The sequence below is a fragment of the Streptomyces sp. NPDC037288 genome (assembly GCF_055603265.1).
On the sequence record NZ_JBVJVY010000028.1, the window covers coordinates 1 to 54233 of the forward strand.

56 protein-coding genes (1 of these 56 running past the window's edge) are annotated in these 54233 nt (G+C 71.5%); 22 read left to right on the plus strand and 34 right to left on the minus strand.

What is annotated here, in order from left to right:
* Positions 1–310: 310 nt before the first annotated feature.
* The 4 genes from ACZ7GZ_RS27420 (at position 311) to ACZ7GZ_RS27435 (ending at position 2157) form a co-directional block, all read left to right on the plus strand.
* Positions 311–535: a hypothetical protein gene (locus tag ACZ7GZ_RS27420; RefSeq protein ID WP_471028122.1), complete on the plus strand. Its 225-nt coding sequence runs from the start codon at positions 311–313 to the stop codon at positions 533–535.
* 179 nt (positions 536–714) lie between these two features.
* Positions 715–1356: a TetR/AcrR family transcriptional regulator gene (locus ACZ7GZ_RS27425; RefSeq protein WP_471028123.1), complete on the plus strand. Its 642-nt coding sequence runs from the start codon at positions 715–717 to the stop codon at positions 1354–1356.
* A 134-nt stretch (positions 1357–1490) separates the two neighbouring features.
* Complete coding sequence (locus ACZ7GZ_RS27430; RefSeq protein ID WP_471028124.1) at positions 1491–1718, plus strand: DUF3107 domain-containing protein; 228 nt, start codon at positions 1491–1493, stop codon at positions 1716–1718.
* Positions 1719–1887: 169 nt separating this feature from the next.
* Complete coding sequence (locus ACZ7GZ_RS27435; RefSeq protein ID WP_471028125.1) at positions 1888–2157, plus strand: hypothetical protein; 270 nt, start codon at positions 1888–1890, stop codon at positions 2155–2157.
* Between the two features lie 126 nt (positions 2158–2283).
* On the opposite strand, the gene ACZ7GZ_RS27440 is transcribed toward ACZ7GZ_RS27435, so the two are convergent.
* A complete protein-coding gene (locus ACZ7GZ_RS27440) occupies positions 2284–3030 on the minus strand; it encodes a ferritin-like fold-containing protein (RefSeq protein ID WP_399764319.1) in 747 nt (248 codons plus the stop codon).
* 506 nt (positions 3031–3536) lie between these two features.
* Here ACZ7GZ_RS27440 and ACZ7GZ_RS27445 point away from each other — a divergent pair.
* Together ACZ7GZ_RS27445 and ACZ7GZ_RS27450 are read left to right on the plus strand one after the other, a co-directional pair.
* The gene (locus ACZ7GZ_RS27445; protein ID WP_471028307.1) at positions 3537–6284 is read left to right on the plus strand and encodes a DEAD/DEAH box helicase; all 2748 of its coding nucleotides are present in this window, start codon (positions 3537–3539) and stop codon (positions 6282–6284) included.
* Between the two features lie 164 nt (positions 6285–6448).
* A complete protein-coding gene (locus ACZ7GZ_RS27450) occupies positions 6449–7330 on the plus strand; it encodes an alpha/beta fold hydrolase (protein WP_471028126.1) in 882 nt (293 codons plus the stop codon).
* A 45-nt stretch (positions 7331–7375) separates the two neighbouring features.
* Here the strand turns inward: ACZ7GZ_RS27450 and ACZ7GZ_RS27455 are convergent, their stop codons facing one another.
* Positions 7376–8278 (minus strand): NYN domain-containing protein, encoded by a 903-nt coding sequence (locus tag ACZ7GZ_RS27455; RefSeq protein ID WP_471028310.1) that lies wholly within the window; start codon positions 8276–8278, stop codon positions 7376–7378.
* A 218-nt stretch (positions 8279–8496) separates the two neighbouring features.
* On the opposite strand from ACZ7GZ_RS27455, the gene ACZ7GZ_RS27460 reads away from it, so the two are divergent.
* Entirely contained in the window at positions 8497–8649 is a 153-nt protein-coding gene (locus ACZ7GZ_RS27460; protein WP_019058373.1) for a hypothetical protein, read from the plus strand.
* A gap of 54 nt (positions 8650–8703) precedes the next feature.
* Here the strand turns inward: ACZ7GZ_RS27460 and ACZ7GZ_RS27465 are convergent, their stop codons facing one another.
* From ACZ7GZ_RS27465 to ACZ7GZ_RS27480, 4 genes are all read right to left on the minus strand, one after another.
* Positions 8704–9309 carry a MarC family protein gene (locus ACZ7GZ_RS27465; RefSeq protein WP_471028129.1) on the minus strand — a complete coding sequence of 202 codons (606 nt, stop codon included), beginning with the start codon at positions 9307–9309 and terminating at the stop codon, positions 8704–8706.
* A gap of 61 nt (positions 9310–9370) precedes the next feature.
* Positions 9371–10228: a PHP domain-containing protein gene (locus ACZ7GZ_RS27470; protein WP_471028130.1), complete on the minus strand. Its 858-nt coding sequence runs from the start codon at positions 10226–10228 to the stop codon at positions 9371–9373.
* A 192-nt stretch (positions 10229–10420) separates the two neighbouring features.
* On the minus strand, positions 10421–11062 hold the full coding sequence (locus ACZ7GZ_RS27475) for a DUF6758 family protein (protein WP_471028131.1): 642 nt from the start codon (positions 11060–11062) through the stop codon (positions 10421–10423).
* A gap of 182 nt (positions 11063–11244) precedes the next feature.
* Positions 11245–11829, minus strand: coding sequence for a suppressor of fused domain protein (locus ACZ7GZ_RS27480; protein WP_471028134.1), 585 nt, complete (start codon positions 11827–11829; stop codon positions 11245–11247).
* A 488-nt stretch (positions 11830–12317) separates the two neighbouring features.
* Between ACZ7GZ_RS27480 and ACZ7GZ_RS27485 the strand changes: the two genes are divergently transcribed.
* Complete coding sequence (locus tag ACZ7GZ_RS27485) at positions 12318–13448, plus strand: magnesium and cobalt transport protein CorA (RefSeq protein WP_471028136.1); 1131 nt, start codon at positions 12318–12320, stop codon at positions 13446–13448.
* 23 nt (positions 13449–13471) lie between these two features.
* On the plus strand, positions 13472–13984 hold the full coding sequence (locus ACZ7GZ_RS27490) for a hypothetical protein (protein WP_471028137.1): 513 nt from the start codon (positions 13472–13474) through the stop codon (positions 13982–13984).
* 36 nt (positions 13985–14020) lie between these two features.
* Here ACZ7GZ_RS27490 and ACZ7GZ_RS27495 read toward each other — a convergent pair whose 3' ends face one another.
* Positions 14021–14770: a hypothetical protein gene (locus tag ACZ7GZ_RS27495; protein ID WP_471028139.1), complete on the minus strand. Its 750-nt coding sequence runs from the start codon at positions 14768–14770 to the stop codon at positions 14021–14023.
* A gap of 225 nt (positions 14771–14995) precedes the next feature.
* Here ACZ7GZ_RS27495 and ACZ7GZ_RS27500 point away from each other — a divergent pair, with 225 nt between their 5' ends.
* From ACZ7GZ_RS27500 to ACZ7GZ_RS27510, 3 genes are read left to right on the plus strand one after another with little or no spacing between them, the layout of a single operon-like run.
* Positions 14996–16285, plus strand: a complete 1290-nt coding sequence (locus ACZ7GZ_RS27500) for a magnesium transporter MgtE N-terminal domain-containing protein (protein ID WP_471028141.1) — start codon at positions 14996–14998, stop codon at positions 16283–16285.
* Positions 16275–16889: a DUF1003 domain-containing protein gene (locus tag ACZ7GZ_RS27505; RefSeq protein WP_471028143.1), complete on the plus strand. Its 615-nt coding sequence runs from the start codon at positions 16275–16277 to the stop codon at positions 16887–16889. The genes ACZ7GZ_RS27500 and ACZ7GZ_RS27505 overlap by 11 nt, the downstream gene beginning before the upstream one ends.
* A gap of 43 nt (positions 16890–16932) precedes the next feature.
* A complete protein-coding gene (locus ACZ7GZ_RS27510) occupies positions 16933–18066 on the plus strand; it encodes an Mrp/NBP35 family ATP-binding protein (protein ID WP_471028145.1) in 1134 nt (377 codons plus the stop codon).
* A 61-nt stretch (positions 18067–18127) separates the two neighbouring features.
* Here the strand turns inward: ACZ7GZ_RS27510 and ACZ7GZ_RS27515 are convergent, their stop codons facing one another.
* Positions 18128–18538 (minus strand): hypothetical protein, encoded by a 411-nt coding sequence (locus ACZ7GZ_RS27515; protein WP_471028146.1) that lies wholly within the window; start codon positions 18536–18538, stop codon positions 18128–18130.
* A gap of 181 nt (positions 18539–18719) precedes the next feature.
* Between ACZ7GZ_RS27515 and ACZ7GZ_RS27520 the strand changes: the two genes are divergently transcribed.
* Positions 18720–21332, plus strand: coding sequence for a DUF6185 family protein (locus ACZ7GZ_RS27520; protein ID WP_471028148.1), 2613 nt, complete (start codon positions 18720–18722; stop codon positions 21330–21332).
* 50 nt (positions 21333–21382) lie between these two features.
* Here the strand turns inward: ACZ7GZ_RS27520 and ACZ7GZ_RS27525 are convergent, their stop codons facing one another.
* The 5 genes from ACZ7GZ_RS27525 to sigE form a co-directional block, all read right to left on the minus strand.
* Complete coding sequence (locus ACZ7GZ_RS27525) at positions 21383–22048, minus strand: hypothetical protein (protein ID WP_471028151.1); 666 nt, start codon at positions 22046–22048, stop codon at positions 21383–21385.
* A gap of 251 nt (positions 22049–22299) precedes the next feature.
* A complete protein-coding gene (locus ACZ7GZ_RS27530) occupies positions 22300–22758 on the minus strand; it encodes a sec-independent translocase (protein ID WP_471028154.1) in 459 nt (152 codons plus the stop codon).
* Between the two features lie 103 nt (positions 22759–22861).
* The gene (locus ACZ7GZ_RS27535; RefSeq protein ID WP_471028156.1) at positions 22862–24892 is read right to left on the minus strand and encodes a S1C family serine protease; all 2031 of its coding nucleotides are present in this window, start codon (positions 24890–24892) and stop codon (positions 22862–22864) included.
* Between the two features lie 134 nt (positions 24893–25026).
* On the minus strand, positions 25027–26091 hold the full coding sequence (locus ACZ7GZ_RS27540; RefSeq protein ID WP_471028157.1) for a zf-HC2 domain-containing protein: 1065 nt from the start codon (positions 26089–26091) through the stop codon (positions 25027–25029).
* Entirely contained in the window at positions 26088–26798 is a 711-nt protein-coding gene (gene sigE / locus ACZ7GZ_RS27545) for an RNA polymerase sigma factor SigE (protein WP_471028159.1), read from the minus strand. The genes ACZ7GZ_RS27540 and sigE overlap by 4 nt, the downstream gene beginning before the upstream one ends.
* A gap of 234 nt (positions 26799–27032) precedes the next feature.
* Here sigE and ACZ7GZ_RS27550 point away from each other — a divergent pair, with 234 nt between their 5' ends.
* Positions 27033–27731 (plus strand): O-methyltransferase, encoded by a 699-nt coding sequence (locus ACZ7GZ_RS27550; RefSeq protein WP_471028311.1) that lies wholly within the window; start codon positions 27033–27035, stop codon positions 27729–27731.
* Positions 27732–27818: 87 nt separating this feature from the next.
* Here ACZ7GZ_RS27550 and ACZ7GZ_RS27555 read toward each other — a convergent pair whose 3' ends face one another.
* Positions 27819–27986: a DUF3117 domain-containing protein gene (locus ACZ7GZ_RS27555; protein WP_018544333.1), complete on the minus strand. Its 168-nt coding sequence runs from the start codon at positions 27984–27986 to the stop codon at positions 27819–27821.
* A 372-nt stretch (positions 27987–28358) separates the two neighbouring features.
* On the opposite strand from ACZ7GZ_RS27555, the gene chcB reads away from it, so the two are divergent.
* A complete protein-coding gene (gene chcB / locus ACZ7GZ_RS27560) occupies positions 28359–29162 on the plus strand; it encodes a 2-cyclohexenylcarbonyl CoA isomerase (protein WP_471028161.1) in 804 nt (267 codons plus the stop codon).
* Between the two features lie 29 nt (positions 29163–29191).
* On the opposite strand, the gene ACZ7GZ_RS27565 is transcribed toward chcB, so the two are convergent.
* Genes ACZ7GZ_RS27565 through ACZ7GZ_RS27575 form a run of 3 tightly spaced genes read right to left on the minus strand, consistent with a single transcriptional unit; the run spans position 29192 to position 30828 of the window.
* On the minus strand, positions 29192–29833 hold the full coding sequence (locus ACZ7GZ_RS27565; RefSeq protein ID WP_471028312.1) for a GNAT family N-acetyltransferase: 642 nt from the start codon (positions 29831–29833) through the stop codon (positions 29192–29194).
* Positions 29834–29884: 51 nt separating this feature from the next.
* The gene (locus ACZ7GZ_RS27570; protein WP_471028163.1) at positions 29885–30475 is read right to left on the minus strand and encodes a DNA-3-methyladenine glycosylase I; all 591 of its coding nucleotides are present in this window, start codon (positions 30473–30475) and stop codon (positions 29885–29887) included.
* Positions 30472–30828: a DivIVA domain-containing protein gene (locus tag ACZ7GZ_RS27575; protein WP_471028164.1), complete on the minus strand. Its 357-nt coding sequence runs from the start codon at positions 30826–30828 to the stop codon at positions 30472–30474. The genes ACZ7GZ_RS27570 and ACZ7GZ_RS27575 overlap by 4 nt, the downstream gene beginning before the upstream one ends.
* 137 nt (positions 30829–30965) lie before the next feature.
* On the opposite strand from ACZ7GZ_RS27575, the gene folP reads away from it, so the two are divergent.
* The gene (folP, locus tag ACZ7GZ_RS27580) at positions 30966–31826 is read left to right on the plus strand and encodes a dihydropteroate synthase (protein ID WP_471028165.1); all 861 of its coding nucleotides are present in this window, start codon (positions 30966–30968) and stop codon (positions 31824–31826) included.
* Positions 31827–31925: 99 nt separating this feature from the next.
* Complete coding sequence (cpt, locus tag ACZ7GZ_RS27585; RefSeq protein ID WP_471028314.1) at positions 31926–32456, plus strand: chloramphenicol phosphotransferase CPT; 531 nt, start codon at positions 31926–31928, stop codon at positions 32454–32456.
* 40 nt (positions 32457–32496) lie between these two features.
* Here the strand turns inward: cpt and ACZ7GZ_RS27590 are convergent, their stop codons facing one another.
* From ACZ7GZ_RS27590 to dapE, 3 genes are all read right to left on the minus strand, one after another.
* Positions 32497–33030 carry a transposase gene (locus tag ACZ7GZ_RS27590; protein ID WP_471028166.1) on the minus strand — a complete coding sequence of 178 codons (534 nt, stop codon included), beginning with the start codon at positions 33028–33030 and terminating at the stop codon, positions 32497–32499.
* A gap of 129 nt (positions 33031–33159) precedes the next feature.
* Positions 33160–33918: an LOG family protein gene (locus tag ACZ7GZ_RS27595; RefSeq protein ID WP_471028167.1), complete on the minus strand. Its 759-nt coding sequence runs from the start codon at positions 33916–33918 to the stop codon at positions 33160–33162.
* Between the two features lie 105 nt (positions 33919–34023).
* Entirely contained in the window at positions 34024–35103 is a 1080-nt protein-coding gene (gene dapE / locus ACZ7GZ_RS27600) for a succinyl-diaminopimelate desuccinylase (RefSeq protein ID WP_471028169.1), read from the minus strand.
* Between the two features lie 97 nt (positions 35104–35200).
* Between dapE and ACZ7GZ_RS27605 the strand changes: the two genes are divergently transcribed.
* Entirely contained in the window at positions 35201–36193 is a 993-nt protein-coding gene (locus ACZ7GZ_RS27605) for a heavy metal transporter (RefSeq protein ID WP_471028171.1), read from the plus strand.
* 288 nt (positions 36194–36481) lie between these two features.
* Positions 36482–36901: an ATP-binding protein gene (locus ACZ7GZ_RS27610; RefSeq protein WP_471028174.1), complete on the plus strand. Its 420-nt coding sequence runs from the start codon at positions 36482–36484 to the stop codon at positions 36899–36901.
* A gap of 126 nt (positions 36902–37027) precedes the next feature.
* Here ACZ7GZ_RS27610 and ACZ7GZ_RS27615 read toward each other — a convergent pair whose 3' ends face one another.
* Positions 37028–38119, minus strand: a complete 1092-nt coding sequence (locus tag ACZ7GZ_RS27615) for a bifunctional succinyldiaminopimelate transaminase/glutamate-prephenate aminotransferase (protein ID WP_471028176.1) — start codon at positions 38117–38119, stop codon at positions 37028–37030.
* A gap of 137 nt (positions 38120–38256) precedes the next feature.
* Complete coding sequence (gene fdxA, locus ACZ7GZ_RS27620; RefSeq protein ID WP_023546973.1) at positions 38257–38577, minus strand: ferredoxin; 321 nt, start codon at positions 38575–38577, stop codon at positions 38257–38259.
* A gap of 140 nt (positions 38578–38717) precedes the next feature.
* On the opposite strand from fdxA, the gene ACZ7GZ_RS27625 reads away from it, so the two are divergent.
* Positions 38718–39740 carry a GNAT family N-acetyltransferase gene (locus ACZ7GZ_RS27625; RefSeq protein ID WP_471028177.1) on the plus strand — a complete coding sequence of 341 codons (1023 nt, stop codon included), beginning with the start codon at positions 38718–38720 and terminating at the stop codon, positions 39738–39740.
* A gap of 7 nt (positions 39741–39747) precedes the next feature.
* Entirely contained in the window at positions 39748–40614 is an 867-nt protein-coding gene (locus ACZ7GZ_RS27630; RefSeq protein WP_471028178.1) for a transglutaminase family protein, read from the plus strand.
* 30 nt (positions 40615–40644) lie between these two features.
* Here the strand turns inward: ACZ7GZ_RS27630 and ACZ7GZ_RS27635 are convergent, their stop codons facing one another.
* From ACZ7GZ_RS27635 to ACZ7GZ_RS27670, 8 genes are all read right to left on the minus strand, one after another.
* Entirely contained in the window at positions 40645–41259 is a 615-nt protein-coding gene (locus ACZ7GZ_RS27635; RefSeq protein WP_471028179.1) for a response regulator, read from the minus strand.
* A complete protein-coding gene (locus ACZ7GZ_RS27640) occupies positions 41256–42446 on the minus strand; it encodes a sensor histidine kinase (protein ID WP_471028316.1) in 1191 nt (396 codons plus the stop codon). The genes ACZ7GZ_RS27635 and ACZ7GZ_RS27640 overlap by 4 nt, the downstream gene beginning before the upstream one ends.
* Positions 42447–42451: 5 nt before the next feature.
* Positions 42452–43192, minus strand: coding sequence for an ABC transporter permease (locus ACZ7GZ_RS27645; RefSeq protein ID WP_471028180.1), 741 nt, complete (start codon positions 43190–43192; stop codon positions 42452–42454).
* Entirely contained in the window at positions 43189–44118 is a 930-nt protein-coding gene (locus tag ACZ7GZ_RS27650) for an ABC transporter ATP-binding protein (protein ID WP_471028183.1), read from the minus strand. The genes ACZ7GZ_RS27645 and ACZ7GZ_RS27650 overlap by 4 nt, the downstream gene beginning before the upstream one ends.
* Positions 44119–44259: 141 nt before the next feature.
* On the minus strand, positions 44260–46671 hold the full coding sequence (locus ACZ7GZ_RS27655; RefSeq protein WP_471028184.1) for a hypothetical protein: 2412 nt from the start codon (positions 46669–46671) through the stop codon (positions 44260–44262).
* A gap of 191 nt (positions 46672–46862) precedes the next feature.
* Entirely contained in the window at positions 46863–47279 is a 417-nt protein-coding gene (locus ACZ7GZ_RS27660) for a DUF6113 family protein (protein WP_471028186.1), read from the minus strand.
* Positions 47276–48136 carry an N-acetyl-1-D-myo-inositol-2-amino-2-deoxy-alpha-D-glucopyranoside deacetylase gene (mshB, locus tag ACZ7GZ_RS27665; RefSeq protein WP_471028188.1) on the minus strand — a complete coding sequence of 287 codons (861 nt, stop codon included), beginning with the start codon at positions 48134–48136 and terminating at the stop codon, positions 47276–47278. Before mshB ends, ACZ7GZ_RS27660 begins: the two co-directional genes overlap by 4 nt.
* A gap of 56 nt (positions 48137–48192) precedes the next feature.
* Entirely contained in the window at positions 48193–48387 is a 195-nt protein-coding gene (locus ACZ7GZ_RS27670) for a hypothetical protein (RefSeq protein ID WP_471028191.1), read from the minus strand.
* A 165-nt stretch (positions 48388–48552) separates the two neighbouring features.
* Here ACZ7GZ_RS27670 and ACZ7GZ_RS27675 point away from each other — a divergent pair, with 165 nt between their 5' ends.
* The gene (locus ACZ7GZ_RS27675) at positions 48553–50691 is read left to right on the plus strand and encodes a S9 family peptidase (protein WP_471028192.1); all 2139 of its coding nucleotides are present in this window, start codon (positions 48553–48555) and stop codon (positions 50689–50691) included.
* Positions 50692–50807: 116 nt separating this feature from the next.
* Here the strand turns inward: ACZ7GZ_RS27675 and ACZ7GZ_RS27680 are convergent, their stop codons facing one another.
* The 4 genes from ACZ7GZ_RS27680 to ACZ7GZ_RS27695 all read right to left on the minus strand — a co-directional run.
* On the minus strand, positions 50808–51872 hold the full coding sequence (locus tag ACZ7GZ_RS27680; protein WP_471028193.1) for an ABC transporter ATP-binding protein: 1065 nt from the start codon (positions 51870–51872) through the stop codon (positions 50808–50810).
* The gene (locus ACZ7GZ_RS27685) at positions 51856–52839 is read right to left on the minus strand and encodes an ABC transporter ATP-binding protein (RefSeq protein WP_471028194.1); all 984 of its coding nucleotides are present in this window, start codon (positions 52837–52839) and stop codon (positions 51856–51858) included. Before ACZ7GZ_RS27685 ends, ACZ7GZ_RS27680 begins: the two co-directional genes overlap by 17 nt.
* 262 nt (positions 52840–53101) lie before the next feature.
* Entirely contained in the window at positions 53102–54082 is a 981-nt protein-coding gene (locus ACZ7GZ_RS27690; RefSeq protein WP_471028197.1) for an ABC transporter permease, read from the minus strand.
* Positions 54075–54233 carry the 3' end of an ABC transporter permease gene (locus ACZ7GZ_RS27695; protein WP_471028199.1) on the minus strand. The gene runs 762 nt beyond the window's last position, so 159 of the gene's 921 nt are visible here — the last part of the coding sequence; the start codon falls outside the window, past its right edge; its stop codon occupies positions 54075–54077. Before ACZ7GZ_RS27695 ends, ACZ7GZ_RS27690 begins: the two co-directional genes overlap by 8 nt.

Below are 54233 nucleotides of genomic sequence, written 5' to 3' on the forward strand. Positions count from 1 at the left end.
TCTTTTTTGTCTTCCCCCCCCCCCCCCCCCCCCCCTGCTCCCCCCCCCCCCCCCCCCCCCCCCCCCCCCCCCCCCCGCACCCCCCCCCCCCCCTTCCCCCCCCCCCCCCCCCCCCCCCCCCCCCCCCCCCCCCCCCCCCCCCCCCCCCCCCCCCCCCCCCCCCCCCCCCCCCCCCCCCGACCGGTGAACAGGGGCGACGAACGGACGAGACGGCATGGCGTCCGGAACTGCCGTCTCCTAGGCTCGTACAGAGGGCACCCGCATGTGGCCCCTGCTTCTTCCAGGGACGTTCGTAGGAAGGGAGCCCACCATGGCCTATGACCCGACCGAGCCCGACGCGATCGAGGACCTGGAGGCCGACACGACCCCCGAGATCGATGTCGAGGCCCCGGAGGTGGACGCCGCCGAGCAGCAGACGGACATCAAGCCGGACCGCGACGACCCCCTGACGGGAGTGGATCCGGACCGCGCGAACGAGGCCGATCTGGTCGAACAGGCGCGCGTGGTCTCACTCGACGAGGACGACTACCGCTGACGTCGCGGCACTCCTGCCGCCGACGTCGGCGCACTCCTGCGGCCTCACCGGGACCCACTGCCGCTTTCGCAGCCGTCCGGTACGTGAAATTCTGCGCTCGCACCGCGCACATCACGGTTACCGAAAAGTACGATGGCGGCGCGGCTGACACCGCGATATGGACGACTTTGGGAGGCGGCGTGACAGCCATCGAGCAAACTGAGGCGGCCCGCCCGCGTGGCACCCGTCTGCCGCGCCGCGCTCGACGGAACCAGCTGCTGGGCGCCGCCCAGGAGGTTTTCGTCGCACAGGGCTATCACGCGGCGGCGATGGACGACATCGCCGAGCGGGCCGGCGTGAGCAAGCCGGTGCTCTACCAGCACTTCCCCGGCAAACTCGACCTCTACCTCGCCCTGCTGGACCAGCACTGCGAGTCGCTGATCCAGTCCGTGCGCAGCGCGCTGGCGTCGACGACCGACAACAAGCAGCGCGTCCGGGCCACCATGGACGCCTATTTCGCGTACGTCGAGGACGACGGCGGCGCCTTCCGGCTGGTCTTCGAGTCTGACCTGACGAACGAGCCGGCGGTGCGCGAGCGCGTCGACAAGGTCACCAACGAATGCGCCGAGGCGATCTGCGACGTCATCGCCGAGGACACCGGCCTCTCGCGCGCGGAGTCGATGCTGCTCGCCTCGGGACTCGGCGGTCTGGCCCAGGTGGTGGCCCGCTCCTGGCTGCACAGCGACCGCAGCGTGCCGCGCGAACAGGCGGTGCAGCTGCTCACCTCGCTGGCCTGGCGGGGCATCGCCGGCTTCCCCCTGCACGGCAGCGAACACCACTGACGGCCGTTTGTTCCCGTGCGCTGTTCGCTGACGGCGTTCCGGTCCGCAGCGTGTACGTCCCCTCACCGGACTAATGTGTGCTGAGTACGGCGCGGAAGATCGCGCTCATCACTGACCGTCGGAGGGACAAAGCCGTGGAGGTCAAGATCGGCGTGCAGTACGCGCCCCGCGAGATCGTTCTGGAGAGCGGTCAGAGCGTCGAGGAGGTCGAGCACCTGGTGTCGGAGGCACTGTCCGGCAAGACGCCGCTGCTGAGCCTCCAGGACGAGAAGGGCCGCAAGGTCCTGGTGCCGACCGACCGGCTGGCGTACGTGGAGATCGGCGAGCCGACCGTGCGCAAGGTGGGGTTCGGCGCACTGTAGCCCGACCTCGTGAGAAGGGCCCGGCGGCCTGTGCCGCCGGGCCCTTCCGCATGGACGGCGCACACATGTGGCGCACAACTTCTCCACAGCGGAGGATTGTGCTCCGCAGGTCACGGGTATGACGGGCTACGACCGTTCAAGGCAGACCGGCCGTGGGAGGGACCCCGACATGATCCTGGAAGCACTCGGCTCCGCAGTGCTCGGTCTGGCCCTCGCCCTGATCGCGACGTACCGCCTGTCCCACCGGCTGCCGGCCCGCCCGCTGGTCCTCTCGACGGGCGTCGCCGGCGCCCTCTTCGGCGACTTCGTCACCCACACCGCCCTCGGCTCCGCCGCCACCTGGCCGAGCCTCCTGGGCGCCGCGATCATCTCGGCGGCGTCCTTGTCCCTGCTCCTGCGCCCGGCAGGCCACCTCCGCCGACGATCATTGACGGCGTAGCAAAGGCGCCTTCGCAGCGGACGCCAGGGACAACACCCCGGGGGCGCGGGGAACCGCGCGACGAGCGACAACGGGCCCGCAGCCGCGAGCGTCCCCGCGAGCACCCCCCACGAAGCGCGACGGCGCTCAGGCCGCGAGGCCCAGCGCGGCCATCCGCTTCGTGTGCGCCTCCGTGATCCGCGAGAACATCTTCCCGACCTCCGCGAGATCGAACCCGTCGGCAACCCCGCCGACGAGCATCGTCGACAGCGCATCCCGGTCGGCGACGACCCGCTGGGACTGCGACAGCGCCTCGCCCATCAGCCGCCGCGCCCACAGCGCCAGCCGGCCGCCCACCCGCGGGTCGGCGTCGATGGCGGCCCGCACCTTCTCCACCGCGAACCCCGCGTGCCCGGTGTCGTCGAGAACGGCGAGAACGAGTTCACGCGTGTCGGAGTCGAGACGTGCCGCGACCTCCCGGTAGAAGTCACTCGCGATCGAGTCGCCGACGTACGCCTTGACCAGGCCCTCCAGCCAGTCCGAGGGCGCGGTCTGGCGGTGGAAGCCGTCCAGGGCCGCGACGAACGGGTCCATCGCAGCCGTCGGCTCCTCGCCGATCTCGGTCAGCCGGTCCCGCAGCCGCTCGAAGTGGTGGAACTCGGCCGAGGCCATCTTCGCCAGCTCCGCCTTGTCCGCGAGGGTCGGAGCCAGCTTCGCGTCCTCCGCGAGCCGCTCGAACGCCGCCAGCTCGCCGTACGCGAGCGCCCCGAGCAGGTCCACGACGGCGGCGCGGTACTGCGGGTCGGCGGAGGCCTGCGCCCAGTCCTGGGCGGCGACACCGGTGGGTTCGGCGGAGGCGGCGGACCCGTTCTCAGGCTTGTCAGAGCTAGTCATGAGCCGCACAATAGCCCGCTCGGCCCCCCTCTGAGCTCCTGGTCAACCACTGTGACGACCATGACGTGACCAAATCGGCCATCGCATGTGCGTGAATCCGGGGTATGGTGGTAATGCGCCTGCAAGAGTGCGTCGACGGTGGTCGACGTCTCCGGACAGGGCGCACGCATGAGGATGCCCGGTCGGTGGCCCGATCGGCTCCGACCCGACAGCCCTCCCTGGCCGTACGGCACAGTCCGTACGACGACCGGAGGGACACCCTCAGCGGTACGAGCGCTAGAGCGTCGGCAGAGGTCCCGTGTCTTACGGCTTGCCTTGAATGGTTCGCCCGTACGGCAGCCGACGTCCCCCCGGCACGGTCGCACATGACCCCCGCGCTCGCCTCGCACCGCGCACACAGAAGAGGCATGACCCTGACTACAACGTTTCGAGACCTCGGAATTCTCCCGGAGACCGCCGAGGCCCTGGAAGCCGTCGGCATCATCACTCCCTTCCCCATCCAGGAGATGACGCTCCCCGTCGCCCTCTCCGGCACGGACGTCATCGGCCAGGCCAAGACCGGTACCGGCAAGACGCTGGGCTTCGGCCTTCCGCTCCTCGAGCGCGTCACCGTCCCCGCCGACGTCGAGGCCGGACGCGCCGCCCCCGAGGCCCTCACCGACGCCCCGCAGGCGCTCGTCGTCGTCCCCACGCGCGAGCTGTGCACGCAGGTCACCAACGACCTGCTGACGGCCGGCAAGGTCCGTAACGTGCGCGTGATGGCGATCTACGGCGGCCGGGCCTACGAGCCCCAGGTCGAGGCCCTGAAGAAGGGCGTCGACGTGATCGTCGGCACCCCCGGCCGGCTGCTGGACCTCGCGGGCCAGAAGAAGCTGAACCTGAAGCACGTCAAGTGCCTGGTCCTCGACGAGGCCGACGAGATGCTCGACCTGGGCTTCCTGCCCGACGTCGAGAAGATCATCGACATGCTGCCGGCCAAGCGCCAGACCATGCTGTTCTCGGCGACCATGCCGGGCGCGGTCATCGGCCTCGCCCGCCGCTACATGTCCCGGCCCACGCACATCCGCGCCACCGCGCCGGACGACGAGGGCGTGACGGTCGCGAACATCAAGCAGTTCGTCTACCGCGCGCACAACATGGACAAGCCGGAGATGGCCGCCCGCATCCTGCAGGCCGAGGGCCGCGGGCTGGCGATGATCTTCTGTCGGACCAAGCGCACGGCGGCCGACATCGCCGAGCAGTTGGAGCGCCGCGGCTTCGCCTCCGGCGCGGTCCACGGCGACCTCGGCCAGGGCGCCCGCGAGCAGGCGCTGCGTGCCTTCCGCAACGGCAAGGTAGACGTCCTGGTCTGCACCGACGTCGCCGCGCGCGGCATCGACGTCGAGGGCGTGACCCACGTCATCAACTACCAGTCCCCCGAGGACGAGAAGACGTACCTGCACCGGGTCGGCCGTACGGGCCGCGCGGGCGCCAAGGGTACGGCGATCACGTTCGTCGACTGGGACGACATCCCGCGCTGGCAGCTGATCAACAAGGCGCTGGAGCTGGACTTCAACGACCCGGTGGAGACGTACTCCTCGTCCCCGCACCTGTTCTCCGACCTGGGCATCCCCGAGGGCACCAAGGGCGTCCTGCCGCGCGCGGAGCGGACCCGTGCCGGGCTGGACGCGGAGGAGCTGGAGGACCTGGGCGAGACCGGCGGGCGTGGCGCACGCGGCCGTGGCCGTGGTGGCCGTGGCGAGCGTGACGGCCGTCCCGAGTCCGGCACCGCCGAGCGCGAGCGTACGACCCGCACCTCGCGCCGTCGCCGCCGTACCCGCGGCGGAGCACCGGTCGACGCCGCTGCGACCCCTGCGGCGCCGACCGCCGAGTCCGGCACGGCGGACGCCACTGGCGTCGAGGAGTCCCAGGCTCCCCGCACCCTGCGCCGCCGTCGCCGTACGCGCGCCGGTGCTCCGGCGCAGCCGGCAGCGGCCGAGGCCGCCGTCGAGTCGCTGGACACCGCGGAGGGCGCGCCCGCGCCGGCCACGCCGGAGCAGGAGGCTGCGGCGAACCCGCGTCGCCGCCGCACCCGCAGGAACGCGGACGCGCAGGCTCCGCAGCCGACGGACTCCGCGCTCGCGGAGGTGCCGGCACAGCCCGAGCCCGTGGATCCCGCCCCCGTGGTCGAGGAAAGCCCGGCGCCTGAGGCGACGGCCGAGACGACGGAGGCCAAGCCCCGCCGCCGCACCCGCAAGACGGCAGCTGCCGCCGAGACGGCCATGGACACCGCCGAGACCGCCGAGGCCAAGCCGCGACGGACCCGGAAGACCGCCGCTGCCGCACCGGAGGCCCCCGAGGCGGAGGCCGAGGCCAAGCCGCGCCGCGCCCGTAAGACGGCAGCCACGGCCGAGACCGCGGTGGACACCGCCGAGACCGCCGAGGCCAAGCCGCGACGGACCCGGAAGACCGCCGAGGCCGCCGTGGACACGGCCGAAGGCACGGAGACCAAGCCCCGCGGCCGTACCCGCAAGGCAGCGGAGCCGGTCGTCGAGACCGTGTCCGTCGTGACCGAGGTCCCGGCGGAGGAGCCCGCCCCGGCGACCAAGCCGCGCCGCACGCGCAAGACGGCCGCTGCGGCGCCGGAAGCCCCCGAGGCCGAGGCCAAGCCGCGACGGACCCGCAAGACGGCCGCCGCCGCCGAAGCCGCCGTGGACACCGCCGAGGCCACCGAGGCCAAGCCCCGCCGCACGCGCAAGACGGCAGCCACGGCCGAGACCGCAGCGGACACGGCCGAGACCGCGGAAGCCAAACCCCGCCGCACACGGAAGACCGCCACAGCCGCACCGGAAGCCCCCGAGGCCGAGGCCAAGCCGCGACGGACCCGCAAGACGGCCGCCGCCGCCGAAGCCGCGCTGGACACCGCCGAGGCCACCGAGGCCAAGCCCCGCCGCACGCGCAAGACGGCCGCTGCCGCCGAGACCGCAGCGGACACGGCCGAGGCCGCCGAGGCCAAGCCCCGCCGCACACGGAAGACCGCCACAGCCGCGCCGGAAGCCCCCGAGGCCGAGGCCAAGCCGCGACGGACCCGCAAGACGGCCGCCGCCGCCGAAGCCGCGGTGGACACCGCCGAGACCGCCGAGGCCGCCAAGCCGCGACGGACCCGCAAGGCCGCCGCCGTGGAGATCCCGGCACAGGCGACCGAGGAGCCGGAGGCCCAGCCGCGCCGCCGTACCCGCAAGGCCACGGCGGCCGTCGAGGCCACCGAAGGCTGATCCGGCACACCGTCACCGACGGCCCGGTCCACCCAGGTGGACCGGGCCGTCGCGTTTCCGCCCCCACCCTGCCGCCGCTCCCTCCCGCAGTTCCCCGCGCTCACCAGCGGCTCCGCGCCTCCCCTCCCCCGCCGCCCCCTCCCCCGGCCCGATAGCCTCTCCCCATGAGCAGGCCCGCCACCTTCCTCCCGCCGCCCGGTGCTCGGGCGTACTCCCTGCGAACCGCGCGGGGGGAGTTCGCCGTTGTCGACGCTCCCGTGGCCGACGGGGTCGAGCCGCGAGGGGTCGCGCTGTTGCTGCCGGGGTTCACCGGGAGCAAGGAGGACTTCAATCCGCTGCACGTGCCGCTCGCGGAGCGCGGGTACCGGACCGTCGCCGTCGACGGGCGCGGCCAGTACGAGTCGGACGGGCCCGAGAGCGATCAATCCGCCTATGCGCAAGAGGAGTTGGCACGTGATGTGCTGGCTCAGGCCGAGGTGCTCGGGCAGCCGGTGCATCTGCTGGGGCACTCCCTCGGCGGGCAGATCTCACGCGCCGCCGTCCTGCTCGACCACACCCCCTTCCGGTCGCTCACCCTCATGGCGTCCGGCCCCGCACAGATCTCGGAGTCCCAGCAGCAGCGTGTGAAGCTGCTGCGGGACGCGCTCGCCGTGATGTCGATGGCGGAGGTGTGGGAGGCGATCCAGGCGATGGAGCCGCCCGAGGAGACCGAGACGCCCGCGCTCGACGACGGCCTGGACGACCGGAACGACCTGCGGCGCCGCTGGCTGGGCACCAAGCCCGCCCAACTGCTCGCCACCGGGCGCCAGTTGTGCACGGAACCGGACCGGATCGCGGAACTGGCCGCCGTACCGCTGCCGTTCCACATCCTGTCCGGCTCACGGGACGACACCTGGCCGCTGCCCCTGCTGGACGACATGGCGGTACGGCTGAACGCACGGCGGACGGTGATCGAGGATGCCGAGCACTCCCCGAACACCGACCAGCCCCTGACGACGGCGCGCGCCCTCGCCGACTTCTGGGACGCCGTGGGCGTCCGGGGTTAGAACGACGTAACAGACCGCGTAACGGGGTGGGACTGCGCAGCGGGGTCAGTACTGCGCCTGCAGATGGTGCCAGAAACCGTCCCTGAGGGCGCGGCGCAGGTCCGCCTGGCCGCGCAGGGAGTACTGCAGCAGGCTCTCGGCCTCGACCAGCAGGTCCTGGTCGACGGAGCCGGGAAGGTAGGGGTGGCCGGGGAGCAGTTCGACCAGGGCCTCACGCCCCCGGGAGGCCAGCCACTTGGCCGCGATCTGGGCGCCGACGAAGCGGACGTCCTCGCGGCTGGGACGGGCACCGGAGGTGGCCTCGTAGGCGGCCGTACGGCGGGAGACGTACGGCTTGAAGAACTCCAGGTCGAGGGTGCGCTGACTGTCGACCTCCCAGAGCAGCGGCTCGGCCTGGTTACGGCCCTCGGGCGCCTCGATGCCCCACAGGTGGACACGGGCGCCGTAGCCTTGAGCCGCCTCGACCGCCGAGACCAGGTCCTCGTCGCCGCCGAGGAGCGCCGCGTCGCTGATGGCGCGGTGCCGGGCAAGGGACTCCAGATCCGTGCGGATCAGTGAATCGACACCTTTCTGCTGGTTGTTGGCGTTGAGGTTGCCCAGCCGGACCTTGACGTCGGGCAGTTCGGCGATGGCCTGCTGCTCGGCGGTGTGAATGCGGCGGCGGGCGCCGTCGTACCAGTAGACGCGCAGCAGGCGGCTGTCGGCGAAGACCGAGCGGGCCCGGTCGATGAGGGCCTCGATCAGGCCCTCGGCGTCGAGGTCGAAGGCCCGGCGGTCCTCGGTCCCCGCGACCAGCCGGCCCGCCGCCGCGTACAGGTAGCCCGCGTCGACGAAGATCGCGTGGGTGGAGGGCGTCTTCGCCACCTCGGCGAGCATGCGTTTCAGCAGCTCGTTCGTGTGGTCGATGCGGGCACCCAGGGCCGCCAGGTCGTCGTTCATCGCTTCCATTGTCCCGGTCGTCACGCTGCGAACACAACCGGTCCCGATCGGTCCCGCCGGGGCCCCACACGCTCACCTTACCGGTCAGTAATTAGACGTTCGAAAAATTTCTTTAGCGTAGGGAATGTTTGTAACAAGGAGCATGTTGACTCCGTACGACACCGGATACACAGCCGGTGCACCAAGTAGTTCTCCGCAGGAGGATGACCAGACGAAGGGAGAAGCCCATGCGCTTCGAGATCATGCGACTCGACGAGGTCGACGGCACCACCGTGGACAGCACCGTCGTGGACGCCGCCTCCGTCAACCGGATCGTTCAGCAGGCCGCCGCCATCGGACAGCGCCTGTGGATCCGCCCGGCCGAGACCAAGGCCTCGTAACGCTCACGCGTTCGCGCCACTCAAGCTTTCCGGGGGAGCCGAGCCGACGAGGGCTCAGCTCCCCCGGATCACCTGAGTGATCCCGTTGATGATCTGCTGCACGGCGATCGCGGAAAGCATCATGCCCGCGAGCCGTGTGACCAGCACGACACCGCCGTCCTTGATGACGCGGATGATCAGCAGCGAGTAACGCATCACCAGCCACAGCACGACATGGATCGCGAGGATCGCGGACCACACCGAGATCTGCGTGGACACGCTGTCGGCCTTCTGCACGGCCAGGATCACGGACACGATCGCACCGGGCCCCGCCAGCAGCGGCATGCCCAGTGGTACGAGCGCCACGTTCACGTCCTTGGTCTGCTTCGGCTCGTCGGTCTTGCCGGTGAGCAGGTCCAGAGCGATCAGCAGGAGCAGCAGCCCGCCCGCGATCATCAGCGCGGGGACGGAGACGTGCAGGTAGTCGAGGATCTGGTGGCCCAGGACGCCGAACGTGGCGATGACCCCGCCCGCCACGCACACGGCCTGGAAGGCCATGCGCTTCTGCACCTTGACCGGACGGCCGGCGGTGAGGGCGAGGAAGATCGGGGTGATCCCGGGGGGATCCATGATGACGAAAAGGGTCAGGAACAGGGAGCCGAAGACGGCGATGTCGAACATGAGGAAGTACTGGCCTTGCTGGAAAGGGTGAACTACGGGCGCGTGAGGGCCGCCGGCGGCCTCAGGCTCCGCCGGTGCCCGGTACCGGGAACGCGCCGGTCGCCCGTCGCGTGATCTCCCCGTACACCTCGGGGTCGGTCGTGTACGCGCCCAGCGACACGGTCTTGCGGCTGCCGTGGTAGTCCGAGGAGCCCGTGACCAGCAGACCCAGGTCCTTCGCCAGGCCCCGCAGCCGATCGCGCGCCTCGGCGTCGTGGTCCATGTGGTCGACCTCGATGCCGTCCAGACCGGCCGCGGCCATCTCGGCGATCGCCGCCTCCGGGACCGTACGCCCCCGCTTGGCGGCGGCCGGGTGCGCGAACACACAGACCCCGCCCGCGCCCTTGACCAGCCGGATCGCCTCGAAGGGGTCGGTCTCGTGCTTCTCCACGAAGGCCCGGCCTCCGTCGGCCAGCCACTCCTCGGTGAACGCGTCGCTCACCGTGGGTACGACACCCAGCTCGACCAGCGCCGTCGCGACATGCGGGCGCCCCACGGAACCGCCGGCCGCGATCCGCTCGACCTGCTCCCAGGTGACCGGCACGCCCAGCGCGTCCAGCTTGGCGATCATGCCCTTGGCCCGCGGCACCCGGTCGTCCCGCACCAGCTCACGCTCGGCGAGCAGAGCGGGCTCCTCTGGGTCGAAGAGGTAGGCCAGCAGGTGCATGGAGATGCCGTCGACACGACAGGACAGCTCGGCGCCGGTCACCAGCGTGAGCCCCTCGGGCAGCGCGGCGACCGCCTCGGCGTACCCACGGGTGGTGTCGTGATCGGTCAGCGCGACGACGTCCAGCCCGGCGGCAGCGGCATTCCGCACCAGCTCGGCCGGGCTGTCCGTACCGTCGGACGCCGTGGAGTGACAGTGCAGATCGATACGCACGGTGACTCCAGACGGGAACATGACGGACGGGGACACCTAAGGATAGCGGGGTTTTGAAGCCCGCCTGTCACACCCGCACCCCGGAAGCACCCTTTACCGAACCCACCCGAGGGGCGCGGGGAACCGCGCGGGCAACCACGACGCACCCGCACCCCGCACCGGCGACGAACGGAACCCGGCACCCAGCGGGCGCTACGGCCGGAGCAAGCGCGGCGACAACGCTCCACAGGGCACCAGATCCAGCTCCGCCCCCGCGTCCCGCAGATCCGTCAGCACCAGTTCGTCGTACATGAGAAGACCGGACTGCTCGGGCCACATCACCGCCCACACCCACATCCCGAGGGCCTCGCCGGCGAAGACCGCACGGTCGTCGGGGGTGCGGTAGACGTGCCAGAGCGGGGTCGGGCGGCCGGCGGCCAGGACCTTGGCCTGCGGCGGCTTCTCGATGTTCATGTACGACCCCGGGTCGGGACCGTCGATGCCCGCGTACCGTGCGCCGAGACCGACGCCGAGTTCCTCGGCGACCAGGATCAGCTCCCCGGGACCACCGAGCGGGCCGGGTCCGGAGCAGGCCACGGCGGTCGCGCGGCCGCCGCTGCGGTCGTCGCCGGCGTAGGCCACGCCCGTGAAGAGCCAGCCGACCGGCAGCGGCCAGGGCATCCACAGCGGGACGTGCGTGCGGTGCACAACGGCAGCGAGGGCTTCGACGCTGGGCGGGATCACGGGCTGCAGCGGATACACCGTGCCGTGCACATCGCACTGCCACGCATCGGCGAAGAGACCGGGAGCCCTGACCCGGCCACCACACCGCGGGCAACTGGGTTCGCCCCTCATAGAGCTCCACGGTCCTACCGCTGCCCGCCCACGTCAAGGACGATCACCCGTCCGGACGGAACCTGTCACCCCGAAAGTCGTATGTACATGGCATTTATTAGGCGAGCTAACTTAAGGGAGGGAAGCCCGACGCCAACTGGCCGCCCCCGGGAGTCACTTGGTGAGCTTGCTCACGTCGGCGCTCAGTCCAGCGGGACGGACCCGCGGACCGGGTCACGCAGGTCCGTGCCGTGCGCGAGCCACCGCTCCTGGAGGGCCTGGGCGCCGTGCACCCGCTTCCAGGCGGCCTCGTTCGGGGTCATCGGCAGCAGCGGCAGGAACCGCACCGGCTCCATCGGGTCGTCCAGCTCCAGGTCCTCCACCAGGCCGCCGGGCTCGCCCACCAGGACCGAGGTGAACGGGGCGCCGGGCCACAGCGGGTCGCCCACGTCCAACGAGGCGCCCGGGGTCACGATCAACCCCTCCACCTGCGGGGACGCGGCCAGCACGGCGAGCGGACGGAGCACCTTGCCGGTGTCGGCGAGGCCCGCACGGACGGAGAGGACCAGTTCGGCGCGGGGGCCCTTGACCGGGTCGGCGAGCGTCGCCGTGGGGTCGGTCATGGGGTGCGCGGACATGCCGAGGGTGGCGTACCGCACGACATCCCCCTCCTGGAACCGGAGCACCTCGATGCGGTCCGTGCCGAGGAAGGTGACGGCGGCGCGCGCGTCCGGTTCGCCCAGCGCGGTGGTCAACCGTGCCTCGACCAGAGGAAGAACATCAACCATGCGGTGAGCATAGAACTCGTCAGTAGCGGGCAAAGCGACGCCTTGACACATCGGGCGGCTGCTACGCTGAGCCGGTGGTTCGGGACAGCACGTAGAAGCGTCGCTATCGAGTCCCGACGCCGATGAGTCTCCCTTACGAGGGACCGGCCGGAGGAGGTGGGGCTGTCATGGATCGAAGTCGACCGTGCAGTACCACTCGCTCTTCCGCCCGTTGATGTAGTCACTGGCTGTTTTCTGGCTGGCTGCTGCCGCCTTCCCGTGCGCGTTGCCCTTCGGAAGAGCACCTCGTTTCGCTTTGCCCTGATCGCCTGATCACCCGATCTGCCTGATCGAATCAGTTCTGCATCAGTAGCGAAGTCGCCACCGCAACGGTGCGGTGCTCCCCGCTTTGTGGACGTGCCAAACATCCGCAGTGAAAACGTCCTCATTCCGGGTAGTTCCACCCGTCGCCGGCGGTCTTTCGTTGCCTGTCGCGAAGGAGCCTGCCCATGTCGATGATCCGCGACCTGCGCGCCGTGGTCCGTCCGTCCCGTGTCTCGCTGCGCAAGCCCACGAGCACGTCGAGCGCGTCGTACGACACCACCCGCGACCCCGCCACGCCCTCGGCGGTCGTGGACTGCGCCGTGTACCGCGACGGTGCCCGTGTCGCGAGCGCGAAGCCGCTCACCCCGCACGAGGCGATGCGGCTGGTACGGCGCGACGGCGGCTTCGTGTGGATCGGGCTGCACGAGCCGACCGAGGCCGAATTCGCCGGTATCGCCAGCGAGTTCGGGCTGCACCCGCTGGCCGTCGAGGACGCGGTGCAGGCGCACCAGCGGCCCAAGCTGGAGCGGTACGACGACTCGCTCTTCACCGTCTTCAAGACCATCCACTACGTCGAGCACGACCGGCTCACCGCCAACAGCGAGGTCGTCGAGACGGGTGAGGTCATGTGCTTCACCGGCCGGGACTTCTTCATCACCGTCCGGCACGGCGGCCAGGGTTCGCTCCGGGCACTGCGCCACCGCCTGCAGGACGATCCGGAGCTGCTGGCCAAGGGCCCCTCGGCGGTGCTGCACGCGATCGCCGACCATGTCGTGGACGGCTACATCGCGGTCGCCGACGCGGTGCAGGACGACATCGACGAGGTGGAGACCGAGGTCTTCTCGCCGGGCCGCAAGGGCGGGGTGTCCCGCGGTGTGGACTCGGCCCGGATCTACCAACTCAAGCGTGAGGTGCTGGAGTTCAAGCGGGCGGTGGCTCCCCTGCTGCGCCCGATGCAGCTGCTGAGCGAGCGGCCGATGCGGCTGATCGACCCGGACATCCAGAAGTACTTCCGGGACGTCGCCGACCACCTCGCCCGGGTCCAGGAGCAGGTGCTGGGCTTCGACGAACTCCTCAACTCCATCCTCCAGGCCAACCTGGCGCAGGCGTCCGTCGCGCAGAACGAGGACATGCGCAAGATCACCGCCTGGGCCGCGATCATCGCCGTACCGACGATGGTGTGCGGGGTGTACGGCATGAACTTCACGTACATGCCGGAACTGCACTGGAAGTACGGATACCCGGTGATCATGGGCATCACGGTCGTCATCTGTCTCGGCATCCACCGCACGCTGAAGCGCAACGGCTGGCTGTGAGCGGCGCTGGATAGGCTGGGCGCATGACAAGCGAGCTGCTCGACCGGGCCCTCATCGAGGAGGCCGCCAAGAAGTCCGGCCTCATCTGGGTCAGGGGCACCGGTGCCCCGGCCGCGCGTGCGCTGTGGCACGTGTGGCACGAGGGCGCGGTGTGCCTGGTCGGCGACGGGCCCGGTGAGCAGCCGCTGCAGGGGCTGGTCGACGGGGGCACCGCCGAGGTGACCGTGCGCAGCAAGGACAAGGGCGGCCGGCTGGTGACGTTCCCGGCGACCGTCTCCGAGCTGGCACCCGGCTCCGCCGAGTGGGAGGCGGCGGTCGCCGAACTGAAGGGCAAGCGCCTGAACGCCCCCGACGGCGAGGAGATGCCGGCCCGCTGGTCCCGCGAGTGCCGGGTGCTGCGCCTGGCTCCGGCGGGGTCCGTGGCGCCGTTGCCTTCCGGCAGCCTGGCGGAGGCGCCGGTGCCGACTCCGGTGACGACGCGGATGCCGATCCCGGCGGGCTTGCCGAGGCTGCTCTCGAAGCGGCGGAAGAAGTAACGGGAGAGCACCGGCGGGGCTGTTCCCGGCAACGGACTAGGACGTCGGCAGCTGCCTGCCGTAATCCACCGTCTCACCCTTCGCGGGCTCCGCTACGGCGAAGTCCTTTCCCCAGTCGGAGAACGTGAGGGTGCCCGCGCCGCCGGCACGGGACAGGCGGAGGGGATACGGCGTGCCCTCCAGGGAGACGTCGAGGCTGCCGCCGGCGCCCTTGTCGCCGGTGATGCGGATGGTGCGGGTACCCGCATCGTCGTGGTGGCCGTCGGTCGCCAGTGTGCCGTGCAGTGTCAGCAGCCCGTCGAGGAGGAGGCCCTTGTCCGTGAAGCCGCTGAACTTCTTGTACGCGGGGTCCCCCTGCGGCACCTTCACGTACTTGCCGTTCAGCTTCCCGGCCGCACCGTCCCCCTCGCCCTTGCCGTCGGCCTGGTTCCAGAAGTCCGCGTCGGCCTTCAGATACAGCTGCCTGCCGACCCGCAGCAGCTTGAAGGTCGCCCCCCTCGAGGTCACCGACCCGGTGCCGCCGTCGGCCTTCAGCCGCATGTCCAGCTGGTACGTCCGCCCGCTGGTGACCACGGTCCCGGACAGCCGTAGCGCCGGTGCCCCCTCGGCGGCAGCCCGTGTCTTCGCCTGGATCCGGTCGGCGGGCAGCTTGCCCACGCCGTTCGTCCCCGCGTCCGGATCGCCGCCGCCGCACCCGGTCAGCACCACCGTCCCCGTCACGGCGAGTGCGCAGAACGCGGACACCCGCCCGGCCCGGCGGGTACGGCCCTGGGGGATCGCAGTCACAGGTGGGGTCGCCTTTCTGACGGTTCCTGAGCGGAGTACCGCAGCGTACCCGTGCCCGGGCGGCCCGGCGGAGCCAGTCCGTCCGGACCCCCCACCAGGGCGTATCCGAGCAGTAGGGACTAGCCTGAAGCGCACCCGAGCGGGCAAATCCGAGCAATTCACAAAGAAAGCGGAACACCCGATCAAAGGGCGATTCCCAGGCACGTCAGCAGAGGAAGCACAGTCATGGCAGCCGGCGCCCCCCGGATCTTCGTCTCGCACCTCGCCGGGGTCCCCGTCTTCGACCCGAGCGGCGACCAGGTGGGCCGCGTGCGCGATCTGGTCGTGATGCTGCGCGTGGGCCGCAGGCCACCGCGGCTGCTCGGGCTGGTCGTCGAACTGGCCACCCGGCGCCGTATCTTCCTGCCCATGACCCGGATCACCGGTGTCGAGTCCGGGCAGGTCATCACCACCGGCGTGATGAACGTCCGGCGCTTCGAACAGCGGCCCACCGAGCGGCTGGTCTTCGGTGAGCTGCTGGACCGCCGCGTGCGGCTTGCGGAGACCGGCGAGGAGGTCACCGTCCTCGACGTGTCCGTGCAGCAGCTGCCCGCCCGCCGGGACTGGGAGGTCGACCGCGTCTTCGTCCGCAAGGGCCGCAAGGCGACCGCCTTCCGGCGGGCCAGGGGCGAGACGCTGACCGCCGAGTGGTCCGCCGTCACCGGGTTCTCGCTGGAGGAGCACGGGCAGGGCGCCGAGAGCCTGCTCGCCACCTTCGAGCAGCTGCGCCCCGCCGACCTCGCCAACGTCCTGCACCACCTCTCCCCCAAACGGCGCGCCGAGGTCGCCGCCGCGCTCGACGACGACCGCCTGGCCGACGTCCTGGAGGAACTCCCCGAGGACGACCAGATCGAGATCCTCGGCAAGCTGAAGGAGGAGCGCGCGGCGGACGTCCTGGAGGCCATGGACCCCGACGACGCGGCCGACCTGCTCTCCGAGCTGCCCGAGGAGGACAAGGAGCGGCTGCTGAGCCTGATGCAGCCGTCCGACGCGGCCGACATGCGCCGCCTGATGTCGTACGAGGAGCACACGGCCGGCGGTCTGATGACCACCGAGCCGATCGTGCTGCGCCCGGACGCCACGGTCGCCGACGCGCTCGCCCGGGTCCGCAACCCCGATCTCTCCCCCGCCCTCGCGGCCCAGGTCTACGTCTGCCGGCCGCCCGACGAGACCCCCACGGGCAAGTACCTGGGCACGGTGCACTTCCAGCGGCTGCTGCGCGACCCCCCGTACACCCTGGTCAGCGCGCTTTTGGACGAGGACCTGCAAACCCTTGCCCCGGACGCCGCGCTGCCCGTCATCGCCGGGTTCTTCGCCACGTACGACATGGTGGCCGCGCCCGTGGTGGACGAGTCCGGGTCGCTGCTGGGAGCGGTGACCGTGGACGACGTACTGGACCACATGCTGCCCGAGGACTGGCGGGAGACCGAGTTCCACCTGGACGAGGGAGAGGGGGCGGCCGCGCATGGCTCCTGAACGTGAGAGCACCCGTGAGCGCACCACCCCGGCGGGCGCCACGGCCGCCACCCGGCCCCGCACGCCCCGCCTGGACCAGCCGCGCCCGCCGCGCCGCCGGTTCCTGCCCGAGTGGGACCCGGAGGCCTTCGGCCGGCTGTCGGAGCGCATCGCCCGCTTCCTGGGCACGGGCCGCTTCATCGTCTGGATGACGGTCGTCATCATCCTGTGGGTGGTGTGGAACATCGCCGCGCCGGCGCACCTGCGCTTCGACAACTACCCGTTCATCTTCCTGACCCTGATGCTGTCCCTGCAGGCCTCCTACGCGGCCCCGCTGATCCTGCTCGCGCAGAACAGGCAGGACGACCGCGACCGGGTGAACCTGGAGCAGGACCGCAAGCAGAACGAGCGGTCCATCGCCGACACCGAGTACCTGACCCGGGAGATCGCCGCGCTGCGCATGGGCCTGGGCGAGGTGGCCACCCGCGACTGGATCCGATCGGAGCTGCAGGACCTGGTCAAGGAGCTGGAGGACCGCCGCCGTCACGACGGGCACGCCGGGCATGTCGTATTCCCGGCGGAACGGGCAGAACGCCCGCCGGGACGTGACACAGACGACCGCTGAGAGGCATCCCTCAGGCCCCTCGGGGCGCCGTACCATCGTCCTTATGGCTACGGAAGACGCGGTGCGCGAGGCACTGGCGACGGTGAACGACCCCGAGATCAACCGACCCATCACCGAACTGGGGATGGTCAAATCGGTGGAGATCGGCGCGGACGGAGCGGTCGCGGTCACCGTCTACCTGACGGTCTCCGGCTGCCCCATGCGCGACACCATCACCCAGCGCGTCACCGAGGCGGTCTCCCGGGTCGAGGGCGTCACCCGCGTCGACGTCACGCTGGACGTGATGAGCGACGAGCAGCGCAAGGAGCTGGCGTCGGCCCTGCGCGGCGGCCAGGCCGAGCGCGAGATCCCCTTCGCCAAGCCCGGCAACCTCACCCGGGTCTACGCGGTCGCCTCCGGCAAGGGCGGCGTCGGCAAGTCCTCGGTGACGGTCAACCTGGCCGCCGCCATGGCCGCCGACGGCCTCAAGGTGGGCGTCGTCGACGCCGACATCTACGGCCACAGCGTGCCGCGCATGCTGGGCGCGGACGGCCGCCCCACCCAGGTCGAGAACATGATCATGCCGCCGTCCGCGAACGGCGTGAAGGTCATCTCGATCGGCATGTTCACCCCGGGCAACGCCCCGGTCGTCTGGCGCGGCCCGATGCTCCACCGAGCCCTGCAGCAGTTCCTGGCGGACGTCTACTGGGGCGACCTGGACGTCCTGCTCCTGGACCTCCCGCCCGGCACCGGAGACATCGCCATCTCGATCGCCCAGCTGATCCCGAACGCCGAGATCCTGGTCGTGACGACCCCGCAGCAGGCGGCGGCTGAGGTGGCCGAGCGGGCCGGCTCCATCGCCGTCCAGACCCACCAGAAGATCGTCGGCGTGGTCGAGAACATGTCCGGCCTGCCCTGCCCGCACTGCGGCGAGATGGTCGACGTCTTCGGCACGGGCGGCGGCCAGACGGTCGCCGACGGCCTGACCCGGACGACGGGCACGACCGTCCCGGTCCTCGGCTCCATTCCGATCGACGTCCGCCTGCGCGAGGGCGGCGACGAGGGCAAGCCGGTGGTCCTGACGGACCCGGACTCCCCGGCGGGCTCGGCCCTGCGCGCGATCGCGGGGAAGCTGGGCGGCAGGCAGCGGGGCCTTTCGGGCCTGTCTCTGGGGATCACCCCGAAGAACAAGTTCTAAAGGCTGCCACCACCACGACGAAGGGGCGCCGTCTTTTCACGGACGGCGCCCCGCCGCCTTTTCACGGACGGCGCCGCCGGCCGTCCTCGTGCTCGTGCCCCGGGCACAGGTCGAGCGTGGTGCACAGCATGATCTCCTGGCAGGGGCCCGCTTCGGGGGCCCCGCCCGGCTCACGTTCGGCATGCGGCACGAACCGCCATTGCGATGCTTTGGCGTGCCGTGTCCGGTCCGCCTTCTCCACGTGAGCGTGGAGCGTGCGAGCCCTCGGGGCGTTCGTCTCCACCAGCACCTCGTCCGCGGTGAGCGGGAAGTGGTCGTGCAGCAGGCACAGGCCGAAACGGTTCAGATTCCCGTGCTTGGCCAGCACCGCCACCAGGTCCTTGACGAACTCGGCATCCTGGGGCCCCAGTGCCTCGGCCTCCTCGAATCGGGGAAGCGGATTCCGCAGGGCACCCACCTTGGTGTCGGTCATGGCTCCTCCGTCAATCGGCTGACGGTCACCGGCTTCCATTGTCGGCCGCCGACCCGGCCCCCGCAAATGCCACTGGCACACCCCCCAATGGGGTGCGCGTCGGGTCTCCGCCGTGTGTCCGCGCATGACATGTACAACGCCTTGCCTAGATTCGCCGGGGACAGGGAGAGGTGTCGGCCCGATGGTGAAGACCCGGTGGTGGCGGCTGCTGTCGCTTCTGGTGCTGGTGGCATGCGTGTGGGGGTGTGGCACGGCGGAGGCGGGGCAGCGGAATGCCGGTGCTGACTGTCACTCTGACGGCCTCAAGGGCAGCACGGTCCACGCCACGATCCGGTTGCAGCAGCACAGGCGCGCCCACCCTCAGGTCACTTCTGATTTCACGGTGGATGTCCCAAGGAAGTGGCCACTGGCCAGGCATCTGACATTCAGTGAGAATTCTCCGAAATACCGCCAGGCGATGCGATGTCTGTTGCGCGGGAACGAGTCTCCAGGATTGCGGAGCGAGTGGCACCCCGATCCCGCGGTGACCACCACCGCCGCCGCGGTCGAGGTGCGCTACGTTGCGTACGACTGGATCACCGCGGACAGAACTGTCCTGGTAGGCCCTTGGGAGATCGTCCCCAAAGGCAAGAAGTGGATGTTTCGTCTCCGGCCGCCGACGCTTCAGACAATCCGATGGAAAGAGATCGATGCCGATCTGGGCGGTCTCAATTTCAACGACGTGTCGGAACAGGCGTCGTCTTCCACCGAGACCACCCTGGTGTGGCGGAATCAGCTCCCCGGGCGGGTCAGGGGCGAGATCGTGCTCTCCCGACAGCGCTCTTTGGCGCTCTTCCTCAGTCGGTCGGCCTTGAGCACGGCAGGCGTTGCCGCATGGTGGGTGTCCGCCTCGATCCTGCTCGCTCTGGCTGCGCTCCGCGCCAGGCGCCCCGAAACAGCCACTGTGCGCGGGGCGGCCGAGCAACCCTCGGGTGGGGTGGTGCCCCAGCGATCGACAGGCCAGGTCGAAAACTCTGACGCAAAGGGCGGAGCAAGCCTTCCGCAGACACTCCTGCAGTGGGCCCTGCTCAGCGCAGCGGTCGCCCTGACGCTGCGGCTGCTCCTCTCACAGCAGCAGCTGACAAACCGGTGGCACGCCCTTCTCTGCATCCCTGCAGGCCTGGCCCTGGTTTTCGCCGCCCGTCCCTGGGGCCGCCAAGCGCCACCGGCCGCACCTGGCGCCGTACCTGACGGGCCGGCCCACCCAGTAGACGTCCAGCGTCGCCAGGCGCGCGCCGTCGTCTCAGCCGCCTGTTCGGTTGCGGGCATCGGCTTGCTCGTGGTCCTGGCCCATGATGTCTTCGGACTCCCGGAGGACCTGCAGCCGCAGACGGCAACCGTCCTCGGTCGCACGGGTCTTGTCCTGCTCGGCCTGGCGACCATGTGGTTGTGGTTGGCCGCGATGGTCGCCTGGGCGTGGCGTTTCGCACGCGAAGGAGGACTGCTGCTCGGGCACTGGGCCGCGCGGTGGGAAAGGGACCCGGCCCAGTGCGTCGGCGCCGTCGGTTGCCTGCTGGCGGGCGCCGCCGGGACGTTGCTCGTATGCGCCTGGTGGGTGAACGAGCAACGGTGGCTGCGCGTCAGCTGGCTTGTCGAGGGCAATGGCTCTGCCGGCTACAGCAAATCGGTGAACAACGTCTTGGAGAACTTCTTCTTCACTGACCTCACATGGCTTTTCGCCTACAGCTGGGTATTGACAGGCATCGCACTATTGGCCCTGTTGCACTTTCGCAACAGGCCACGCCGAGCACATGGCCGTCGTAGATACGAACGCTTCTCCCTGGGGCCAGGCAAACCGGATATCCTGCTGGTCGTCCTGATGTTCGTCTTCTTCGTCCCGCTCCGGGCCGCGAACTTCGTCGGCGCCAGCGCACTGTACGGTGTCTGGCTGCCGCTGAATATTATTTCCTTTTACGTCGTTCTCGCCATGGGGCGCCGGTGGTCCGTGATGAGCGAGCTGGGAGACCGTTTCTGCACGCAGAGGCTGGGCACCGAGAAGCACCGACGTGAATTGATGACCAAAGCCCATGAATACCGCACCGTGAACCACCAGATGTACCTGCTGAACCAGGGACACGCAGGCGCGGTCACCTGCGAGCAACTGGAAGACCAGCTGCGCCGGCTCCGTCAGTGGCTGGTCGCCGCGTGCGCCAGAGGAAATCCGCCGGAGCAGATTTCGGTGCTGGACGTCGCCCTGGCCTGGGGACCGGAGGGACATTGGTGGTCCAACGCGGCACGCGCGGCACGTCTGGCATTCTGGTTCGGAACGCCGGCCACCGCGCTCATTGTCTATTTTCAGTTGCAGGATTCGTATGCCCAGGAGCAAATCCTCTACGGCCCCACCGGCCTGCCGGACTTCGTCGCCGACCTGATTCTCTATCAGTTGGCATGGGCAGCGGCCGGCTTCACCCTCGGAGCGCTGTGGCGTCTGCTGCCCGGACGCCGGAGCCAGGTCCGGGCATGGATTCTCACTGTTGCCTACGGCATCCCGGGGCTGTTGGCCGCTGCGGTCATCAAGCTCACGGACGCGGATCCCGGTCAGCTCATCCTGTACACCGTGCTCCTGCTCAGCGTCCTGACGCTCACCAGCATCTGGATGGACATGGCGACCTTCCGGGAGGAACGACAGTACTGGGCGAGCCCGTTCGCCCTGCTGGTGTCGATCTACCAGCTGCGCGGCCTGTCAGGTCAGATCGCCTGGCTCTTGGTCCAGCTCGTGGCCGCGGCGACGCTCTACCAACACCTGACACGCTGAGCAGGCACACCCGGCAGGGCCAGGGAGCAGCAGCACCCGGGCCCCGCCCGCTACGCGTATGCGGCGACGTCCTTGATCGCGGAGAACCCGAGCCCGTACGCGCTCATCCCGCGCCCGTACGCCCCCAGGTGCACCCCCGCCTCCGTCGTACCGGCCAGCACCCACCCGAACTCGGACTCCCGGTAGTAGAACGAGGCCGCCGCCCCGTCCACCGGCAGGGAGAGCTTGGACCACTCCGAGCCCTCGAGATCGTCGGCCAGAGCCCACGCGGTCTCCGTCTGCTGGTCCAGCCAGTCGTCCCGCAGGGTGTGGTCCATCTGCCCGGGCCAGGTGAACGACAGCAGCCCCACCCCGGCCAGCCACGCGGCGGAGGAGACCGAGGTGGCCTCCAGCAGTCCGGTACCGTCGGCGCTCCTGCGGGACGGGTGCGCGGCGACGGTGACGACCACCGCGAACTTCTCCCGCGGCTCACCGGCGGAGCCGGCGTCGGCCCGTACGGTGGGCTCGTCACCGTGCCCGATCGAACCGTGCTCGACGGCACCGTCGGCCGCCGTACCCACCTGCATCAGCCAGCGCGGCCCGGTGAACGCCTCGTCGAGGCCGTACCACGGGAAGGGCGCCAGCAGGTAACCGTCGACCGTACGCCGGCCGGAGGGGAGCTGCTGCGCGCCCTCCGCGGCCGGCGGATTCGCGCCCACCCGACTCGTCGTCTCCATCTGCCCGGACGCCTCCTCGCTCTCGTCGGACCGGGGCGGCCCGCCCCCCTTCGGGCGTACTCCTCCGGTCCGCACAACAACTCGGCAGCATATCCACACCGGTGAGAGCCGCAGGGCAGGCACTGGAGGCGTGGGTCGCACGAACGCCCTGTTCGGGACGTGTGCGACGGGTGCGTGCTATGAAACGCGTCACGTGCGCCGCATGCGCCCGCGTGCGCGTGTCGACGTGGGTTCGGCTCGGCGGCCCGCGGCTACGTGGCGTCCGCGTCGAAGGGCGGCCGCTCGTCCTTGCCGGGCTCTTCGGGCTTCTTGGTCATGTCGATGCGCCCACCGGACGACGAAGGGGAAGAAGCCGAGGATGAGGCCGAGTACGCCGAGGCATCGCCGTCCCGGCCGTTGACGGCGTCCGTGACCTCGGCCATCTCCTTCTTCAGGTCGAATCCGTTGCGGATCTCCTTCAGCCCCAGCTCGTCGTTGTCCAGCTGCTTGCGGATGAACGTCTTGGGGTGGAGGTCCTCGAACTCGAAGTCCTTGAACTCCGGACCGAGTTCGCTACGGATGTCCTGCTTGGCGCTCTCGGAGAACTCGCGGATCTTCCGGATCGTGCGCGTCACGTCCTGGATGACCTTCGGGAGCTTGTCCGGACCGAAGACGAGCACGGCGAGCACAATGATCGTCACCAGCTCCAGTGGCCCTATGTCATTGAACACCTGACGCTCCTTGCGATGTCCTCGGTCGCTCAACGGTACCCGGCGTTCCTGTCCGACCGGTACCGTCCCGAGGTGAGACTTCTGTCAGTTCTGGTCCGGGGTGTCAGTTCTGCTCCGCGGCGCCCAGCCGGAGCGGGACCTGCCGGTCGGTGCCGTCGCGCCGGACCGTCAGCCGCAGCCGGTCACCGGGCCGGTGGGCGCGGATCTTGACGATCAGCTCCTCGGCCGTGTGCACGCGCCCTCCGTCGACCTCGGTGATGAGGTCGCCCGGCTGGAGACCGGCCCGGTCACCGGGACCGCCGCGGGTCACTGCGGGCCCGCCGCCCGCGCTCTTGCTGTCGATACGGGCGCCGTCACCGGTGTACGCCATGTCGAGCGTCACGCCGATCACGGGGTGGGTCGCGTGGCCGTTGTTGATCAGTTCCTCGGCGACGCGCTTGGCCTGGTTCACGGGGATGGCGAAGCCGAGACCGATCGAGCCGGCCTGGCCGCCGTCCGATTCGGAGCCGCTGTCGGCCGAACGGATCGCGGAGTTGATGCCGATCACCCGGGCCCGGGCGTCGAGGAGCGGACCGCCGGAGTTGCCCGGATTGATGGGCGCGTCGGTCTGCAACGCGTCGACGTAGCTGACGTCGCTCCCGTCGCCCTTCTCTCCGCCCGCCGTGATGGGCCGCTCCTTGGCGCTGATGATGCCGGAGGTGACGGTGTTGGCGAGGTCGAAGGGGGCGCCGATGGCGACGACGGGGTCGCCGACCCGGACGTCGTCGGAGTTGCCGAGCGGCAGCGGGGTGAGCCCGTGCACGCCGCGCACCTGGACGACCGCGAGGTCGTAGCCGCTGTCGCGGCCGACCACCTTGGCCTTGACGGTGTCACCGCTGCTGAAGGTCACGGTTATCGCGCCGCCCGATCCGGCGGGGGCGACGACGTGGTTGTTGGTGAGGATGTGGCCCTGGGTGTCGAGCACGAAGCCGGTGCCGGTGTCCGCCTGGTCGGTCCCGGTGACGTGCAGCGTGACGACACTGGGCAGCGCCAGGGCGGCTATCCCGGCCACACTGACCGGCGGACGCCCGGCGGCCCCGCTTCCGGCCTGCGGCAGACGTACGTCACGGCCCAGGTCCTGGCGTTCGACATACGCGCCGGCGACCCCGCCGACGCCGGCGGAGACGAGGGCGACCACGAGGGTCCACACGAGCGCGAACCGCTTCGCCCGCCGATTGCGCTGCTCGTCCGTCAGCACACCGGCACCGGTCTGCTGCAACGCCCCGTGCACCAGCCCCTGCTCGGTGGGCGAACCGACGGCCCACGGGTCATAGCGGCGAGCCCCGTCCCCCGCAGGACCGACCGGGGCCGGGGAACCCGGGGGAGCCGGAGCGTCGGCGGCCTGGGCGCCGGCTGCGGCGGTGTGCGGCGCGGGTACGGCTACGGGAGTGTGCGGCCCCGGTACCGGCCCGGGTGCGGGCACGGGAGCCCCCGGCGCGGCTGCCGATGCCAGGGGTGCCGGCGTCGGTGGTGCCGTCGGTGTGGGGGCGGACGTCCCCTGGGCCGAGGGGGCCGCCGGGTGCTGTACGGGCGGTGCGGGCGCCCAGGGGCCGGGCTCGCCGTACGGCGGGGTGCCGTAGGGGTCCGGGGCGTGCAACGGCTTCGGCCGCTCGGTGGGGGCCGCCCACGGAGACTCCCCGTGCTCGGACGACCCGCCCACCGCCCCGCTCCCCTCCGGGTCGGCACCGCCCGCCGTGCACCCGTCCGCCTCGGCACCGGCCGCCGCGCGCCCGTCCACCTCGGCATCGCCCGTCGGGCCCGGCGCCGGCTTGGCCAGTTCGAAGTCCCCGTCGACCGCGGCCTCGGGCTCATCCGCCCCGACCCCGTCCGACCCGGCCTTCTCCACTTCGGCGTCCACCGATCCGACCGGACGCGCCAAGGGGAAGTCGCCCGACGCGACGTCAACGGCCCCGGTGTCGGCCGGCCCTGGATCCGGCTGTCCGGAGACCGTCGGCTCGCCTCCGGCCGTCCCGTTGCCGCCCGGCGTTCCGTCCCGCTCCGTGGTCTCGCGGGCCGCGGCGTCGGTGCGGTCGGCCGGTGTCACGTCCGCCGCCTCCGGTCCGGCCTCCGGCGGGACACCGTTCCCCTCGTTCATGCTCTCCCCACGGCTGGCCGTGGCCGCGCGCTTCGGCGGCGGCCACGGAACGTCGACTACGCCCCCGGGTCATCGCCGCGGGAACGGCCCTCACAGGATTCAACCAGGTTCGCGGGCCGTGGCGCAGTGGCCGGTCAGGGCGTCGGGCGGGGTGTGGAGGGGGAGGGCGAGGGAGCGGAAGGGGCGTCGGGGACGGGGGCGGGCAACAGGCCGGAAGCGGACATTCCGGGGACCGCGGACCAGGCGGTGAGCGGGTAGACCACGGTGTCGTCGAGCGGACGTATCAGCGGGGAGACGGCGGCCGCGCCCGCCGCCACCGGCGCGGTCAGTCCCCGCAGGGCGTCGCCCTGCGGCTGGCCGGGGCCGGGGGACGGCATCCCGGGGACCAGCGGCGCGGACATCGAGGTCGGGACCGCCGGTGTCTGTCCGAACTGTGCGCCACCCTGGGCGAGCAGCGGTCCCACCGCGCGACGGCGCTGGCCGTCGGCCGTGGCAGCGCCCGTGCCCGCGCCGGTGCCGGCCGAGCGCGCCGGAACCACGTTGCTGCCGGTGCCGGATCCGCCGCGGGCGTCCGCGGTGGTCTCGCCGGGGATGGCGGCGGTCACGCCGCCGAGAGCGACCGCGGCCAGCGAGACCGCACCGGCGGCGGCGAACGCGAACCGCAGACCGCGCGAGGCGGAGCGGCCGTCGTCCGGGCGGCCGACGGGATGGATGCGGAAGCCGCGCTCCTCGGGTACCGGGACGGCGGGATGCGAGCCGACGGGGGCGGTGCCGTGCGGGCGGGCGGGGACGTATCCGAACGCGAAGCGCTCGCCGCGCCTCACTCCGAAGACGCCGAAGGCTCCGAAGACGCCGGAGGCTCCGGCGGATCCGGCGGCCTGGTCGTCGGGGCCGTCTCCGAAGAGTCCGCCCCCGGGCGGCGACATGCCGTCGCCGTCCAGGTCACCTCCCCCGGGAAGGCCCTGGAGGCGGGCCAGGAGGCTCGCCGAGGGCGGCGGCGGGGCCGCCTCCGCGAACACGTTCTTCAGTGCGCGCTGGGCGTCCGCCTCCGCCTTGCACCGGGCGCAGGTGGCCAGGTGCGCGAGGACCCGCTCACGCGTCTCATGACCGAGCTCTCCGTCCACCAGGGCGGAGAGGCGGTCTCCCAGGTGCTGCTCTGCGAGGTGTGCCTCCGCAGGTTTCGGCCGTGATCCAGTCACGCGGTCGCGCCCCCTCCCCCCAGAGCGGGGACACGGGCCAGGAAGGTGCGCCGCTCGGCGGCGCGGGCTTCCGGGGAACGGTGTGCGAGGGCCTTGCGGAGCTGGGAACGGCCCCGGTGGATACGGGAGCGCACGGTGCCGAGCTTCACGCCGAGGGTCGCGGCGATCTCCTCGTACGACAGTCCCTCGATGTCGCACAGGACGACGGCGGCGCGGAACTCGGGCGCGAGGGTGTCGAGGGCCTGCTGGACGTCGGCGTCGAAGTGCGCGTCGTTGAAGAGCTGCTGCGGGGTGGGCTCGCGGCTGGCCAGGCGCTCGGCCGCGTCGTCGCCCAGGGCGTCGAAGCGGATGCGCTGCTTGCGCCGGACCATGTCCAGGAAGAGGTTGGTGGTGATGCGGTGCAGCCAGCCCTCGAAGGTGCCCGGCGAGTACGTCGACAGGGAGCGGAAGACACGGACGAAGACCTCCTGGGTGAGGTCCTCGGCGTCGTGCTGATTGCCCGTCAGGCGGTAGGCCAGCCGGTAGACCCGGCCGCTGTGGGTGCTGACGATCTCCTCCCACGTGGGCGGAGTCCACGCCTGCCCGTCCGCGTCGGTGGAGAAGGTCGCGGTCTGGGTCTCGCCTGCGGCGAGACCGGCGTGGTGGTCAGCAGCGGTGTCGGTCACGGATTTCGGCCTGCCCGCCGACCCGAGGAAGCGCCGCAGCACTCCACCCCGATCCCCGGGCGCAGCCGCACCTCCCCTGTCGGCTCTGGTGGTGTCCAGTGGAGCCCCTACCATAGCCACCTCGCCCGTTAGCTCCGGATAAGCGGTTTTACGAGAATTTGATACTCGCTGATCCGGCTCGTGCGGCTGCGTCAGGAGTTGCTCGGCGCCCTGATCCACCTCTCGCCCCCCGTCGCGTCGCCGGCCACCGTCTCATCCCTATAAACGCCCGGTCCCATCTGCGGGTTCCCGGCACCAACGGATACAGTCACGCCCAGGCATCCATGGGGACAGGAGAGGGTCATTACCGGCAACCGGCAGACGAGCTGGGCGTTCGCCGACGCCTTTGTCGCCGAGGACGAAGCGCTGCGGTGGGCCCGTGACCGGGCCCGCGAGGCAGGGCTGCGCTCGGTGTCGCCCGGCACGGGTGCCGCGCTGCGTCTGCTCGCCGCCTCCGTGGACGCGAAGGCGGTCGCGGAGATCGGCACCGGCTGCGGGGTGTCCGGCATCCATCTGCTGCACGGGATGCGCCCGGACGGGGTGCTCACCACGGTCGACCCGGAGCCGGAGCACCAGCAGTCCGCCCGGCAGGCCTTCCGGGCCTGTGGTTTCGCCAGCAACCGGGCCCGCTTCATCCCCGGCCGCGCCCTGGAGGTGCTCCCGCGTCTCGCCGACGCCGGCTATGACCTCGTCTTCTGCGACGGGGACCGGCTGGAGTACCTGGACTACCTCGCTGAATCGTTGCGCCTGCTCCGGCCCGGTGGCCTGGTGGTCTTCGAGGGCGTCTTCGCCAACGGCCGTACGGTCGACTCGGGACCGCAGCCGACGGAGGTGCTCAAGCTGCGCGAACTGCTGCGCACGGTGCGCGAGAGCCAGGAGCTGGTGGCGTCGCTGCTGCCGGTGGGGGACGGTCTGCTGTGCGCCGTCAAGCGATGAGCGGCCCGCCGCCGGGGCAGGGAGACGCGACTGCCCCGGCACCGCGTACGATGCCGGGGCAGTCGGAAGGACACTGTCGCTGGGGCGTCAGACGACGACCTTCTTGAGGGCGTCGCCAAGCGCCTCGGCCTCGTCAGGGGTCAGCTCGACGACGAGTCGACCGCCGCCTTCGAGCGGAACGCGCATGACGATGCCCCGCCCCTCCTTGGTCACCTCGAGCGGGCCATCACCCGTCCGCGGCTTCATGGCCGCCATGCTCGTTCCCCTTCCTGAAACCAGCTCATCGTCTGCCGAGAGCCCTCGGAGGGCATTCGCGGTTCCGAAACGGACACGCGACACCGGCATCGAACACATTGCTTCCCAGCCATTATCCCGCATCGCAGGACCCGATGACCAACATCAGTCGGCATCGCTTGGGCAACGCGCGCGAGCAAAACCACCCAATTCGGGGATGCGGCTGCGATACTGCACCGCTGCACGGAGATCCGCGGACCGGCTCCGCTCCGGTTTTCTTTGACGCAGGTCACACGTCCGGTCCGGCCCTCGGGCGGCGATCTCCGCCATGCTGTCCTTCATACAGGGACGTACTGAGCGGTACGTCATCCGCGACTCCGGAGGGGATGCGCCATGGCCGACACCGTGCTCTACGAGGTGAGCGACGGACTCGCGACGATCACGCTGAACCGCCCCGAGGCGATGAACGCGCTGAACATCGCGACCAAAGTCGCCCTCCGGGAGGCGGCGGAATCCGCGGCCGGGGACACGGCCGTACGGGCGATCCTGCTGACCGCCGCAGGGGACCGGGCGTTCTGCGTCGGCCAGGACCTCAAGGAGCACATCGGGCTGCTCGCCTCGGACCGTGAGACCGGGTCCGGGCAGACGATGAGCACGGTCAAGGAGCACTACAACCCGATCGTGAGGGCCCTCGCCGGGGCGCCGAAGCCCGTGGTCGCCGCGGTAAACGGCGTCGCGGCCGGGGCCGGCTTCGGCTTCGCGCTCGCGGCGGACCACCGCGTCGTGGCCGACACGGCGTCCTTCAACACGTCGTTCGCCGGCGTGGCCCTGACCGCCGACTCCGGCATCTCCTGGACCCTGCCCCGGGTGATCGGCCCGAGCCGCGCCGCCGACCTGCTGCTCTTCCCGCGCAGCATCAGCGCCCAGGACGCGCTGGAGCTGGGCATCGCCAACCGGGTCGTACCCGCCGCCGAGCTGCGCGCCGAGGCCGAGAAGACGGCGCGGGCACTGGCCGGGGGGCCGACGGTGGCGTACGCGGCGATCAAGGAGGCGGTGGCCTACGGCCTCACCCACTCCCTCGCCGAGACCCTGGAGAAGGAGGACGAGCTGCAGACCCGCGCGGGCCAGTCCGAGGACCACGCGATCGCCGTGCAGGCGTTCGTGAACAAGGAGAGGCCGAAGTACCTGGGCCGGTGAGCCCGGGGCAAGGGGGCGCGGGGGCCGGGCTAGTGGGCGGTGAGCAGGGCCTCTGCGCCCACCGGGCGGTATCCGGCCGCTTGGAAGGCGCGCACGCTGCGGGCGTTGCCGGTGGCCTGCTGGGACCAGAGCCACCGGCCCGGGGGGACGAGGTGGCGGGCGGCCGTGGCCAGTGCCCGGCCCAGGCCCCGGTGTCGTACGTCCTCGTCCACCTCGATCGCCGTCTCCCAGCGGCCCGCCACGCCCCGGCCGAGGACGACCACTCCCCCGTTTGCCGCCCAGACGCGGACGTCGTCCCGGCACCTGCGCGCCCTGTGCACGCGCGGGTGGTCCGGGTCGGTGAGTTCCCGCAGGTCCACCGGGGGGTCGCCGGGCAGGGAGCCGGCCACCGTGAGCAGGTCGACGCAGTCCGTCGAACGGCCCGTGCGCTCCAGGAACGCGGCCAGGAAGCGGGGGTTCACCGGGGCCGCCAGTTCGTCGCAGTCGAGGGACGCGAGCGTGCTGCGCACCCAGTGCGGGTCCTCGTCGGTGAACACCACGGAGTGCGCGGTGAACGCGATCACTCCGGCGTCGCGGTGGCTCGGCTGCGGCACGACGGTGACCCCGCCGTCGGGCGGCGGGAAGTGGCCGCGGGCCGCCGCGTCCAGGATCCCGGCCAGGGTCGGGTCCATGCCCTTCGACGTGGCCTCGGACATGGTCGCTTCTCTCCTCCCGGCAGCCCGTCAGGAGCCCGCGCTTCTCGCCACGCATGCCTCCAAGTGATCATTGACCAGACCGCATGCCTGCATCAGCGCGTACGCGGTGGTCGGGCCGACGAATCTGAGGCCCCGTTTCTTCAGGGCCTTGGACAGGGCCGTCGACTCCGGGGTCACGGCCGGGACGTCGGCGAGGGTCTTCGGAGCCGGGCGGGCGGCCGGGTCGGGGGCGTGCGACCAGATCAGCCCGTCCAGCTCGCCCTCGGCCCAGTCGGCGAGCACGCGCGCGTTGGCGAGCGTGGCGTCGATCTTGGCGCGGTTGCGGATGATGCCGGGGTCGGCGAGCAGCCGCTCGCGGTCCTCGTCCGTGAACGCGGCGACCTTCTCGATACGGAAACCGGCGAAGGCCGCGCGGAAACCCTCGCGGCGGCGCAGGATCGTGATCCAGGACAGGCCCGACTGGAAGGCCTCCAGACTGATCCGCTCGAAGAGGGCCTCGTCACCGTGGACCGGGCGGCCCCACTCCTCGTCGTGGTACGACACATAGTCCGCGGTGGACACGGCCCAGGGGCAGCGCAGGGCGCCGTCCGGCCCGGCGAGGGCGGCGCCGGCGGTCATCGCTGGTCCTCCGGATGATCGCCCTTGTCCAGGCGGGCGTGTGCGGCGGCGGCTCTCGCGCCGGCCAGCGCGGACTCCAGGTCGGCGATACGGGCGTCCCGCTCGGCGAGTTCGGCGGCGAGCCGGCCGAGGGCGTCGTCGACGTCCGCCATGCGGTAGCCGCGCGGGGTGACGGGGAAGCGCAGGCTCTCCACGTCCGCGCGCTCCACCGGGCGGTCCTCGGGCAGCGGGTCCTGCAGCCGCTCCGGCGCCGCCTCGGGCAGCGGGCCGCTCCCGCCGCCGCCCACCACGGCGAGGGTGACCGCGGCGACCACGACGGCCAGCGCGACGACCAGGAACAAGAACATCACCATCGCCAGGGGTCCCCACGCTCTCTGCCGGACGTTGCTCCGGACGCTGAATCTCTCAGGGTCCGATCGTGCCATGCGAGTCTGACAGTTAGGGTCACAGGCGGCCGTACAGCGGGACGCACTAGGAGAGGTCACAGCGGATGCTCAGGCTGGGCAAGCGGGAATTCGGGCCCCATGAGCCGGTGATCATGGCGATCGTGAACCGGACTCCCGACTCCTTCTACGACCAGGGGGCCACCTTCCGCGACGAGCCGGCCCTCGCGCGCGTGGAGCAGGCGGTGGCCGAGGGCGCCGCGATCGTCGACATCGGCGGGGTGAAGGCCGGGCCGGGCGAGGAGGTCACGGCCGAGGAGGAGGCGCGGCGCACGGTCGGCTTCGTGGCGGAGGTACGGCGCCGCTTCCCGGACGTGGTGATCAGCGTGGACACCTGGCGGGCCGAGGTCGGCGAGGCGGTGTGCGAGGCGGGGGCGGATCTGCTGAACGACGCGTGGGGCGGCGTCGATCCGGGGCTCGCGGAGGTCGCCGCGCGGTACGGGGCGGGGCTGGTGTGCACGCATGCGGGGGGTGCGCAGCCGCGTACCCGCCCGCACCGGGTGACGTACGACGACGTGATGGCCGACATCCTGGACGTGACCGTGGGGCTGGCCGAGCGGGCGGTGTCGCTCGGGGTGCCGCGTGAGTCGGTGCTGATCGATCCCGGACACGACTTCGGGAAGAACACGCGGCACAGTCTGGAGGCGACGCGGCGGCTGGACGAGATGGTCGCGACGGGGTGGCCGGTGCTGGTGTCGCTGTCCAACAAGGACTTCGTCGGTGAGACGTTGGACCGGCCGGTGAAGGAGCGGTTGATCGGTACGCTGGCGACGACCGCGGTGTCCGCGTGGCTCGGTGCGCAGGTGTACCGGGTGCATGAGGTGGCCGAGACGCGCCAGGTGCTGGAGATGGTCGCGTCCATCGCCGGCCATCGGGTCCCCGCGGTCGCTCGGCGGGGTCTCGCCTAGTGCTCTGACCGGGAACGTTCGCCGGGCTGTGGCAGGCGGTGCAGGGTTCACGGAAATCCGTTTCGAGCGTTGCCCTGGCGCCTCTACTGTGGCGCGGTGATGACTCAGGTGATCGTTGTCAACGGTGGTTCCAGCTCGGGGAAATCCGGGATCGTTCGGTGTCTGCAGGCAGTCCTGCCGGATCCGTGGCTGGCCCTCGGGACAGACACGCTGGTTGAAGCGATGCCGGCGTCCATGCAGGCGTCGGATGGCGGGATCGAGTTCGCTCCGGACGGAGAGGTGATCGTCGGTCCTGAGTTCCGAACGCTGGAAGCGGCATGGATTGCGGGGGTCGCCGCGATGGCCCGTGCAGGCGCCAGGGTCATCGTCGACGAGGTCTTCCTTGGCGGAGCGTACTCACAGCAGCGATGGCAGAAAGCCTTGGGTGAACTGCAGGTGCTGTGGGTCGGCGTCAGGTGTGACGCGGCGGTGGCCGCAGGCCGTGAGGTCGCACGAGGCGATCGGACCATCGGGATGGCTGCATCCCAGGCGGAAGTGGTCCACCAGGGCGTGGCCTATGACCTGGAGGTGGACACCACACACGCGGAGGCGATGGAGTGCGCACGGACCATCGCCGCGCATGTCAAGTGATCGACAGCCAGGCTGTCTGCCGCTGTGAGGCCGGGGCGAGTCAGGCGGCGGTGGGGAGGGGACGTCCGCCCCAGCGGATGCCCTTCTCGCTGCGGATGCGGGCGCGTTCCTTGCGCTGGGCGGCGAGCACGTCGGGGTGACGGGCGTTGGCGTTGCGCCAGCGCAGATAGCGGCGCAAGGCCCGGGTCTGCGCGGGGTGGCTGCGGTGGTGGGAGTTGGCCAGGGTGAACTGCCGCAGCGGTCCGAAGTGCGCCTCGATCGGGTTGGCCCAGGAGGCGTAGGTCGGGGTGAAGCACAGCTCGACCTTGTTCTTCTTCGCCCAGCGACGGATGTCCGCCCCGGTGTGGGCGGAGAGGTTGTCCAGGATGTTGAACCGGTGGATCACCGCCCGCACCGTGTCCTCGTCGGCCTGCACCAGCTGTGCGATCACCGGCACGCGGTTCCCGCCGGCGGACGCCAGCAGCATTATCGCCCGCCGGTAGCGCACCGAGCTGGTACTGCCCCGGCGGACGATTTGCTGCAGCTTCTGCCCTTCCTGGTCGGTCAGTCTGCGCACCCGCACAGGCTCGGCCACCACACCTCCAGCGGTCGGAACGAACGTCACCGCCCATCCAACCGCTCCAACCATCAGCCCGGCGAACCTATGCGGTCAGAGCACTAGGTACCAGGGAGCTCCGCCCCCTGGTACCCCGTGTGCAGCGCGCTAGCGGGCCGCCTCCTTCGACACCAGGGCCACCGCCTCGTCCACCTCGTCCGTGACGTGGAAGAGGAGGAGGTCCTTCTCGGCGGCCTTGCCCTGGGCCACCAGGGTGTTCCTCAGCCAGGACACCAGGCCGCCCCAGTACTCGCTGCCGAAGAGGACGATCGGGAAGCGGGTGACCTTCTGGGTCTGGACCAGGGTGAGCGCCTCGAAGAGTTCGTCGAGCGTGCCGAGGCCGCCGGGCAGGACCACGAACCCCTGGGCGTACTTGACGAACATCATCTTGCGGACGAAGAAGTAGCGGAAGTTGAGGCCGATGTCGACGTAGGGGTTGAGCCCCTGCTCGAAGGGCAGCTCGATGCCGAGGCCGACCGAGACGCCGCCCGCCTCGCACGCGCCCTTGTTGGCCGCCTCCATGGCGCCCGGGCCGCCGCCCGTGATCACCGCCCAGCCGGCCTCCACCAGGCCCCGGCCGAGCCGGACCCCCGCGTCGTACTCCAGCGAGTCCACCGGCGTACGGGCCGAGCCGAACACACTGATGGCGGGCGGGAGTTCCGCCAGTGTGCCGAAGCCCTCGATGAACTCCGACTGGATCCGCAGGACCCGCCAGGGATCGGTGTGGACCCAGTCGGTGGGGGCGCGCTCGTCGAGCAGCCGCTGGTCCGTCGTGCTGTGCGTCACCTGCCCGCGACGCCGGAGGACCGGTCCGAGCCGCTGCTCGTCCGGCGGCTGCTTCTTCCCCTCGGGGTTGCCGGTAGCCATGTGCGCTCCCTCCGCTTGCCGGTAGTTCGATCTCAGACTAGATCCACGCGGGTTACGGAGGGGGGACGTGAGCATGTCCGGCACGCACCGCCGAGCGGCGGTGCCCTACGCGGTGAGCCAGTTCCGCAGGCGCTCCTCACCCGCCAGGACCTTCGCCGTCTCCACCCGCTCGTCGCGCTTGTGGGCCAGGTGCGGGTTGCCGGGGCCGTAGTTGACCGCGGGCACGCCCAGCGCGGAGAAGCGGGAGACGTCCGTCCAGCCGTACTTGGGCTTAGGGGTGCCGCCGACCGCCTCGATGAAGGCCGCGGCGGCCGGGTGGGAGAGGCCGGGCAGCGCGCCGGGGCTGTGGTCGTCGACCACGAACTCCGTCACCCCGCAGTCCGCGAACACCTCGCGGACGTGCGCGATCGCCTCCTCCTCGGTGCGGTCGGGGGCGTAGCGGAAGTTGACCGTCACCACGCACTCGTCGGGGATGACGTTGCCGGCGACGCCGCCGCTGACGCCCACCGCGTTCAGGCCCTCGCGGTACTCCAGGCCGTCGATCAGCGGCCAGCGGGGCTCGTAGGACGCCAGGCGGGCCAGGATGGGCGCCGCCGCGTGGATGGCGTTGGAGCCCATCCAGCCGCGCGCCGAGTGGGCCCGCTCACCCGTGGTCTTCAGCAGCACCCTCAGGGTGCCCTGGCAGCCGCCCTCGACCTCGCCGTCGGAGGGCTCCAGCAGGACCGCGAAGTCGCCCTGCAGCCACTCGGGGTGGGCCTCGGCGACATGCCTGAGGCCGTTGAGGTCGGCGGCGACCTCCTCGTTGTCGTAGAAGACGAAGGTCAGGTCGCGGTTGGGGGCGGGGACCGTGGCCGCGATGCGCAGCTGCACCGCGACACCCGACTTCATGTCGCAGGTGCCGCAGCCCCACAGCACGCCGTCCGCGTCCAGGCGCGAGGGCACGTTCCCGGCGATCGGCACCGTGTCGATGTGGCCGGCCAGGATCACGCGCTCGGAGCGGCCGAGGTTCGTACGGGCGATCACGTTGTTGCCGTAGCGGTCCACCGTCAGGTGCGGCAGGGCGCGCAGGGCGGTCTCGATCGCGTCCGCGAGCGGCTTCTCGGTCCCGCTCTCGGAGGGGAGGTCCACCAGCTGCGCGGTGAGCGCGGCGGCATCCAGCGTGAGGTCAAGCGAGGTGTCGGCCATGGCGCCGACCCTAGCGCGCCGGTCACGGGGGCCAGGTGGTAAGCGCTGTCCGGTAACCCCGCGTGAGGGCCGGACGGCCCTCCAGTACCTTGTACGCGTGCCAGAGCCGTCCCCCACCCGTCCCAAACGCCGCGGCCGCCTCTTCCGTTTCGCGGCGGCCCTGTTGGTCCTGTGCGGTGTCGCCGCGTACCTCGTGGTGCAGTACGTCACCGGAGGCGGCGGCGCGCGCGGCTGCAAGGTGGTCTCCGCCGACGGCGACGGGACGTCGTACGAGTTCACGCCGGAGCAGGCGGTGAACGCGGCGACGATCGCGGCCGTGGGCACCGGGCGCGGGATGCCCGAGCGGGCCGTGACGATCGCGCTGGCGACCGCCCTGCAGGAGTCGGGGCTGCGCAACATCGAGCACGGCGACCGGGACTCGCTCGGCCTGTTCCAGCAGCGGCCCTCGCAGGGCTGGGGCACCGAGCAGCAGATCATGGACCCCGCGTACGCGGCGGGCATCTTCTACGCGCACCTGGCCAAGGTGCCGAACTACGTCGGGCTGCCGCTGACCCGGGCGGCCCAGGAGGTGCAGCGCAGCGGTTACCCGGAGGCGTACGCCAAGCACGAGCCGGACGCGAAGCTGCTGGCGGCGGCGCTGACCGGCCGCGCGGCGGCCACGCTGACCTGTGACGGACGCCCGGAGCCCGCCGCCTCGGCGACCGGTCCGGAGGCGGTACGGACGGCGCTGGTCCGGGACTTCGGGCGGGACGCGCTGCAGGAGACCGGTGCGCAGGTTGGGGGTACTCCCGTGCCGTCGCCGTCTCCCTCGCCGAGCGTGACCGCGACCGCGCACGGGCGGACGGTGACCGTTCCGGTGCCGCAGGGCACGGAGGCGGACGCGAGCGGGCGCACCGGGCGCGAGCGGGGCTGGCAGCTGGCGCAGTGGGCGGTGGCGAACTCCTCGGCGCTGCACATCCAGCGCGTGTCGTTCGCGGGGCGGGAGTGGACCGCCGGGAGCGGCGACGACCCGTGGAAGGCGGCTGCCACGGGCGGGGGCGGCGGTGCGGAGAAGTCCGTGACGGCCGTCCGCATCGTGGCCGGACAGTAGTACGAGGGATCATTCCGACGGGTTGTACGGCACCGGTTCGGCGCGTGTCCCGGGCGGGATCGCCGTCGAATCCGGGATCCCTTGGAAATCAAAGGCTGTAAGGATTCTGCGGGAGTCCCCCAGGGACGCTCTTTGCCCGTTTTTATCCACACCTGATAATGCGATGCGTTATCCATTCTTTACCTGGGGCGTCCGCAACCTTCGCGGGCTTCGAGCGGTAGTCACGGCGTCCGAGCCGGACACGAGCCCGGACCACACACACCGTTCTCTCCCGTCGAATGGAGCATCATGTCCCTCCCTCTGACCCGCCGGATCGCCCGTGCCGCGCTGCTCGTCGCAGCGGGAGCGGCTGCCGGGGTCGGTGCGGCCGGCTCCGCCGGTGCGGCCACGAACCAGCCGGTGGCGACCCCGAACCTGAGCGGCGTGACCGCCCCGGACACGGCGAACGTCGGCCACACCGTCGAGGGTGCCGCGCAGAACGCCACCACCCTCGCGGCCACCACGGGCGGCACCGCGGTCGGGAAGACCGTGCCGGGCGCGGCCAAGACCGGCACCGGTGCCGTGAACAAGACGGCGCCGGTGGCGCGGAAGGCCGCTGGGGAAGTGGCCGGGGCGGCCGGAAGCGTCGTCGGGGACACCGCATCCTCCACGGCGAAGAGCGGACTGCCGCAGCTGCCGGTGCAGGGCGGGGCGCTGCCGCTCGGCTGAGCGCCTGGCGTTGACCGCCGGACGGGGTCCAGGGAGTTCCCTGGACCCCGTCCGCCTTTGCGTCTACGTCGGCGGGGCGCGGGGCCGGGCCCGGAACGGCGCCCGGCCCGGCGCGAGCGGCCGTCGCTACAGGCGGGACACCGCCGCCTGGACGCGTTCGTCCGTGGCCGTCAGGGCCACTCGGACGAACTTCCCGCCCGCCTCGCCGTAGAAGTCGCCCGGGGCCACCAGGATGCCGAGGCCGGCCAGGTGGGCGACCGTGGTCCAGCAGGGCTCGTCCCGGGTGGCCCAGAGGTACAGGCTCGCCTCGCTGTGTTCGATGCGGAAGCCGTGCCCGAGCAGGGCGGCCCGCAGGGCCTCGCGGCGGGCGGCGTAGCGCTCGCGCTGCTCGTGGACGTGGGCGTCGTCGCCCAGCGCCGCCACGACCGCCGCCTGGGCGGGGGCGGAGGTCATCATGCCGCCGTGCTTGCGGATCTCCAGGAGCGGGCCGAGGACGGCCGGGTCGCCGGCGACGAAGGCCGCGCGGTAGCCCGCCAGGTTGGAGCGCTTGGAGAGGGAGTGGACGGCGACGATGCCGTCGTAGGAGCCGCCGTTGACGTCCGGGTGCAGGACCGAGACCGGGTCGGTCTCCCAGCCCAGCTCCAGATAGCACTCGTCGGAGACCAGCAGGACGCCGTGCTCGCGGGCCCAGGCGACGATCGCGGTCAGGTCCTCCTTCGGGATGACCTTGCCGGTGGGGTTGGACGGGGAGTTCAGCCAGAGGAGCTTCAGGCCCGTCGGGTCGAGGTCGCGCGGGTCGTCGTAGGTCTCGTAGCCGGCGCGGGCGAGGCGGGCGCCGACCTCGTAGGTGGGGTAGGCCAGGCGCGGGTAGGCCACCTTGTCGCCGGGGCCGAGGCCCAGCTGGGTGGGCAGCCAGGCCACCAGTTCCTTGGAGCCGACGACCGGCAGGACATGGCGGTGGGTGACCCCGCGGGCGCCCAGGCGGCGCTCCAGCCAGCCGGTGATCGCGTCGCGCAGCGCCGGGGTGCCCCAGACCGTCGGGTAGCCCGGCGAGTCGGCCGCGTCGATCAGGGCCTTCTGGATCAGTTCGGGCACCGGGTCGACGGGGGTTCCCACGGAGAGGTCGACGATCCCGTCGGGGTGGGCGACGGCCGTCTTCTTGTACGGCTCCAGCTTGTCCCAGGGGAAGGCGGGGAGCCGGTCGGAGACTGCGGACACGGGAATCAGGCTCACTTTCGTACGGTGCGGCAAACGCCTCGGTCCCGTACGGCGGTGATCAGGCCGGCGGGGGCTGATCGGGCCGTACGGGACCGAGGCGGCGCGGCTTGCGGGCGGCCTCTAGGTGCTCAGATCGGTCACTCGCCCTGCGGCGGCAGCGCGGCGACGAAGGGGTGGTCCCGCTCGATCAGCCCGAGCTTGCTGGCGCCGCCGGGAGAGCCGAGCTCGTCGAAGAACTCGACGTTCGCCTTGTAGTAGTCCTTCCACTCCTCGGGGACGTCGTCCTCGTAGAAGATCGCCTCGACCGGGCAGACCGGCTCACAGGCACCACAGTCGACGCATTCGTCCGGGTGGATGTACAAGGACCGGGAGCCCTCGTAAATGCAGTCGACCGGGCACTCCTCGATGCACGCCTTGTCCTTGACGTCGACACAAGGCTGCGCGATGACGTAGGTCACGCTGTCGTTCCTCCTCGATAGGGCGCTGGCGGGCCTCCTCAGGCTCCGCCGCCTGGCGCGCGGGAGCGCGGCGTCGTCGATGCCCGCCCCTAGTATCTCCGTTCCGGAGCACGATCCGAACAGGAGGGGTGAACTGACCAGTGGAAATCTCGGCGGCAGGACGCCTGGAAGTCCGAATCACCCCCGCTGACGTGGGAAAACGAGTCTCAGTACGGCGCTTGAGCGAACCTGGGGCGGCACAGGAGAAGTTCACCGACACGGTGGGTGTTCTCACATCATGGGACGATGGCGTGCTCATGATCACACAACGGGATGGACGGAGTGTCCGGATCGCCGAGTCTGCCCTGGTCGCGGGCAAGGTCGTACCGGCGGCTCCGGCGCGCCGCCGCGGACCCGCCGCCTCGTACGGGGAACTCGCGCCGGTCCTCTCGCGCGGATGGCCGCCACTGGAGACCGAGCGGCTCGGGGAGTGGGAGCTGCGGGCCGCCGGCGGGTTTACTCGGCGGGCCAACAGCGTGCTCCCCCTCGGTGATCCGGGCGTTCCGCTCGACGCGGCCCTTGCGGCCGTACGACGCTGGTACGGCGAGCGTGGACTGCCCGCCTACGTCCAGACGGCCACCGGGGCCGAGGGCACGCAGGAGGTGCTGTCCGCGCATCTGGAGCGGCGTGGCTGGGTGCGGGAGGTGACCGCCGAGGTGTGGACGGGTGCCCTGGCGCCGGTCGCGGACCGGGCCGAGGGCGCCGGTGTGGCGTTGTCCCGGCAGGCGGACGAGGCGTGGCTCGCCCGGTACCGGCGAAAGGGGGTGAGCGAGGTGGCCCTGCGGGTGCTCAGCGGTGGGCCGTCGGTGTGGTTCGCGTCCGTGCCGGGTGCGGAGGGTGAGCCTCCGGCCGCGATCGGACGGTGCGTCGTGGACGGGCGGTGGGCCGGGTTCGCCGCCGTCGAGGTGGATCCCGGGCGGCGCCGGCAGGGGCTCGCCACCGAGGTGATGGCCGCGCTGGCCCGGCGCGCGCTGGACGAGGGCGCCTCGGCGGCCTGGCTGCAGGTCGAGACGGACAGCGAGGGTGCCCGCGCGCTCTACGCCGCGCTGGGCTTCGCACCGCACCACGCGTACCACCACTACCGGGCGCCGGAAGAGCGGGGCGACCGCCGCGGAAGGGCATGAGCCTGCCATGCGTCCCCCGTATCTCCCGCCGCCCTATCCGCCCCCGCCGGAGCGGTCGGCCGAGTTGCGCCGGAGGTTCGCCGAGGAGGCGCGGTCCGAGCGGCCGGATCTGTCGGCGCTGTGCCTGCTGATCGGCGCCGAGGCGGACGGCTCGCTGGACGAGACCGGCATCGACGCGGCGCAGGCGGAGCTGGACCGGCTCGCGGGCGAGCTGCCGTACCGGCCGGGTGGGCCGCAGGCCTGGGCGGAGGCCGTTCGGCGGCTGCTCGGGGCCCGCTACGCGTTCCACGGGACGCCCGGCGACTACCAGCGGCTGGAGTCCTCCCTGCTGCACGAGGTGCTGCGGCGACGGCGGGGGCTGCCGATCCTGCTGTCGGTGGTGTGGCTGGAGGTCGCGCGGCGCGCGGGGGCTCCGGTGTACGGGGTGGCGCTGCCGGGGCACTTCGTGGTCGGGTTCGGCGCGGCGGAGGAGCAGGTGCTGGCCGACCCGTTCGACGGCGGGCGGGTGCTGACCGGGACCGACGCGGAGATGCTCGTGGCCGGGGCCACGGGGGCGCCCCTGGATGCCGCCATGCTGGAGCCCGCGGCGCCGCTGGACGTCGTCCAGCGGATCCTGAACAACGTCCGCGCGTGGGCCACGGCGCGGCCCGAGCGGTCCGATGTGGCGCTGTGGGCCGTGGAGCTGGCCCTGCTGGTACCCGCGCACCCGGCGCGGCTGCGCTACGAGCGGGGGCAACTGCTGGTGCAGCGGGGCGAGTTCGTGTCAGGCGCGGAAGAGCTGGAGTATTACGCCGACTTGATCGAGGTGGTGGACGAGCCGGCCGCACGCACGGTTCGGCAACAGGCGCACACCGCTCGCGCGATGCTCAACTGAGAAGCCGGTCGAGCCGGAAGCGAAGGGTGTTCACAGCCACCCCTTCTCCCGGGCTGTCCGCACCGCCTCCGCCCGGTTGCGTACCGCGAGCTTCTGGATGGCCGTGGAGAGGTAGTTGCGGACGGTGCCCTGGGAGAGGTGGAGGGTCTTGGCCAGCTCGGCGTTGGTGGAACCGTCGGCCGCCGCGCGCAGCACCTCGCGTTCGCGCTCGGTCAGCGGGTTCGCGCCCTCGGCGAGCGCGGCGGCGGCGAGCGTGGGGTCGATGACCCGCTCGCCGGCCAGCACCTTGCGGACGGCCTCGGCGAGCTGGGCGGCCGGGGCGTCCTTGACGAGGAAGGCGTCGGCGCCGGCCTCCATGGCGCTGCGCAGATAGCCGGGGCGCCCGAAAGTGGTCAGGACGACCAGTTTGACCCCCGGGAACTCCCGGTGGACCTGGGCCGCCGCCTCGATGCCGGTGCAGCCGGGCATCTCGATGTCGAGCAGCGCCACGTCCACGCCGTGCGTGCCGACGGCCCCGAGGACCTCGTCCCCGCGCGCGACCTGGGCGACGACCTCGATGTCGTCCTCGAGGCCGAGCAGCGCGGCCAGGGCCTCGCGGACCATCGACTGGTCCTCGGCCAGGAGGACCTTGATCGTGCTCGTCATGCCCCGGATCCTACGTCCCCCGGAAGGGCCGCCGGGACGCGGGCGACCAGCCGGAACCCGTGCCGGAACCGGCCCGCCTCCAGAGTGCCGCCGGCCTTCTCCAGCCGCTCGGTCAGACCGGTCAGACCGTTGCCGGGCCCGCCGCCGGTGCCCCCGGATCCGTTGTCCTCGACGGAGAGTTCGAGCATCGGACCGTCCAGGGTCTGGCGGTGGGCGAGCTGGACGAGGCACTTGTCGGCGCCGGAGTGCCGGACGACGTTGGTGACCGCCTCGCGCAGCGCCCAGGCGAGCACGGACTCGGCCTCCTCGGGGACACCGTCGAGGTCGGGCTCGGCGGGCACCTCGGCGGTGACACCGGCGGCGGTCAGGGCGATCTGGGTGCCGGCGAGTTCGGCGGCGAGCCGGGGGCGCCGGTATCCGGTGACGGCCTCGCGGACGTCCACCAGGGCCTGCCTGCTGACCTGTTCGATGTCGGCGACCTGCTGGGCCGCCTTGTCGGGGTGGTCGGGCAGCATCCGGCCGGCCAGCTCGCTCTTCAGCGTGATCAGGGAGAGGGAGTGGCCGAGCAGGTCGTGCAGGTCGCGGGCGAGGCGGAGGCGCTCCTCGTTGGCGGCGAGGTGGGCGACGGTGGCCCTCGCCTTGCGCAACTCGACGGTGGTCCGGATGAGTTGGCTGACACCGACCATCGCGAACCCGATCAGCGGGACGAGCAGCAGGCTGTCGTCGGCCTTCTCGTCCCAGTGCGCTCCGATGAGGTACATCGCGACGGTCGCCGCGGGGATCGCCCAGAACGCGGCCCGGACCGGCAGGGTGGCCCCGCAGGCGACCGACAGGTAGACGAACAGGCCGAGCCACGCGCCGCCCAGGGTGTACGCCAGCAGGGGGGCGAGGACTCCGAGGACCGCGATCAGTGAGAGGGCGACCCGTGGGGCGAAGGTCTGGCCGATGTTCCGGAAGACCAGCGTCAGGTAGGCGGTGACGAAGGCGGCGAGGCCGATCGCGCCGCCCACCGTGCCGGCCGTGGTGTGGTGGCCGGAGGTCAGGTCCTTGACCGGCGAACTGAGGAAGACCAGCCAGACGCCGATCCACAGCATCTTGACCATCAGCTCGCGCCGGCTGGTCGGACCCTGGCCGATCCGCACCTGCGTCTCCGGCCCCGCCTCACCGTTCTGCCGGTCTTCCGTCATCATGCTCACGCCTTCAGCGTGTCCTTCCGGTACAGCCAGGCCGCGCCGCCCGCGAACAGGACGAAGTAGACGGCGAGGATCGCGATGTCCGTCGCGCTCGGGGCCTGGCTCTGCTCGATCGCCCGTCCCAGAGCAGCGTACGCGTGCGTGGGCAGCCACTTCGCGATGTCCTGCAGGATCTTCGGGAAGGTGGTGGACGGCATCCACAGGCCGCCGAGGATCGACAGACCGAAGTAGACGATCATGGTGATCGGGCGGACCGCGTCACCGGAGGCGAGGTAGCCGAGGGCGACACCGAGCGCGGCGAAGACCAGGCTGCCGGCCCAGATGACCCCGGTGAGGGCGAGCCACTGCCAGGCGTCCAGGTGGACGTGCTTGACGGCGGCGGCGGCCACGAACACCACGATGATCGACGGCAGGCTCACCACGGCGGCGCTGGCGGTCTTGGCGAGGACGTAGCCGCGCCCGGGCAGCGGGGTCAGCCGCAGCTGTCGTACCCAGCCGCTCTCGCGCTCCTTGGCGATGCGCTCGCTGTTGCCCATCAGGACGGCCGTCAGGGCGCCGAAGGAGGCCATGGAGACCATCAGGTAAGTGGCGACGGTCAGACCGGTGCCGTCGACCCTGGAGGTGGAGCCGGAGCTGCTGGAGAAGATCAGGAACAGGATCGCGGGGTAGAGCACCGAGAAGAACAGGAACTTCTTGTTCCGGAAGGCACGCGCGAGTTCGAGTTTGATCAGGGCGTTCATGACTGCTTGGCCTCCTCGGCCTCCGTGATGGCGACGAAGGCCTGCTCCAGACCGAGACCGGCGACTTCGAGGTTGCGGGGGTAGACGCCGAGGCCGTACAGGGCGTGCACGCTGGCGTCGGCGTCGGACGACTGGATGCGGACGGTCTGCCCGGACACGTCGAGGGACGTCAGGAAGGGCAGGGCGCGCAGGGCGGCCTCGTCGATCTCGCCCTCCAGGTCGAAGGAGACCCGGCGGGCGCCCGCCTTGGCCTTGATCTCGGCAGCGGTGCCGTCGGCGAGGAGCCGGCCGCGGTGCAGCACCAGGACCCGGTCGGCGATGGCGTCGGCCTCTTCGAGGTAGTGGGTGGCGAACAGGACGGTACGGCCCTGGTCGGCCTGCTCGCGCATGGTGGCCCAGAAGGCCTGGCGGGCGGAGACGTCCATGCCGGTGGTCGGCTCGTCCAGGATGATCAGGTCGCTGTCGCCGGCGGTGGCGAGGGCGAAGCGCACGCGCTGGGCCTGGCCGCCGGAGAGCTTGTTGACCTTGCGGTCGGCGATCTGCGTGATGCCGGCGCGGGCCATGACGTCCGCGGCCTTGTACGGCTTCGGGTGCAGCGAGCAGCCCAGCTTCACCAGTTCCTGGACGGTGACCTCGTCCATCAGCCCGCCGCTCTGCAGCATCGCCCCGACCCGCCCGGCGACGATCGCCTCGCGCGGGGTGCCGCCGAAGAGGCTCACCGCGCCGCCGTCGGGGTGCTTGAGGCCGAGGAGCAGGTCGAGGGTGGTGGACTTGCCGGCCCCGTTGGGGCCGAGGAGGGCGACGGTCTCGCCCGGATACAGCCGGAGCGAGAGCCCGTCGACGGCCCGCACGCTCCCGTACGTCTTGGTCACCTGGTCGAAGCCGACCACCGGGGTGGTGGTGGCCGGTGCCGCAGTTGTCGTCATGGCATCCATGCTCGCGGCGGGGGCCGGGTGCCGGGCAGTGTCGGGGGTCCTGAGTGCCGGATGACAGATGTCATGCGGATCGGGTGACGGGCATGGCGAAGGGGGCGCCCGTATCGCTGGGCGCCCCCGTGCACGGCCGGACTAACTGGGGTTGGGGTCGACGACCGCGACCCGGTTGGTCTTGCTGATCAGGGCCTGGCGGAGGGCGACGTAGACGTCCTGCGGGGTGACAGGGGTCTTCTTGTTGTTGCCGCGGGTGATGAGTACGCCGTCGAAGGTCTTGCCGTACAACTGCTTCAGGGCGGCCAGGTCGGGCTTGTCGACCAGCTTGCCGTCCGACGTGGGCACTACCTTGAGGAACTTCCAGAGCGATTTCTCCGGGCTCATCACCACCACGTGCCCCGCGCCCGCCGACACGGTCACCTTGCCCGACATCGCCGGCTCCGCGAACTCCTTCATCTCGCGGTCGACCTCGGCCTTGGACACCGTCGGCTGCTTGGTGGCCGCCGGGACGGTGACCGGGTTCGCCGTGCCCGTCTCGACCATGGCGCGGTAGGCCTGCTCGACCGCCTTCGTCGACTGGGCCGCGTCGATGGCCTTGCCCGCCTTGCCGTAGACGGCGACGGCCGCGCCGGGCTTGAAGTCGATGCCGCCCTCGGTGACCGCGCCGGAGCCGCCGCCGGTCTGCTGGAGGGCCGCCTGCAGCTTCTCCTCGTCCACCGGCATCTCCGGGTCGATCACCCGCTTCTGCCCGAAGAGCGAGCCGATGACGTGGACCGGGTTGTAGTCGCTGGTCGCGGCCTTGCTCACGGTGGCCTGGAAGTCGAACTGGAGGCCGGCGTTCTCCGGGGTGACGCTGACCGTGTTGCCGCCGACGGAGAGCTTCAGCGGCTTGTTCACCCGGTTGCCGAAGGCGTCGTCGAGCTTCTTGACGGCGTCGTCACGGGTGCCGCCGCCGATGTCCACACCGAGGACCGTGGTGCCCTTGGGGACGTCGGTGTGGTTCATCAAAAGGCCCGCGCCGTAGGCACCGCCCGCGACGACGACCACGCCGACGCCCAGCAGCACCAGCTTGCTGCGGCCCTTCTTCTTCGGCTTGGCCTGCGCCTTGGGCGCGGGGGACGGCTCCGGCCCGGCCGGGGCCTGGGTGGCCGGGCCGTCGGGCCGGGCGCCGCCGAACGGCGAGGTGCCGGCGCCGGGGACGACCGGGATGCCGCTGGTGACGGTGTGTCCGGAGACGTTGTCGACCGGGCGGTAGCCGGGCGTGGCCGGTTCGGGGGCCGGCTTCTGCGGGGTGAGGATCGCGGTGTCGTCGCTGAGCCCGCCGCCCGGACCTAGTCCGGGGCCGCCGGGCTGGCCGCCGGGGCCGGTGCCCGGACCGCCGGGGCCGCCGGGGCCGCCGGGGCCGGCCGGACCTTCGAGGTCGGCGAGGTCGGCGAGGGCGCTGCGGGGGGGCTGGGTGCCCCGGCCGCCGGGGCCACCGTAGCCGCCTCCCGTGCTGGGGGAACCGCCGGAGCGGGGGCCGCCGTCGAAGGGTTCGCCGCCGTCCGGGCCGGGCCCGCCGCCTGACGGGACGAGGGGGCCGTCGCCGGTGACCGGGCCACTGGTGGGGCCGGCCGGGCCCTGCGGGCCGCCGGGACCGCCCTGGCCGCGCGGGCCGTTGAAGCCGCTGGGACCGCCGGGGCCGTTCGGTCCGCTCGCGCCCGCCGCACCGCCGAAGCCGTCCGGGCCGCCCGCGCCGGTCGGGCCCGTGGCGCCGAAGGTGTCCTGGCCGCCGTTCTCCGAGAAGTAGGGCAGGTCGTCGCGGCGCGGTTCGCCGCTGGACGCGCCGGGGCGGGAGCCGCCGCCCAGCGGGCCCGCGGCCAGGGCCTCGGTCACGTCGAAGGAGCCGGTGCCGCCGCCGTGTCCGGGGGCGACGGGGCCGCCGGTGGCGCCGGGCAGGCCCTTGCCGTTCGTACCGCCGGAGCGGGAGCCGCCCGGCACACTCATGGAACCGACCACACCGCCGGGACGGCCGCCGCCCGGTCGTGCGCCGGTGGTACCGGCCGCACCGGATGCTCCCGGACCACCCGAACGGGTGCCCGACGCGCCCGAGGCGGGGGTGGAACCACCGGACGTTCCGGCCCCGTTCGTGCCACCGCCGGCCGGACCGCCCTTGCCGCCGCCGGACTTGCGGGGTGCGAACCAGTCGCTGGTCTTCTCCTCGGCCTGGCCCGCGGGCTCGGCTGCGGGCTCGGCGGTGCCGGTACCGGTGGCGGTCCGGTCGGCGGCGGGCCGCGCGTCGGCGGGCGTCTCGTCCCCGGCACCGTCGGCATCCCCGACGGGCTTGCGCACGACGACCGGCGGGATGGGCCGGGATCCGGGAATGTTGATGCGGATCCGGGTCGTCAGCGTGGTCTCGGTCTTCTTCTCCTCCGGCCGCGTGCCCGAACGACCCGCGTCCGCACCGTCACCGGAAGCCATGGGGGTCCCGTACGGCGGCGTGCCGGAGGGGTATGCGGCTCCGCCGCGCCCGTTGGGCCCGGAGGACGGAGTGTCAGTTTCACGACTCAAGGCAGGTTCTCCCAGTTGGCTCCACCGCCCGACACGACCCCACCATGGGGGTCCCCCCGCTCGAGCGAAGCCGGGAGCGGGGGAGGCTCGGCGGCGCGCACCACCATACTGGCCACTTCTGGCGCGTAGCCCATGACCGCTGAGGAAACCCACACCGGACTCGCACGTGCGCCGCACGGCGAAGTGGTACGTCACTTGCCAAGTCGGGCGGCACCGCCGCGAGGTTGCCGTCCGGCGCCAACGGTGGCGCAGATCACAGCGAGGGCCATGCCGCCGAGCAGGAAGAGGTAGGAGCCGCCTCCCGCGCTGAAGAGGAAGTCGCCTTCGGGACGCGAGGTGGTGAGCAGGATGACGGTGACGATCCAGCCCGCCACCGGTGCGACCGCCCCGCCCCGGCCGCCGGTGGCGTACGCCCCGCCGAGGAAGAGCCCGGCCGCGCCCGCGAGGGCGAGCAGCAGCCCGCCGGGGAACCAGGCGGCCTGGACGAGGGTGCCGGCGAACCCGGTGACGGCGCCGAGGAGGAAGAGGCCGGCATGGGCGGCGGCCCGTCCGGCGGAGGGCGGGCGCAGCGGCTGGGCGAGCAGCGGGCCCTGTCCCGGGTTGCTCATGACGTCTCCTCCAGGTCGAGCCCGGCGAACAGGTCGGTCTCCCCGGGCTGCGCCGTGCCGTGCACCAGCTCGTAGTACTCGGTGGTGAACAGCGGCTGGGCCAGTTCGTTGGAGAGCGCGAAGTAGGGTTCGGCCACGTCGATCTGGGTGACGTGGGCGCGCATCGCGGCGGCCTTGGCGGCGGCGTGGGCGGTGCCGTCGACGGCGGTGGTGATCCGCTCGTCGTCGACCACACCGGGTACGTCGTCCAGGGACGCGCTCTTGCCGAAGGGCAGGACGGGCAGCTCGTCCTGGAGGCGGGCGAAGGCGGCCTCGGCGACGGAGCGCGGGACGCGGTTCCAGTACACCTTGGCGATCCGGTGGCCGCGCTCGGCCGCGAGGTCGACGGCGCGCATGGCGACGCGGTGGGCCTGGACGTGGTCGGGGTGGCCGTACCCGCCGTGGTCGTCGTAGGTGACGAGGACCTGGGGACGGACCTCCAGGATCACCTCGGCGAGGTGCCCGGCGGCCTGGTCCACATCGGCCTGCCAGAAGCACCCGGGGTCGTCATTGTCCGGGATGCCCATCATGCCGGAGTCCCCGTACCGCCCCGCCCCGCCGAGCAGCCTGGCGTCCGTCACGCCCAGCTCGCGCACGGCGGCGGCCAGCTCCCCGCGCCGGTGCGCGCCCAGCGCCGGGCCCGTCAGGTGCCGCAGCTCCGGCGGGATGACCTCGCCCCGCTCCCCGAGGGTGCAGGTGACCAGGGTCACATGGGCGCCCTCGGCCGCGTACCTGGCCATGGTCGCGCCGTTGTTGATCGACTCGTCGTCCGGGTGCGCGTGCACCAGCAGCAGACGCCGGGCTGGCAGTTCCGTCATGGGACCACCCTACGAGGCCGTCCCGTCCTCGCGCGGCAGGCCGAGATGGACGCCGCTCAGAACTTGATGCTGCCGATCATGCTGGCGACGTTCGTCGTCAGCTCGCTGATCGTGGGAGCGACGGTCGAGGAGGCGAGATAGAAGCCGAGCAGGATGCAGACGATCGCATGGCCGCCCTTCAGCCCTGACTTCTTGATCAGCAGGAAGACGATGATCGCCAGCAGCACCACCGCCGAAATCGAGAGTGCCACGGCGGCTCACCTCCAAAGATCGGCAGATCCAGATCAGTTGAGCAAATCCATGCAGACGCCAGCAGGGTTCCTACCCACACAGCGGTAGTGATCATAACTATCCGTGCTCGCGCATCGCTCGGCGCACGGCCGCACAAGGGGGCGCATGGCCAATATGGTCGGGGTATGACGACCGAGCCTGACTCCTTCCCCCGTCGGCACGCCCGGACCCAGCGGTTCACGCTCGGCGCGCCGCGCGCGTTCACCGTGGCGCCCGACGGTTCACGTGTCGCGTTCCTGCGTTCCGGCTCCGGCACCGACCGGGCCAACTCCCTCTGGGTCATGGACCTTCCGGAGGGCGAAGAGCGCCTGGCGGCCGATCCGGGCCCGCTTCTCGGCGGCGCCCGCGAAGAGCTCTCGGCCGAGGAGCGGGCGCGCCGGGAGCGCAGCCGGGAGGGGGGTGCGGGCATCGTCGGCTATGCCACCGACACCGCCGTGGAGTTGGCGTCTTTCGCCTTGTCGGGGCGGCTCTTCACGGCCGAGCTGCGGGCCGGCACGACACGTGAACTCCGGGTGCCGGGACCGGTGATCGACCCGCGCCCCTCCCCCGACGGCCGGCACATCGCGTATGTCGTCCAGGGCGCGCTGCGGGTCGTGGGCGCCGAGGGCGAGGACGACCGGGCGCTGGCGGAGCCGGAGCCCGCGGCAGGCCCGGGGCAGGTCGCCTACGGGCTCGCGGAGTTCGTCGCGGCGGAGGAGATGGGGCGTTCGCGCGGTTTCTGGTGGGCGCCGGACGGGGGCCGGCTGCTCGTGGCGCGCGTGGACGACACGCCGGTGCGGCGGTGGTGGATCGCGGATCCGGCCCACCCGGAGCGTGAGCCGCACACCGTCGCGTACCCGGCCGCCGGCACGCCCAACGCGGACGTACGGCTGTTCCTGCTCGGGCTCGACGGGGAGCGCACGGAAGTCGCGTGGGACCGGGCCCGCTATCCGTATCTGGCACATGTGCACTGGTCAGCGGCGGGTGCACCGCTGGTGCTGGTGCAGGCGCGGGACCAGCGAAGCCAGCTGTTCCTGGCGGTGGACCCGGAGACCGGGGCGACGCGCATGGTGCACGCGGACGAAGATCCAAGTTGGCTTGAATTGTTCGCCGGAGTGCCCTGCTGGAGCCCCTCCGGGCAGCTTGTCCGGATCGCGGACGAAGGTGGCGCCCGAGTGCTGGCGGTCGGTGAACGGCCGTTGACCAGCGGCCAGTTGCATCTGCGCGCGGTACTGGACGTGGGCGCCGACGACGTGCTGGTTTCCGCCTCGGCGGGCACGGAGGCACAGGAGCCGGAGACCGGCGAGGTCCATGTGTACCGGGTGAACGAGCTGGGCGTGGAGCGCGTGTCGCAGGAGCCCGGCGTGCACTCGGCGGTGCGCGCAGGGGGCGTGACGGTGCTCGTGTCGGCGAGCCTGGACAGGCCGGGCACCCGTGTCCAGGTGCTGCGTGACGGAAAACCAGCGACGACTGTCCGGTCGTACGCCGAAGATCCCGGTATGTCCCCGCGTGTGACCCTCACCCAGGGGGGCGCACGCCGAATTCCGTGCGCCGTGCTTATGCCACGGGACTACCACGGGGACACACCCCTGCCCGTCCTGATGGACCCCTACGGCGGCCCGCACGGCCAGCGGGTGGTCGCGGCGCACAACCCCCACCTCACCTCGCAGTGGTTCGCCGACCAGGGTTTCGCGGTGATCGTGGCGGACGGACGCGGCACACCGGGGCACTCGCCGGCCTGGGAGAAGGCGGTCCGGGACGAGCTGGCGGCCGTCGTGCTCCAGGACCAGGTGGACGCGCTGCACGCGCTCGCCGGGGACTTCCCGCTGGACCTGGGCCGGGTGGCGATCCGCGGCTGGTCCTTCGGCGGCTATCTGGCGGCGCTGGCGGTGCTGCGCCGCCCGGACGTCTTCCACGCGGCGGTCGTCGGCGCCCCGGTCACCGATCTGCGCCTGTACGACACCCACTACCAGGAGCGCTACCTCGGCCACCCGGACGAACAGCCGGAGGTCTACCGCCGCAACTCGTTGATCGACGACGCGGGACTGGTCGACCCGGCCGAGCCGCACCGCCCGATGATGGTCATCCACGGGCTGGCGGACGACAACGTCGTCGTCGCCCACTCCCTGCGGCTGTCCTCCGCCCTGCTCGCCGCGGGCCGCCCGCACGAGGTCCTGCCGCTGTCCGGGGTGACGCACATGACCCCGCAGGAGACCGTCGCGGAGAACCTGCTGCGACTGCAGCTGGACTTCCTCCGGCGCGCACTGCCCCAGCCGGGAAAATGACCGCCAACCGCGTTAACACCCAGGCAACTTCACGGAAGCGGTACCGATATACGGACGCGGGAGGCTGATCAGCGTACGGCCGTGCGGGTGCCGTGAACGGGCCGGGATGCACCATGTCATCCCGGCCCGTTGCCGTACTCACCGCCCTCCGTCGGCACCACCCGCCGCTCCTCCGCGAAGTGACAGGCCGAGGCGTGGGCCGCCGGGCCGGACGTGTCGCGGAAGGCGGCCGGTACCGCGAGGGCCGGGACCTCGCGGGCACAGCGTTCCTGCGCCTTCCAGCAGCGGGTGCGGAAGCGGCAGCCGGAGGGGATGTTCGTCGGGGACGGCACATCGCCGGTGAGGATGATCCGCTCACGGTGTTCGCGTGCCTCGGGGTTCGGGACCGGGACCGCCGAGAGCAGCGCCTGGGTGTAGGGGTGCGTGGGGTGGTCGTAGATCTCGGCGTCCCGGCCGGTCTCCATGATCCGCCCGAGGTACATCACACACACCCGGTCGGAGATGTGCCGGACGACGGACAGGTCGTGGGCGATGAAGACATAGGAGAGGTCGAACTCCGACTGGAGGCGGTCCAGCAGGTTGATCACCTGGGCCTGGACCGAGACGTCCAGCGCGGACACCGGCTCGTCGGCGACGATCACCTCGGGGCGCAGGGCCAGCCCCCGTGCGATGCCGATGCGTTGGCGCTGACCGCCGGAGAACTGGTGCGGATAGCGGTTGACGTACTCCGGGTTGAGGCCGACCACGTCCAGGAGCTCCTGGACCCGGCGGCGGCGGTCACCCTTGGGCGCGGCCTCGGGGTGGATGTCGTACGGCTCCCCGATGATGTCCCCGACCGTCATACGGGGGTTGAGGGAGGTGTACGGGTCCTGGAAGACCATCTGGATGTTGCGGCGGACCGCCTTGAGGGCCTTGCCGGACAGCCGGGTGATGTCCTCTCCCTTGAACCGGATGGAGCCGGCCGTGGGGCGTTCGAGATGGCAGAGCATCTTCGCGACGGTCGACTTGCCGCAGCCCGACTCCCCCACGATGCCGAGGGTTTCGCCCCTGCCGAGGGTGAAGTCGACGCCGTCGACGGCCTTCACCGATCCGACCTGCTTCCTGAACAGGATGCCGTGGGTGAGCGGGTAGTGCTTGACCAGCCCGGTCACGTCGAGGATCGGCTCAGCGGTCGCGGTCATCCAGGCACTCCCTCCAGAAGTGGCAGGCACTGGCGCGTACGCCGGAGACCTCGTACAGCGGGGGTTCGCCGGTGCGGCAGACGTCCCTCGCCATCGGGCAGCGCGGGTGGAAGGAGCAGCCGGGCGGGATGTCCATCAGGTTCGGCGGCAGGCCCTTGATGGCGTACAGCTCCTGTCCCTTCTGGTCCAGGCGGGGGATGGAGTCCAGCAGGCCGCGGGTGTAGGGGTGGGCGGGCGCCTTGTAGATGTCGTGCACGGGTGCCGACTCGACGATCTTCCCGGCGTACATCACGGCGATCCGGTCGGCGACGTCCGCCACGACCCCCAGGTCATGGGTGATGAGGATGAGCCCCATGTGGTACTCGCGCTGCAGCTCGGCGAGCAGGTCCATGACCTGGGCCTGCACGGTGACGTCCAGGGCGGTGGTGGGCTCGTCGGCGATGATCAGCGCCGGTTCCAGGGCCATCGCCATGGCGATCATGATGCGCTGGCGCATGCCGCCGGAGAACTGGTGGGGGTAGTCGCGGACGCGCTGGGCGGCGGCCGGGATGCGCACCCGCTCCATCAGCTCGACGGCCTTGCCTCGCGCGTCCTTCTTCGACATCCCGCGGTGCACGACGAACATCTCGCCGAGCTGGTCCCCGACGGAGAGGACGGGGTTGAGGGCCGACAGGGCGTCCTGGAAGATCATCGCCATCCCGGCGCCCCGGATCCTCCGCCGCTCCTCTTCCTTCAGGGTGAGCAGGTTCCGCCCCTGGAACAGGATCTCGCCCCCGGTGATCCTCCCCGGCGGCATGTCGAGGATCCCCATGACGGCCTGCGCGGTGACGGACTTGCCCGACCCGGACTCCCCGAGCACGGCCAGGGTCTCCCCGGCGTCGACCCCGTAGCTCACCCCGTTGACGGCATGCGCCACCCCGTCCCGCGTCCGGAACTCCACGTGCAGGCCCCGCACTTCGAGCAACACCCCACCCTCACCTCGTCTTCGGATCGAAGGCGCCGCGGACTCCGAACACCCCACACACGTCCCGCACTTCCCATGGCACGGCCGTCACCTCAGCTTCGGATCGAGGGCGTCGCGGAGGGCGTCGCCGAGCATGACGAGGGCGGACACCCTGACCGCCGGCGCTTCCCCGCGCCCCGGCAGACCCACGCCGACACCCATACCTCCCGCCCCCGCCCCCGACGGCCCGGCCCACCCGCGGAACGCGACATCGCAGCACCCGCCATCACCTCAGCTTCGGATCGAGGGCGTCGCGGATGGCGTCGCCGAGCATGATGAAGGCCAGGACCGTGACGGCCAGGGCGCCCGAGGGCCACAGGAGGGCGTGGGGGGCGTTGCGGATGTACGGGGAGGCGTTGGAGATGTCGATGCCCCAGGAGACGCTGGGCGGTTTCAGTCCCACTCCGAGGTACGACAGGGTCGCCTCCAGCGCGATGTAGGTGCCGAGGGCGATGGTCGCCACCACGATCACCGGGGCGACGGCGTTCGGGGCGATGTGGCGCAGCAGGATGCGGGAGTCGGAGGCGCCGAGGGCGCGGGCGGCCAGGACGTAGTCGTTCTGTTTGGCGGTGATCACCGAGCCGCGGGCGATCCGGCTGATCTGCGGCCAGCCCAGCAGGACCATGAAGCCGATCACCGGCCAGACCGTGTTGCTGGTCACCACCGAGAGCAGGACGAGGCCTCCCAGGACCACCGGGATCGCGAAGAAGATGTCGGTGATCCGGGACAGGACCGAGTCCCAGACGCCGCCGAAGTAACCGGCGAGGGCGCCCAGTACCGCCCCGACGACGGCCACCCCGAGGGTCGCCAGCACGCCCACCGTGACGGACGTACGGGCGCCGTACACCGTGCGTGTGTAGACGTTGCAGCCCTGGCCGTCGTATCCGAAGGGCGCGCCCGGCCCCGGCCCGTCCTGGGCCCTGGCGAGGTCGCACTTCAGGGGGCTGCCGGAGGCGATCGCCGAGGGCCACAGGGAGATGAGGACGAGGAAGACGATGACCAGGGCGGAGATCAGGAACACCGGGTTGCGGCGCAGGTCCCGCCAGGCGTCGGACCACAGGGAGCGGGGCCTGCCGGACGGCCCGGTGCCTTCCGGCCCCCCGGGCGTCCGCTCCAGCGTGGCCGCCTCGCTCGCGCCCAGGTCCATCGCACCGCCCATGCCGGTCCCGGCGATCGCGCCCTCGGGCTCGTACGGCTGCTCAGGCATAGCGGATCCTCGGGTCGAGTACGGCGTACAGGAGGTCGACGAGGAGGTTGGCGACGAGGAAGACCAGGACGAGGACGGTCACGAAACCGACCACCGTCTGGGTGTTCTGGCGCAGGATGCCCTGGTAGAGCTGGAAGCCGACGCCATGGAT

Bases quoted from the DNA above. Each gene is read 5' to 3' on its own strand.
- ACZ7GZ_RS27505 (WP_471028143.1), top strand. From the start codon at position 16,275: ATGGCTCCTGAACGTGAGAGCACCCGTGAGCGCACCACCCCGGCGGGC.
- ACZ7GZ_RS27575 (WP_471028164.1), bottom strand. From the start codon at position 30,828: ATGGTGATGTTCTTGTTCCTGGTCGTCGCGCTGGCCGTCGTGGTCGCC.
- ACZ7GZ_RS27640 (WP_471028316.1), bottom strand. From the start codon at position 42,446: ATGACGGAAGACCGGCAGAACGGTGAGGCGGGGCCGGAGACGCAGGTG.
- ACZ7GZ_RS27525 (WP_471028151.1), bottom strand. From the start codon at position 22,048: ATGGAGACGACGAGTCGGGTGGGCGCGAATCCGCCGGCCGCGGAGGGC.
- ACZ7GZ_RS27535 (WP_471028156.1), bottom strand. From the start codon at position 24,892: ATGAACGAGGGGAACGGTGTCCCGCCGGAGGCCGGACCGGAGGCGGCG.
- ACZ7GZ_RS27570 (WP_471028163.1), bottom strand. From the start codon at position 30,475: ATGACCGCCGGCGCCGCCCTCGCCGGGCCGGACGGCGCCCTGCGCTGC.
- ACZ7GZ_RS27645 (WP_471028180.1), bottom strand. From the start codon at position 43,192: ATGAACGCCCTGATCAAACTCGAACTCGCGCGTGCCTTCCGGAACAAG.
- ACZ7GZ_RS27680 (WP_471028193.1), bottom strand. From the start codon at position 51,872: ATGACCGCGACCGCTGAGCCGATCCTCGACGTGACCGGGCTGGTCAAG.
- ACZ7GZ_RS27455 (WP_471028310.1), bottom strand. From the start codon at position 8,278: ATGGAAGCGATGAACGACGACCTGGCGGCCCTGGGTGCCCGCATCGAC.
- ACZ7GZ_RS27650 (WP_471028183.1), bottom strand. From the start codon at position 44,118: ATGACGACAACTGCGGCACCGGCCACCACCACCCCGGTGGTCGGCTTC.
- ACZ7GZ_RS27450 (WP_471028126.1), top strand. From the start codon at position 6,449: ATGAGCAGGCCCGCCACCTTCCTCCCGCCGCCCGGTGCTCGGGCGTAC.
- ACZ7GZ_RS27635 (WP_471028179.1), bottom strand. From the start codon at position 41,259: ATGACGAGCACGATCAAGGTCCTCCTGGCCGAGGACCAGTCGATGGTC.
- ACZ7GZ_RS27500 (WP_471028141.1), top strand. From the start codon at position 14,996: ATGGCAGCCGGCGCCCCCCGGATCTTCGTCTCGCACCTCGCCGGGGTC.
- ACZ7GZ_RS27510 (WP_471028145.1), top strand. From the start codon at position 16,933: ATGGCTACGGAAGACGCGGTGCGCGAGGCACTGGCGACGGTGAACGAC.
- cpt (WP_471028314.1), top strand. From the start codon at position 31,926: ATGACTCAGGTGATCGTTGTCAACGGTGGTTCCAGCTCGGGGAAATCC.
- ACZ7GZ_RS27465 (WP_471028129.1), bottom strand. From the start codon at position 9,309: ATGTTCGACATCGCCGTCTTCGGCTCCCTGTTCCTGACCCTTTTCGTC.
- mshB (WP_471028188.1), bottom strand. From the start codon at position 48,136: ATGACGGAACTGCCAGCCCGGCGTCTGCTGCTGGTGCACGCGCACCCG.
- ACZ7GZ_RS27520 (WP_471028148.1), top strand. From the start codon at position 18,720: ATGGTGAAGACCCGGTGGTGGCGGCTGCTGTCGCTTCTGGTGCTGGTG.
- ACZ7GZ_RS27595 (WP_471028167.1), bottom strand. From the start codon at position 33,918: ATGGCTACCGGCAACCCCGAGGGGAAGAAGCAGCCGCCGGACGAGCAG.
- ACZ7GZ_RS27490 (WP_471028137.1), top strand. From the start codon at position 13,472: ATGACAAGCGAGCTGCTCGACCGGGCCCTCATCGAGGAGGCCGCCAAG.
- ACZ7GZ_RS27690 (WP_471028197.1), bottom strand. From the start codon at position 54,082: ATGCCTGAGCAGCCGTACGAGCCCGAGGGCGCGATCGCCGGGACCGGC.
- ACZ7GZ_RS27485 (WP_471028136.1), top strand. From the start codon at position 12,318: ATGTCGATGATCCGCGACCTGCGCGCCGTGGTCCGTCCGTCCCGTGTC.
- chcB (WP_471028161.1), top strand. From the start codon at position 28,359: ATGGCCGACACCGTGCTCTACGAGGTGAGCGACGGACTCGCGACGATC.
- ACZ7GZ_RS27460 (WP_019058373.1), top strand. From the start codon at position 8,497: ATGCGCTTCGAGATCATGCGACTCGACGAGGTCGACGGCACCACCGTG.
- ACZ7GZ_RS27660 (WP_471028186.1), bottom strand. From the start codon at position 47,279: ATGAGCAACCCGGGACAGGGCCCGCTGCTCGCCCAGCCGCTGCGCCCG.
- ACZ7GZ_RS27445 (WP_471028307.1), top strand. From the start codon at position 3,537: ATGACGCTCCCCGTCGCCCTCTCCGGCACGGACGTCATCGGCCAGGCC.
- ACZ7GZ_RS27610 (WP_471028174.1), top strand. From the start codon at position 36,482: ATGTCCCTCCCTCTGACCCGCCGGATCGCCCGTGCCGCGCTGCTCGTC.
- ACZ7GZ_RS27420 (WP_471028122.1), top strand. From the start codon at position 311: ATGGCCTATGACCCGACCGAGCCCGACGCGATCGAGGACCTGGAGGCC.
- folP (WP_471028165.1), top strand. From the start codon at position 30,966: ATGCTCAGGCTGGGCAAGCGGGAATTCGGGCCCCATGAGCCGGTGATC.
- ACZ7GZ_RS27480 (WP_471028134.1), bottom strand. From the start codon at position 11,829: ATGGTTGATGTTCTTCCTCTGGTCGAGGCACGGTTGACCACCGCGCTG.
- ACZ7GZ_RS27435 (WP_471028125.1), top strand. From the start codon at position 1,888: ATGATCCTGGAAGCACTCGGCTCCGCAGTGCTCGGTCTGGCCCTCGCC.
- dapE (WP_471028169.1), bottom strand. From the start codon at position 35,103: ATGGCCGACACCTCGCTTGACCTCACGCTGGATGCCGCCGCGCTCACC.
- ACZ7GZ_RS27475 (WP_471028131.1), bottom strand. From the start codon at position 11,062: ATGAGGGGCGAACCCAGTTGCCCGCGGTGTGGTGGCCGGGTCAGGGCT.
- ACZ7GZ_RS27675 (WP_471028192.1), top strand. From the start codon at position 48,553: ATGACGACCGAGCCTGACTCCTTCCCCCGTCGGCACGCCCGGACCCAG.
- ACZ7GZ_RS27555 (WP_018544333.1), bottom strand. From the start codon at position 27,986: ATGGCGGCCATGAAGCCGCGGACGGGTGATGGCCCGCTCGAGGTGACC.
- ACZ7GZ_RS27630 (WP_471028178.1), top strand. From the start codon at position 39,748: ATGCGTCCCCCGTATCTCCCGCCGCCCTATCCGCCCCCGCCGGAGCGG.
- ACZ7GZ_RS27440 (WP_399764319.1), bottom strand. From the start codon at position 3,030: ATGACTAGCTCTGACAAGCCTGAGAACGGGTCCGCCGCCTCCGCCGAA.
- ACZ7GZ_RS27515 (WP_471028146.1), bottom strand. From the start codon at position 18,538: ATGACCGACACCAAGGTGGGTGCCCTGCGGAATCCGCTTCCCCGATTC.
- ACZ7GZ_RS27565 (WP_471028312.1), bottom strand. From the start codon at position 29,833: ATGGACCCGACCCTGGCCGGGATCCTGGACGCGGCGGCCCGCGGCCAC.